Annotated in this window: 53 protein-coding genes, 1 pseudogene and 1 riboswitch (2 of these 55 cut by a window edge); of the genes and pseudogenes, 23 read left to right on the top strand and 31 right to left on the bottom strand. The window is 65.4% G+C overall.

The features are described 5' to 3' along the window. Both AC2YJX_RS25515 and AC2YJX_RS25510 read right to left on the bottom strand, forming a co-directional pair. Positions 1–358 carry the beginning of a plasmid replication/partition related protein gene (locus AC2YJX_RS25515; protein WP_487257646.1) on the bottom strand. The gene continues 494 nt to the left of window position 1, outside the view, so the window shows 358 of its 852 coding nt (coding positions 1–358); it begins with the start codon at positions 356–358; its stop codon lies off the left edge, out of view. Between the two features lie 85 nt (positions 359–443). Next, on the bottom strand, positions 444–1,511 hold the full coding sequence (locus AC2YJX_RS25510) for a transporter (protein WP_370628600.1): 1,068 nt from the start codon (positions 1,509–1,511) through the stop codon (positions 444–446). A 119-nt stretch (positions 1,512–1,630) separates the two neighbouring features. On the opposite strand from AC2YJX_RS25510, the gene ppk2 reads away from it, so the two are divergent. Continuing rightward, positions 1,631–2,545 carry a polyphosphate kinase 2 gene (gene ppk2 / locus AC2YJX_RS25505; protein ID WP_218299068.1) on the top strand — a complete coding sequence of 305 codons (915 nt, stop codon included), beginning with the start codon at positions 1,631–1,633 and terminating at the stop codon, positions 2,543–2,545. Between the two features lie 59 nt (positions 2,546–2,604). Here the strand turns inward: ppk2 and AC2YJX_RS25500 are convergent, their stop codons facing one another. Together AC2YJX_RS25500 and AC2YJX_RS25495 are read right to left on the bottom strand one after the other, a co-directional pair. Beyond that, complete coding sequence (locus tag AC2YJX_RS25500; protein WP_055394454.1) at positions 2,605–3,363, bottom strand: LytR/AlgR family response regulator transcription factor; 759 nt, start codon at positions 3,361–3,363, stop codon at positions 2,605–2,607. Continuing rightward, on the bottom strand, positions 3,344–4,642 hold the full coding sequence (locus tag AC2YJX_RS25495) for a sensor histidine kinase (protein WP_487257645.1): 1,299 nt from the start codon (positions 4,640–4,642) through the stop codon (positions 3,344–3,346). The genes AC2YJX_RS25500 and AC2YJX_RS25495 overlap by 20 nt, the downstream gene beginning before the upstream one ends. Positions 4,643–4,694: 52 nt before the next feature. On the opposite strand from AC2YJX_RS25495, the gene argH reads away from it, so the two are divergent. Continuing rightward, the gene (gene argH, locus AC2YJX_RS25490) at positions 4,695–6,164 is read left to right on the top strand and encodes an argininosuccinate lyase (RefSeq protein WP_055395063.1); all 1,470 of its coding nucleotides are present in this window, start codon (positions 4,695–4,697) and stop codon (positions 6,162–6,164) included. 41 nt (positions 6,165–6,205) lie between these two features. Next, on the top strand, positions 6,206–7,195 hold the full coding sequence (locus AC2YJX_RS25485) for a Bug family tripartite tricarboxylate transporter substrate binding protein (protein WP_436130526.1): 990 nt from the start codon (positions 6,206–6,208) through the stop codon (positions 7,193–7,195). Positions 7,196–7,523: 328 nt separating this feature from the next. Here the strand turns inward: AC2YJX_RS25485 and AC2YJX_RS25480 are convergent, their stop codons facing one another. Genes AC2YJX_RS25480 through AC2YJX_RS25465 form a run of 4 tightly spaced genes read right to left on the bottom strand, consistent with a single transcriptional unit; the run spans position 7,524 to position 10,571 of the window. Next, positions 7,524–8,525, bottom strand: coding sequence for a GlxA family transcriptional regulator (locus AC2YJX_RS25480; protein ID WP_487257644.1), 1,002 nt, complete (start codon positions 8,523–8,525; stop codon positions 7,524–7,526). 37 nt (positions 8,526–8,562) lie between these two features. Then, positions 8,563–9,198 carry a DJ-1/PfpI family protein gene (locus tag AC2YJX_RS25475; RefSeq protein ID WP_487257643.1) on the bottom strand — a complete coding sequence of 212 codons (636 nt, stop codon included), beginning with the start codon at positions 9,196–9,198 and terminating at the stop codon, positions 8,563–8,565. Next, on the bottom strand, positions 9,195–9,986 hold the full coding sequence (locus AC2YJX_RS25470; RefSeq protein WP_487257642.1) for a carbon-nitrogen hydrolase family protein: 792 nt from the start codon (positions 9,984–9,986) through the stop codon (positions 9,195–9,197). The genes AC2YJX_RS25475 and AC2YJX_RS25470 overlap by 4 nt, the downstream gene beginning before the upstream one ends. Positions 9,987–10,001: 15 nt before the next feature. Next, positions 10,002–10,571, bottom strand: a complete 570-nt coding sequence (locus AC2YJX_RS25465; RefSeq protein WP_306556521.1) for a cysteine hydrolase family protein — start codon at positions 10,569–10,571, stop codon at positions 10,002–10,004. A gap of 311 nt (positions 10,572–10,882) precedes the next feature. Here AC2YJX_RS25465 and AC2YJX_RS25460 point away from each other — a divergent pair, with 311 nt between their 5' ends. After that, a complete protein-coding gene (locus AC2YJX_RS25460; RefSeq protein WP_487257641.1) occupies positions 10,883–11,953 on the top strand; it encodes an extracellular catalytic domain type 1 short-chain-length polyhydroxyalkanoate depolymerase in 1,071 nt (356 codons plus the stop codon). 100 nt (positions 11,954–12,053) lie between these two features. Here the strand turns inward: AC2YJX_RS25460 and AC2YJX_RS25455 are convergent, their stop codons facing one another. Together AC2YJX_RS25455 and purM are read right to left on the bottom strand one after the other, a co-directional pair. Next, on the bottom strand, positions 12,054–13,154 hold the full coding sequence (locus tag AC2YJX_RS25455) for an AI-2E family transporter (protein ID WP_121419276.1): 1,101 nt from the start codon (positions 13,152–13,154) through the stop codon (positions 12,054–12,056). A 52-nt stretch (positions 13,155–13,206) separates the two neighbouring features. Continuing rightward, a complete protein-coding gene (gene purM, locus AC2YJX_RS25450; protein ID WP_436130531.1) occupies positions 13,207–14,259 on the bottom strand; it encodes a phosphoribosylformylglycinamidine cyclo-ligase in 1,053 nt (350 codons plus the stop codon). Between the two features lie 184 nt (positions 14,260–14,443). Between purM and hda the strand changes: the two genes are divergently transcribed. The 4 genes from hda to folK all read left to right on the top strand — a co-directional run bounded on the left by hda (position 14,444) and on the right by folK (position 18,080). Then, positions 14,444–15,142, top strand: coding sequence for a DnaA regulatory inactivator Hda (gene hda, locus AC2YJX_RS25445; protein ID WP_055395116.1), 699 nt, complete (start codon positions 14,444–14,446; stop codon positions 15,140–15,142). 38 nt (positions 15,143–15,180) lie between these two features. Beyond that, positions 15,181–15,900 (top strand): histidinol-phosphatase, encoded by a 720-nt coding sequence (locus tag AC2YJX_RS25440; protein WP_431152211.1) that lies wholly within the window; start codon positions 15,181–15,183, stop codon positions 15,898–15,900. A gap of 63 nt (positions 15,901–15,963) precedes the next feature. After that, a complete protein-coding gene (pcnB, locus tag AC2YJX_RS25435; protein WP_121507224.1) occupies positions 15,964–17,556 on the top strand; it encodes a polynucleotide adenylyltransferase PcnB in 1,593 nt (530 codons plus the stop codon). Further along, complete coding sequence (gene folK / locus AC2YJX_RS25430; RefSeq protein WP_487257640.1) at positions 17,553–18,080, top strand: 2-amino-4-hydroxy-6-hydroxymethyldihydropteridine diphosphokinase; 528 nt, start codon at positions 17,553–17,555, stop codon at positions 18,078–18,080. The genes pcnB and folK overlap by 4 nt, the downstream gene beginning before the upstream one ends. 201 nt (positions 18,081–18,281) lie before the next feature. On the opposite strand, the gene AC2YJX_RS25425 is transcribed toward folK, so the two are convergent. The 4 genes from AC2YJX_RS25425 to AC2YJX_RS25410 form a co-directional block, all read right to left on the bottom strand. After that, entirely contained in the window at positions 18,282–19,271 is a 990-nt protein-coding gene (locus AC2YJX_RS25425) for a tripartite tricarboxylate transporter substrate binding protein (protein WP_121507222.1), read from the bottom strand. An 80-nt stretch (positions 19,272–19,351) separates the two neighbouring features. Continuing rightward, on the bottom strand, positions 19,352–20,044 hold the full coding sequence (locus AC2YJX_RS25420; protein ID WP_055395089.1) for a response regulator transcription factor: 693 nt from the start codon (positions 20,042–20,044) through the stop codon (positions 19,352–19,354). Next, complete coding sequence (locus AC2YJX_RS25415; RefSeq protein ID WP_436130536.1) at positions 20,041–22,284, bottom strand: PAS domain S-box protein; 2,244 nt, start codon at positions 22,282–22,284, stop codon at positions 20,041–20,043. Before AC2YJX_RS25415 ends, AC2YJX_RS25420 begins: the two co-directional genes overlap by 4 nt. An 11-nt stretch (positions 22,285–22,295) precedes the next feature. Beyond that, positions 22,296–23,360 (bottom strand): CDP-6-deoxy-delta-3,4-glucoseen reductase, encoded by a 1,065-nt coding sequence (locus tag AC2YJX_RS25410; protein ID WP_431152216.1) that lies wholly within the window; start codon positions 23,358–23,360, stop codon positions 22,296–22,298. Between the two features lie 71 nt (positions 23,361–23,431). Here AC2YJX_RS25410 and AC2YJX_RS25405 point away from each other — a divergent pair, with 71 nt between their 5' ends. Then, positions 23,432–24,388 (top strand): SDR family oxidoreductase, encoded by a 957-nt coding sequence (locus AC2YJX_RS25405; RefSeq protein WP_487257639.1) that lies wholly within the window; start codon positions 23,432–23,434, stop codon positions 24,386–24,388. Positions 24,389–24,413: 25 nt separating this feature from the next. On the opposite strand, the gene AC2YJX_RS25400 is transcribed toward AC2YJX_RS25405, so the two are convergent. From AC2YJX_RS25400 to AC2YJX_RS25370, 7 genes are all read right to left on the bottom strand, one after another. After that, positions 24,414–25,151 (bottom strand): DUF4124 domain-containing protein, encoded by a 738-nt coding sequence (locus AC2YJX_RS25400; protein WP_121507218.1) that lies wholly within the window; start codon positions 25,149–25,151, stop codon positions 24,414–24,416. 55 nt (positions 25,152–25,206) lie between these two features. Next, on the bottom strand, positions 25,207–25,725 hold the full coding sequence (locus AC2YJX_RS25395; RefSeq protein ID WP_228899876.1) for a hypothetical protein: 519 nt from the start codon (positions 25,723–25,725) through the stop codon (positions 25,207–25,209). Positions 25,726–26,054: 329 nt separating this feature from the next. Next, positions 26,055–27,017 carry a chemotaxis protein gene (locus tag AC2YJX_RS25390; protein WP_121419286.1) on the bottom strand — a complete coding sequence of 321 codons (963 nt, stop codon included), beginning with the start codon at positions 27,015–27,017 and terminating at the stop codon, positions 26,055–26,057. A 160-nt stretch (positions 27,018–27,177) separates the two neighbouring features. After that, positions 27,178–27,483 (bottom strand): antibiotic biosynthesis monooxygenase family protein, encoded by a 306-nt coding sequence (locus tag AC2YJX_RS25385; protein WP_487257638.1) that lies wholly within the window; start codon positions 27,481–27,483, stop codon positions 27,178–27,180. A gap of 113 nt (positions 27,484–27,596) precedes the next feature. Beyond that, positions 27,597–28,460, bottom strand: coding sequence for a LysR family transcriptional regulator (locus tag AC2YJX_RS25380; RefSeq protein WP_121507216.1), 864 nt, complete (start codon positions 28,458–28,460; stop codon positions 27,597–27,599). Between the two features lie 25 nt (positions 28,461–28,485). Next, entirely contained in the window at positions 28,486–28,890 is a 405-nt protein-coding gene (locus tag AC2YJX_RS25375) for a hypothetical protein (RefSeq protein ID WP_055395103.1), read from the bottom strand. Between the two features lie 190 nt (positions 28,891–29,080). Further along, on the bottom strand, positions 29,081–29,983 hold the full coding sequence (locus AC2YJX_RS25370; protein ID WP_487257637.1) for a LysR family transcriptional regulator: 903 nt from the start codon (positions 29,981–29,983) through the stop codon (positions 29,081–29,083). 311 nt (positions 29,984–30,294) lie between these two features. Between AC2YJX_RS25370 and AC2YJX_RS25365 the strand changes: the two genes are divergently transcribed. Next, on the top strand, positions 30,295–30,936 hold the full coding sequence (locus AC2YJX_RS25365; protein WP_218298508.1) for an NAD(P)-dependent oxidoreductase: 642 nt from the start codon (positions 30,295–30,297) through the stop codon (positions 30,934–30,936). Between the two features lie 54 nt (positions 30,937–30,990). Here AC2YJX_RS25365 and AC2YJX_RS25360 read toward each other — a convergent pair whose 3' ends face one another. The 6 genes from AC2YJX_RS25360 to AC2YJX_RS25335 all read right to left on the bottom strand — a co-directional run bounded on the left by AC2YJX_RS25360 (position 30,991) and on the right by AC2YJX_RS25335 (position 37,935). Continuing rightward, complete coding sequence (locus AC2YJX_RS25360) at positions 30,991–31,398, bottom strand: CPBP family intramembrane glutamic endopeptidase (protein ID WP_121419290.1); 408 nt, start codon at positions 31,396–31,398, stop codon at positions 30,991–30,993. A 470-nt stretch (positions 31,399–31,868) separates the two neighbouring features. Then, positions 31,869–33,149, bottom strand: coding sequence for a TRAP transporter large permease subunit (locus AC2YJX_RS25355; RefSeq protein WP_121419291.1), 1,281 nt, complete (start codon positions 33,147–33,149; stop codon positions 31,869–31,871). Between the two features lie 33 nt (positions 33,150–33,182). Beyond that, positions 33,183–33,752, bottom strand: a complete 570-nt coding sequence (locus tag AC2YJX_RS25350; RefSeq protein WP_121419292.1) for a TRAP transporter small permease — start codon at positions 33,750–33,752, stop codon at positions 33,183–33,185. 27 nt (positions 33,753–33,779) lie between these two features. After that, positions 33,780–35,009 (bottom strand): fumarylacetoacetate hydrolase family protein, encoded by a 1,230-nt coding sequence (locus AC2YJX_RS25345; RefSeq protein ID WP_121419293.1) that lies wholly within the window; start codon positions 35,007–35,009, stop codon positions 33,780–33,782. Between the two features lie 54 nt (positions 35,010–35,063). Beyond that, the gene (locus tag AC2YJX_RS25340; RefSeq protein WP_487257636.1) at positions 35,064–36,845 is read right to left on the bottom strand and encodes an IlvD/Edd family dehydratase; all 1,782 of its coding nucleotides are present in this window, start codon (positions 36,843–36,845) and stop codon (positions 35,064–35,066) included. 70 nt (positions 36,846–36,915) lie between these two features. After that, positions 36,916–37,935, bottom strand: coding sequence for a TRAP transporter substrate-binding protein (locus AC2YJX_RS25335; RefSeq protein WP_487257635.1), 1,020 nt, complete (start codon positions 37,933–37,935; stop codon positions 36,916–36,918). 156 nt (positions 37,936–38,091) lie between these two features. Between AC2YJX_RS25335 and AC2YJX_RS25330 the strand changes: the two genes are divergently transcribed. The 4 genes from AC2YJX_RS25330 (at position 38,092) to AC2YJX_RS25315 (ending at position 41,716) form a co-directional block, all read left to right on the top strand. After that, positions 38,092–39,066, top strand: coding sequence for a LysR family transcriptional regulator (locus tag AC2YJX_RS25330; RefSeq protein ID WP_055401603.1), 975 nt, complete (start codon positions 38,092–38,094; stop codon positions 39,064–39,066). A 115-nt stretch (positions 39,067–39,181) separates the two neighbouring features. After that, the gene (locus AC2YJX_RS25325; RefSeq protein ID WP_487257634.1) at positions 39,182–39,667 is read left to right on the top strand and encodes a hypothetical protein; all 486 of its coding nucleotides are present in this window, start codon (positions 39,182–39,184) and stop codon (positions 39,665–39,667) included. A 141-nt stretch (positions 39,668–39,808) separates the two neighbouring features. Next, positions 39,809–40,495 carry an acyloxyacyl hydrolase gene (locus AC2YJX_RS25320; protein ID WP_487257633.1) on the top strand — a complete coding sequence of 229 codons (687 nt, stop codon included), beginning with the start codon at positions 39,809–39,811 and terminating at the stop codon, positions 40,493–40,495. A 182-nt stretch (positions 40,496–40,677) separates the two neighbouring features. Continuing rightward, a riboswitch (FMN riboswitch) is annotated at positions 40,678–40,848 on the top strand. Between the two features lie 316 nt (positions 40,849–41,164). Beyond that, positions 41,165–41,716 carry a 6,7-dimethyl-8-ribityllumazine synthase gene (locus tag AC2YJX_RS25315; RefSeq protein ID WP_142144218.1) on the top strand — a complete coding sequence of 184 codons (552 nt, stop codon included), beginning with the start codon at positions 41,165–41,167 and terminating at the stop codon, positions 41,714–41,716. 260 nt (positions 41,717–41,976) lie between these two features. On the opposite strand, the gene AC2YJX_RS25310 is transcribed toward AC2YJX_RS25315, so the two are convergent. The 3 genes from AC2YJX_RS25310 to AC2YJX_RS25300 all read right to left on the bottom strand — a co-directional run bounded on the left by AC2YJX_RS25310 (position 41,977) and on the right by AC2YJX_RS25300 (position 46,676). Continuing rightward, positions 41,977–43,578, bottom strand: coding sequence for a methyl-accepting chemotaxis protein (locus tag AC2YJX_RS25310; protein WP_487257632.1), 1,602 nt, complete (start codon positions 43,576–43,578; stop codon positions 41,977–41,979). A gap of 389 nt (positions 43,579–43,967) precedes the next feature. After that, on the bottom strand, positions 43,968–45,242 hold the full coding sequence (locus tag AC2YJX_RS25305) for a CaiB/BaiF CoA transferase family protein (protein WP_487257631.1): 1,275 nt from the start codon (positions 45,240–45,242) through the stop codon (positions 43,968–43,970). 237 nt (positions 45,243–45,479) lie between these two features. Further along, positions 45,480–46,676, bottom strand: coding sequence for an acyl-CoA dehydrogenase (locus AC2YJX_RS25300; protein WP_015015345.1), 1,197 nt, complete (start codon positions 46,674–46,676; stop codon positions 45,480–45,482). 180 nt (positions 46,677–46,856) lie between these two features. On the opposite strand from AC2YJX_RS25300, the gene AC2YJX_RS25295 reads away from it, so the two are divergent. From AC2YJX_RS25295 to AC2YJX_RS25270, 6 genes are all read left to right on the top strand, one after another. Then, positions 46,857–47,822 (top strand): LysR family transcriptional regulator, encoded by a 966-nt coding sequence (locus AC2YJX_RS25295; protein ID WP_487257630.1) that lies wholly within the window; start codon positions 46,857–46,859, stop codon positions 47,820–47,822. A gap of 80 nt (positions 47,823–47,902) precedes the next feature. Further along, entirely contained in the window at positions 47,903–48,118 is a 216-nt protein-coding gene (locus AC2YJX_RS25290; RefSeq protein ID WP_055401611.1) for a hypothetical protein, read from the top strand. Between the two features lie 337 nt (positions 48,119–48,455). Continuing rightward, complete coding sequence (locus AC2YJX_RS25285) at positions 48,456–49,334, top strand: DUF6279 family lipoprotein (protein WP_436130549.1); 879 nt, start codon at positions 48,456–48,458, stop codon at positions 49,332–49,334. Positions 49,335–49,499: 165 nt separating this feature from the next. After that, positions 49,500–49,841, top strand: a complete 342-nt coding sequence (locus AC2YJX_RS25280) for a DUF1090 family protein (protein ID WP_487257629.1) — start codon at positions 49,500–49,502, stop codon at positions 49,839–49,841. A gap of 204 nt (positions 49,842–50,045) precedes the next feature. Next, positions 50,046–50,255 carry a hypothetical protein gene (locus AC2YJX_RS25275; RefSeq protein ID WP_057225408.1) on the top strand — a complete coding sequence of 70 codons (210 nt, stop codon included), beginning with the start codon at positions 50,046–50,048 and terminating at the stop codon, positions 50,253–50,255. 45 nt (positions 50,256–50,300) lie between these two features. Next, positions 50,301–50,507, top strand: a complete 207-nt coding sequence (locus AC2YJX_RS25270) for a hypothetical protein (protein ID WP_228899908.1) — start codon at positions 50,301–50,303, stop codon at positions 50,505–50,507. A gap of 129 nt (positions 50,508–50,636) precedes the next feature. Here AC2YJX_RS25270 and AC2YJX_RS25265 read toward each other — a convergent pair whose 3' ends face one another. Continuing rightward, positions 50,637–51,635, bottom strand: coding sequence for a THO complex subunit 7 family protein (locus tag AC2YJX_RS25265; RefSeq protein WP_228899909.1), 999 nt, complete (start codon positions 51,633–51,635; stop codon positions 50,637–50,639). An 85-nt stretch (positions 51,636–51,720) separates the two neighbouring features. Between AC2YJX_RS25265 and AC2YJX_RS25260 the strand changes: the two genes are divergently transcribed. The 3 genes and pseudogenes from AC2YJX_RS25260 to istA all read left to right on the top strand — a co-directional run. Next, the gene (locus AC2YJX_RS25260) at positions 51,721–52,380 is read left to right on the top strand and encodes a hypothetical protein (protein ID WP_487257628.1); all 660 of its coding nucleotides are present in this window, start codon (positions 51,721–51,723) and stop codon (positions 52,378–52,380) included. A gap of 41 nt (positions 52,381–52,421) precedes the next feature. Further along, positions 52,422–53,453, top strand: a complete 1,032-nt coding sequence (locus AC2YJX_RS25255) for a terminase small subunit (protein WP_487257627.1) — start codon at positions 52,422–52,424, stop codon at positions 53,451–53,453. Between the two features lie 713 nt (positions 53,454–54,166). After that, positions 54,167–55,020: pseudogene (istA, locus tag AC2YJX_RS25250) on the top strand (IS21 family transposase); it runs 672 nt beyond the window's last position.

Here is a 55,020-nt window from a genome sequence, read left to right as displayed (position 1 = left end):
CTTCGGTGTCTGTGGACGTCGTTGCGCGGGCCTTGCGGTCGGCCATGATCTCGCGCTTGCGCAGCGCCAGTACACCGCGCTGGAAATCCGATACGCTGCGGCGTCCCAGGTGCTGGTCGATCATCCACAGGTGCACGTCTTCCATCGACTGAAAGCGCGGGTTTTGCACGGTCTGGAACGGCAGGCCATGCTTTTGGCAGATGCCATAGCGGTTGTGGCCGTCCACCAGCACATCGCCCCACAGCACCAGCGCGTCGCGGCAGCCTTCGGCCAGGATGCTGCGCTCCAGCGCCTCGTGTTCGTCGGGGGTCAGGGGTTCGATATAGGCTTTGAGTTCTTCGTTGACGACGATGTTCATGGCAGGGCAGGCAATCGGGAGCGGGGAAGGGGCGCGATTGTAGAGGCCCCGACAAGAGTCCTGGGCCAGGGCGCCGCCCTGGGCACTACTGGTCTCGCGTGCCCCGCAGCGCCAGCCAGCCCGCTACCGCTGTAAAGGCCGCCACCACGGCCACGATGATCCAGAAGCCGTGCCCGTTGTCAGCCAGCGGCACGCCGCCCACGTTCATGCCGAACAGGCCGGCCAGGATGTTGATGGGCAGGGCCAGCACGGTCACCACCGTCAGCACAAAGAGGCTGCGGCTGTTGGCTTCCTGCACGCTGGCTGCGATCTCTTCCTGCAGCAGCTTGATGCGCTCTTGCAGCCCCTGCATGTCGCGCAGCACCACCGAGAACTCTTCCGTGGAGTCGCGCAGCTCCTGCGCATCGTCCGATCCCATCCAGGCCGGTGGATGCTGCAGCAGGCGGAACAACGCCGCAGGCTCGGGCGCCAGCAGCCGCTGCAGGCGCACCAGCAGGCGCCGCAGCACACCCAGGCGTGCGCGTTTGTGGTCCAGGCGCCCGGCCAGCAGCGCGTCTTCCACGTCGTCGATGCGCTGGGTCACGCCGCGCACGATGTCCACCAGACCCGAGGCCTGCGTGCGCATCAGCTCGGCCAGCAGGGCCACGCTGGAGCAGGGCGCATTGCCGCTGCGCACGGCGGTGCGCAGTGCGTCCACCGACCGCAACGGGCGTGTGCGCCCAGTCACCATCAGGTGCGGCGCCACGCTGGTCCACAGGGTGGCGATGTCCGAGGGCTCGAACGCAAAGTCAAAGTGTGCGTCGTTGAGCACCGCGATCAGCGTGTCGTCGTCGCGCTCGATGCGGGTGGACACAGAACGGTCCTTGAGCGCGTCAAAAAAGGCTTCGGGCAGATCGGCATGCCGCTCCATCCAGCGCACGGCCTGCGCGTGGCTGAGGTTGAAATGCAGCCACAGGAACTGCCCTTGCGGTGCGGCTCCTGATGGAATGCTTGCCAGCCACTGCGCCGCCTGCACGGTATCGACCTCGCGCGGCGCGGTGTTTGCGGCGAGCAGGTAGCCGCAGATGAGCCCGGCGGCATCACCCCCATAGTTCAGGCTGTTGCCTGCAGGCGCAGCGTTGGGGCGGTGAGGGGCGGGGGGAGCGGAGGGCACGGGCCTGCATCCTGGCTGCTGCACATGACATGGCCGTGACAGATCACACCCGTGTCACGGTCCTGTCACTTGGCGGTACCACCATGGCGCCATCTTTTTTTGCACCGCCGGACGGCACCATGTTCCACAGCAACACCCTTGACACCCAGGAGCTGATGCAGCGCATCGCCAACGACCTCATCGACAGCTACGACGAAGAGCTGGAGCTGGAGATCGAGGACCGCAATGTGGACGACATCGGCGCGCCGCAGCCCACCGATCGCCTGGCGCGCCAGCAGTATTTCAAGGATCTGTTCCAGTTGCAGGGTGAACTTGTCAAGCTGCAGGACTGGGTGCAGCACAGCCGCCAGAAGGTGGTGATCCTGTTCGAGGGACGCGATGCAGCCGGCAAGGGCGGCGTGATCAAGCGCATCACCCAGCGCCTGAACCCGCGCGTGGCCCGTGTGGCCGCGCTGCCCGCACCGAATGACCGCGAGCGCACCCAGTGGTACTTTCAGCGCTATGTGGCGCACCTGCCTGCGGCCGGCGAGATGGTGCTGTTTGACCGCAGCTGGTACAACCGTGCGGGCGTCGAGCGGGTGATGGGCTTTTGCAGCGACGACGAATACGAAGAGTTCTTCCGCACCGTGCCTGAGTTTGAAAAGATGCTCGTGCGCTCGGGCATCACACTCGTCAAATACTGGTTCTCCATCACCGACGAAGAGCAGCATCTGCGCTTTCTGGGCCGCATCCACGACCCGCTCAAGCAGTGGAAGCTCAGCCCCATGGACCTGGAAAGCCGCGTGCGCTGGGAGGCCTACACGAAGGCCAAAGAGACGATGCTGGAGCGCACCCACATCCCCGAGGCGCCTTGGTGGGTCGTGCAGGCGGTGGACAAGAAAAAGGCCCGCCTCAATTGCATCGCCCACCTGCTGTCGCAACTGCCCTACCAGGACGTGCCCCACCCGACCGTGGTGCTGCCCGAGCGGGTGCGCAACCCCGAATACCTGCGCCAGCCGGTGCCCGCGAGCATGTACGTGCCCGAGGTGTATTGAAGAATTGCTATTAAATTTATAGCTATCTGCGCTTGTCTATCAAGCGCTAGCGGCCAAAATCAGCGCGCCAGCTCCTCTCGCACAGCCGCGACTTGCCGGCGGGAGACCGCCAGCAATTCGGTGGATCCCTGCAGCCGCACCGCCCAGCCTTCGCCTTCTTCGGGGTCGTAGTGTTTCTCCAGTGCACGAACGGCGCGGCGGGCCACGAGCGCATTGCGGTGGATGCGCAGGAAGCGCGGGGCGAACTTGGTTTCTATCTCGCTGAGCGAGCCGTCCATGATGTAGCTGCGGGTGGTGGTGCGCACGGTCACGTACTTCTGCTCGGCCTTGAAGTACAGCACCTCGGCCAGGGGCAGGCGTTCGGTGCGGCCCCGGTCCTGGATCAGCAGGGTTTCGCCTTCGGGCAGGCTGGGCGCCTGGGCGGGTGCGGAAGGGCGTGCGCTGCGCTGCGCCTTGGCCAGTGCCTGCTGCAAGCGTTCGCGGCGTACGGGCTTGGTCAGGTAGTCGGTGGCGTCCAGCTCGAACGCGCTCACGGCGTGGTCGGCGTGGGCCGTCACAAACACCACCGCCGGGGGCTGGGGCAGGGTCTGCAGGGTGTGGGCCAGGGCCAGGCCGTCCTGGCCGGGCATGTGGATGTCGAGCAGTACCAGGTCAAAACCCCGTCCGCCCGTGGGCCCCAGCAGTGCCATGGTTTCGCTCGCGTTGGAGGCCTCGGCCACCGTCATGCGCTGAGCGGGCTGGGCCTGGGCGCAATCGGCCAGCAGGGTCCGCAGGCGGCTGCGCGCAAGGGCTTCATCGTCAACGATCAGGATGTTCATGGTCTCTCAAGGGGCTGTTGTTGTCGTTGGGGCTGTCCACCATGCGGCGCTGGAACGGCGCCGCGCGGCTGCCATGGCGGTTGCCGGGGTTGCCAGAACTGCGGCGCGCGGGCGGTGCTGTGCTGCGCCCACCCCGGGGGCGGGGCTGGGGGGCGGGGGCGGGCAGGGTAATGCGCACCTGGTAGAGGCCATCCTGCACGCCAGCGGTGAACTCGCCCTGCACATCGTGCAACAGCGCCAGCCGCGCACGTACATTGGCCAGCGCAATGCCGTGGCCGCGGGGCGCGGTGTCTTCTCCATTGCCATGGCCGTTCTTGCCTTCCTTGGGGGGAAGGGTGTTGGTGATGCGCACCACCACACGGCTGCCGCGCAGCTCGGTCAGCACGCGGAGCTTGCCACCCCGGTCGCTGGGCTCCACGCCGTGTTTGACGGCGTTTTCCACCAGAGGCTGCAGCAGCAGCGGGGGCAGGCGGGCGCCGTCGGTGCGGGGGTCCAGGTTCCACTGCACCTGCAGGCGTTTGCCAAAGCGCACCTCTTCGATGCCCAGGTAGCGGCGCGCGAGCGTGATTTCTTCGGCCAGCGTGGTCGATTCACCCTGCTCGATGAGGGCGACCCGAAACAGGTCGGACAGGTCTTCCAGCAGCGATTCGGCCTTGGCCGGTTCTTCGCGCACCAGCGCGATGGCGCTGTTGAGCGTGTTGAACAGAAAATGGGGGCGGATGCGTGACTGCAGCTCCGTCAAGCGCGCCGTGGTGGCCGCGGGCGTGCGGCCCCGCGCGCGCAGCACCAGCGCTGCCACCAGCATGGCGGCCAGCAGGGCGCCCGTGGCGGCGCTGGCCAGCCAGGGGGCCGAGGTGGGCTGCGCCACCAGCGCCAGCATGCCGCAGGCATAGGCCCCGGCCAGGGCACCCAGCAGCACGCCCGCCAGGTATTGCTGCACGGTGGTCAGTCGCTGCAGCACGGTCTTGAGGCTGCAGGCCGTGACCAGCCACAGCAGCGTGGCGGGCAGCGCACCGCCCGTCAGCAGTGCCAGGGTGGCCAGCCATTCCACAGGGTTGCCCGCCCCATACATCGCGCCCACGCCCACCACCAGCTCCACGAACAGCACGGCCCGCAGCACCACGCCCACCTGGCAGGCGTCAAACACCAGGGCCCGTCCGCGCGGCGGCTGCCCGCCCGGCCCGGCGCCAGCGGCCGCCCGCACGCTGCGCGCAGACCTTTCTGGCGGGCCAGAATCGGGCAGCGGGGGCTGGGTCGATAAAATTTGCGTGTTTTGCATTGCGGCGCCCGGGTTGTCCGGGTGTCTGAACCTCCGGATTATTGCCCTCCTTATGTCCAAAGCCCAAGCCACCAGCGCTGACTCTGCGCCGTCCCACAACCAGCTCGACACCAAGGCCCAGGCCTGGTCGGCGTTGTTTTCCGAGCCCATGAGCGACCTGGTCAAGCGCTACACCTCCAGCGTGTTCTTCGACAAGCGTCTGTGGCAGGCGGATATTGCAGGCAGCCTGGCACATGCCGAGATGCTCGCCGCGCAGGGCATCATCTCTGCCTCCGACCACGCCTCCATCCAGCGCGGCATGGCCCAGATCACGTCGGAAATCGAGTCCGGCGCGTTCGAATGGAAGCTGGACCTGGAAGACGTGCACCTGAACATCGAAGCCCGCCTGACCCAGCTGGTGGGTGATGCCGGCAAGCGCCTGCACACCGGCCGCAGCCGCAACGACCAGGTGGCCACGGACGTGCGCTTGTGGCTGCGCGGCGAGATTGATTTGATCGGCGACCTGCTGAAAGAGCTGCAGGTGTCGCTGGTGGATGTGGCCGAGCAGAACGTCGAGGTGATCCTGCCCGGCTTCACCCACCTGCAGGTGGCTCAGCCCGTGAGTTTTGGCCACCACATGCTCGCCTATGTGGAAATGTTCAAGCGCGATGCCGAGCGCATGGCCGACGTGCGCCGCCGCACCAACGTGCTGCCCCTGGGCAGCGCGGCCCTGGCCGGCACCACCTACCCGCTGGACCGCGAGCGCGTCGCAAAAACTCTGGGCATGGAGGGCGTGTGCCAGAACAGCCTGGACGCCGTGAGCGACCGCGACTTCGCCATCGAATTCACCGCCGCCGCCAGCCTGTGCATGGTGCACGTGAGCCGCTTGAGCGAAGAACTCATCATCTGGATGAGCCAGAACTTCGGCTTCATCAAGATCGCCGACCGCTTCACCACCGGCAGCTCAATCATGCCGCAGAAGAAGAACCCCGACGTGCCGGAACTGGCGCGCGGCAAGACCGGCCGCGTGGTGGGCCACCTGATGGGCCTGATCACCCTGATGAAAGGCCAGCCCCTGGCCTACAACAAGGACAACCAGGAAGACAAGGAGCCGCTGTTCGACACGGTGGACACGCTCAAGGACACGCTGCGCATCTTTGCCGAGATGGTGGGCGGCCAGCTGAACCCCGCCACGGGCCAAAAAGAAGGCGGCATCACCGTGAACGCCCAGGCCATGGAGCAGGCCGCCCTCAAGGGCTACGCCACGGCCACCGACCTGGCCGACTATCTGGTGAAAAAGGGCCTGCCCTTCCGCGACGCGCACGAAACCGTGGCCCATGCGGTGAAGGCGGCCACCTCGCACGCGTGCGACCTGTCGGAGCTGCCTTTGACGGTGCTGCAGGGCTTTCACCCCGCCATCGAGAAGGATGTGTACGAGTGCCTGAGCCTGCGTGGCTCGCTCAACGCCCGCAATACGCTGGGAGGTACGGCCCCGGCCCAGGTGCGTGCACAGCTTGCGCGCCACCGGGCACGCCTGGCCTGATTTTTGCGGTGCCCATTGCACATCCTTTTGGAGCTTTTGCCATGACCCCATCCCGCCGCAGCCTTTTGTCCCGTCTTTTGCGCACCAGCGCCTTTCTGGGGGCTGCGCTGACCGTGGGGCTCGCGTCGGCGCAGTCGGCCAAGCCCATTCGCCTGCTGGTGGGGTTCCCGCCCGGCGGTGGTTCGGACGCCATTGCGCGCACCTTGTCCGAGAAGCTCAAGGACGAACTGGGCGTGCCAGTGGTGGTGGAGAACCGCCCTGGCGCCGGGGGCCAGATTGCGGCCCAGGCGCTCAAAGCCGCAGTGCCCGATGGGACCACGCTGTTCATCACGCACGACCACACCATCTCCATCCTGCCCCAGGTGGTCAAGAACGCCGGCTTCGACCCGGTGCGCGACTTCGTTCCCGTCGGCGGCTTTGCCACCTTTGTGAATGCATTTGCCGTCTCTGGAGGCACGCCCGCCAAGTCGTTCGGCGACTACGTCAACTGGGTGCGCACGGCGGGCCAGGGCAAGGGGGCCGTGGGTATCCCGGCGCCAGCTTCCACCCCCGAATTCCTGGTCAAGCTGATCGGGCAGAAGTACCAGATCGACCTGGTGTCCGCCCCCTACCGGGGCAGCGCGCCCATGATGGCCGACATGCTGGGCAACCAGATCGGTGCAGGCGTCGCCTCGGTGCAGGATTTCATCGAGAACCACAAGGCGGGCAAGGTGCGCGTGGTGGGCGTGCTCGGCACCAAGCGCCAGGCCGCCATGCCCGATGTGCCCACGTTCGACGAAATGGGCCTCAAGGGCTTTGAAGACCTGCCGTACTACGGCATCTACGCTCCTGCCGGCACGCCGCAGAAGTTCATCACCGAGTTTTCCATCGCCCTGTCCAAGGTGGTGGCGATGCCGGATGTGCGCGAGCACCTGACGGCCATGGGCCTCACGGTGGGCTACATGACACCGCAGCAGCTGGCCACCCGCCAGGCGGCCTACACCGAGGCTTGGACGCGCATCATCAAGACCAGCGGGTTTGTGGCGCAGTAGGCCAGGGCGTGCTTGGTGTGGTCATTCGAGCGGATGCCGCTGCATCCTCCAGTTCCTGAGAACGGTCGAATTGCGGAAATTCAAACTGCGGATTCACGTGCTGCAGATTTCTAAGGCTGGGCCGGGCCTTTGAATTGGTGCGCCGCAAAAGCCGTGACCCGGTCAAAGCGCTCCTCGGGCAGGGTGTCCAGAGTCTGCTGCGGGCGCGGGGCCTGCAGACGTTCATTCTCATCGGCGCAGTGGCTCTTTCATGGCAGTGTCTGTGCCGTCGCGGCGGGCGCCTTTTGGGGCCGTGGCCGAGGCTGCGAAGCGGGCCGGTGCCCGCAGTTCAGTGCGCGCGCGCCCGGCCCGTACCCTGCGACGGCGTGCCTCCGCGCCCGAACTGGTGCCAGGCCCGGCGCAGCTGGGTGTCGGAGCTGAACCCCGCCATCAGCGCCGCCTGCGTCACGTTCTGGCCAGACCGCAGCGCGGCCTCGGCCGTGGCCAGGCGGATGCGCCGCAGGTACTGCAGCGGGGCGATGCCCGCATGTTCCAGAAACAGCCGCGTGAGGTGGCGCGGCGAGGTGTGTGCCACCTCGGCCATCTGCGGCACGCTCCAGTCGGCCTGCGGTTGCTGGCCCACGGCATCCTGCACGCGGTGCAGTGCGGGGTGCATGTGGTTGCGGTGGTGCAGAAACGGCGAGAATTGCGGGTCGTCCGGCCCCCGGCGCAGCCCGATCACCATGGCCTGCGCCACCTGCACCGCCACCGTGGGGCCGCAGATGTCGGAGATGCGGTGGAGCAGCAGGTCGATGCCGGTGGTCACGCCTGCGCTGGTGTAGATGGGGCCATCGGCCACGAACACGCGGTTGGCGGCCACGTCGCAGCGTGGGTCTACCAGGGCCAGCTCGTCCAGGTGCAGGTGGTGCGTGGTGGCGCGCCGGCCGGTCAGCAGCCCTGCATGGGCGGCCAGCACCGCGCCCGCGCACACGGTGACCAGCTCCAGCTGCCCCGCCACCGGGCGCAGGCCGCGCAGCCAGTGCAGCAGGGCTTGGGCTTCGGCGCCGCTCACGTCGATGTGGTGGCCTGCCAGGCCCACCAGCACCACCCACGCGGGGCTGGGCAGTGTGTCAGGCAGCGGCGCCAGCCCGGTGACAGCGACCCCCACGGACGACATCGACTCGGGCGTGGGGCTCACGAAGTGCTGCACAAAGCGCTCTGGTTGGCCCAGGGCGACCAGGGTCTGGTTGGCAATCCGCAGCGCCTCGGCCGGGCCCGCCCAGTCCAGCACCAGGCTGCCAGGCAGCAGGGCGAAGTACACGTGGATGGGGGAAGGTGTGGTGTCCTGCATGACAAGTTCTTGAAAAAGGCGCCGCTCCCAAGGGGGTTTATGGCTCCCTGTTCCACGGGGTGTCCATCTGGCGGGCGGTGCGCTCCGCAAGTGCTGCGCTCGCCAGCCGGGTGACCAGGTGCAGGCTCATGTCAATGCCGGCGCTGATGCCGGCCGACGTGACCAGCGCCCCCCGGTCTACCCAGCGCACATTTTCCCGCACATCCAGGGTGGGAAACTGCGCCCGCAGGTCAGCAATGTCCTCCCAGTGGGTGGTGGCAGGGCCTTCGGTCAGCACGCCTGCGGCTGCCAGGATGAATGCTCCTGTGCACACCGATGCGGTGATCTGCGCACCACGCACCGCCTGGGCCACCCAGGCGCGGGTGTCTGCGCAGGCCGCGGCGGCGTCCACCACGCCGCCGGGCACGATGAGCACATCGGGCGCGGTGGCGCTGGTGAAGTCCGCGTCCGGCAGCACGCGCAGACCAGCGCGGGCCCGCACGGGGGCCAGGCTGCGGGCCACGCACTGCACGGCAAATGGCGCGGGTGCGCCAGGCTGCAGGCGCTGCGCCATGCGCACGGCGGTGGTGAACACTTCGTAGGGGCCGCCCAGGTCCAGGGCTTCCACCTCGTCAAAAACGAGGATGGCGACTTGCAGGGGCTTTGGGGGTTTGATGGCAGATGGCGTGGTCATGGTGTGGTGCGGGGAGGGTGGTGGGCAAACACATAACGCGGATAGGTGCCGTGCGCAGTCGTTGCGGCGTTCAGGTCAATATCGACGGTGCAAAAGGGTTGTTCTGCCGTGGTGCGGGCGAGCAGGGCGCCATCGGGGCTGATGACCCAGCCCGCGCCGCCATAGGTGCCTGCGGCGTGGTCCGCGCGGTTGGACGACAGGCTGTAGGCGCCAGTGCGCACGGCGGCCACGGTGCCCACGGCCAGCCATTTGTCCGTGGTGGCGGCCGCTGTGGCGCGCGGCGACAGGATGGCCTGCAGCCCACCCAGCGCCGCATAGTGGGCATAGGTGTCCAGCGCCCAGAGTTCGGTGCAAATATTCAGGCCGAAGGCCAGCGGCCCGGCGTTGAAACGGGGAAATGCTGCATCACCGCGCTCAAACCACTGGGCCTCCCAGCCACCCGGTTCATCGGGCAGGTGGAACTTGCGCCGCAGGGGCGCGTAGCCGGTCTGCGCGGACCAGAGAAAGCCCTCGTTCAGGCGCTGCCCGCCCGCAGTGACCGGGCGCGCGCCCACCACCCAGTCGGCGCCCAGCTCGGGCAGGCGGGCTGCCCAGGCGTCGCTGAGTGCGACGGCGGCGCCCCAGCGTGCAGGATCGGCGGGGAGCGATTCCCACACCGGCTCGACAAAGGCGAACTCGGGCAGCAGCACCAGCTTGGATTGCGCGCTGCGGGTGTGGGCGCACAGTGCTACCCACGCAGCTTCGAGCAGATGGGGTTGGTAGGGCAATTCGCAGACAGTGGCGCGCATGGTGTTCTCCGGCGGTCAGGCTGCGGCCGCTTCCAGGGCGTCCAGGGCTTCCCGCACGGTGCGCAGGGTGGCAAAGCGGCCCTGCAGCACCGTGGCAGTGCGGGTCTTGATGTCGGCGGCTGCAAGCGTCTGGCCGTCGGGTTGCACCATGTCCCAGGTCAAGGTGGCGTCGGTCACATAGTCCACCTCCCAGCCCAGGTCCGAGGCGTGGCGCGTGGTGGTTTCGCAGCATTGTTCGGTGCGGATGCCGCTGATGATGAGGCGCTGGATGCCATGGCGCGTCAGCCACACGTCCAGTCCCGTGCCCACCAGCGCGCTGTGGCGCGACTTGGTGAAGGTGGCGGCCGCCTCGAAGGGCGCCAGGCCGTCGAGTGCGCGCACCTGGCCTGACACCTGCGAAAACGCATTCTCGGGCACTTCGGGGCCTTCGCTGTGGAACACCCGCACCACCGGCACGCCGCGCGCCACGCAGCCTTCGATCAGGGCGTTCTGGGCCTGCAGATAGGCGGGCAGGTCGTGCGTGGTGAAGTAAGGGCGGTGGCGAAAGGACTCCTGGACGTCAATCACAATCAGACATGTTTTCATGGTGTGCTTCTTTCGATGGATGGTTTGAAGCCTTTATTTTTATTGCGCTAAGGCGTGGAGTCCGCGCCAGACGGGACAGGTTTCGATCAATTTACGCCATCGGTGGAGGTCTTGGTGAGGTTTCACAGGGAATGGTGGGCAAGCGGGCCATGGGGTTGTCTGGAAAAAGGCGATTAACGCTTTATGGGTAATGTTTTGTAGCTATCAAATTGATAGTTTTGCGCGGTGAGCCGCATAAGCTGTTATGGTGATTAGGGTTTTCCCTAAATTTTTTTGCCCTCTACAGCCCACCCACTACACGACTCCCCGCCATGGCCAGACGCTCCCGCTTGTTTTCCCTGTCAGCGCTGACGCGGGCCTACCAGCGCAACCTGAAGGCCTTTGCCCGGGTGGCGCGCCCTGTGCGCGCCAAGGCCCCGGCTGCGCCGCGCCGGGTGGTGCCTGCGCCAGCCGTGCCAGCCCGGCGCGCGGCCAGCAAGCCCGTGCCCGCTCGCGGAGAGTGGGTCGGTGGCATTGCACCCGGGCCTGCGGGCGCGCGGCGCTACCACCTCTACATCCCGCCAGGGCTGGCGCTGAAAGCAGACGAGAAACTGCCCTTGCTGGTCATGCTGCATGGCTGCGGCCAGACGGGGGGCGATCTGGCTGCCGCCACGCGCATGAACCGGCTGGCCGCGCGCGAGCGTTTTCTGGTGCTGTACCCCGAGCAGGAGCGCATGGCCAACGCCCATGGTTGCTGGAACTGGTTTGAGCGCCGCAACGGCAAGGCCCAGGCCGAAGCAGCCACGCTGCTGGCTGCGGTGGACAAGGTGGCGCGCCGCTACCCGGTGGACCTGGCCCGTGTGGCCGTGGCGGGCTTGTCGGCCGGTGCCAGCATGGCCGTGCTGATGGCCGCGCTCTATCCCCAGCGGTTCTGTGCCGTGGCCATGCATTCTGGGGTGGCACCGGGCACGGCCGAATCGGCCGCCACGGCGCTGGCCGCCATGCACGGGCGGCGCGCTGCGCACCTGCCAGAGCCCCTGGGTGTCTCCCTCAACCAGGGCGCAACCCCTTCCGTGCTGCCGCTGCCGCCCCTGCTGGTGCTGCATGGCGATGCCGATGGTGTGGTCTCGGTGCGTAACGCGGCGGCCACGGCCCTGCTGTGGGCGGACGCGCTGGGCGCGCGGGCCGGAGCCTTGCGCACCTTGCAGCGTGGTCAGCGCCATGCCATGCGGGTGACCGAATTCAAGACCCGGGGCCGCACCGTGGTGGCACTGCGCGAAGTGGCGGGGCTGGCCCACGCCTGGAGCGGCGGCGTGGCGCAATTGCCGTTCAGCGATCCGGCCGGGCCGAATGCCTCGGCCCTGGTGTGGGCCTTTGTGGCGCGGCAGTTTGCAAAAAAATGAATAAAAATAGGCTCTAGCGCTTATCTGTCAAGCGCGAGCAGCTATTACATTTGTAGTGAATGTGGTGTTTGATGCTGCCGGTGGCAGCATCCATGGCCGGCTACACCAGCCGCGCTGCCACCAGTTCCTTCTTGAGGTAGGCATAAAACAGCGGGGCCGCTACCAGCCCGGCGGGGCCAAACACGGCCTCGGCCACGAACATCACGCTCAGCAGCTCCCACACGCCCATCTGCGTGCGGCGGCCCACCACCTTGGCGTTGATCACGTATTCGGCCTTGTGGATCAGGATCAGAAAGCCCAGGCAGGCGGCCGCCGCCAGCGGCGACACCGACAGCCCCACGATGGTGATGACCACGTTGCACACCAGGTTGCCCACGATGGGCACGAGCCCGGCAATGAACGTGAACGTGATCAGCACGGGCGTGTAGGGCAGCTCCAGATTCCACAGCGGCAGCACAAACAGCAGGAACAGCGCGGTGAGCAGGGTGTTGAACGCCGCAATCCAGAACTGCGCGGCCACGATCTGCCGGAACGCCTCGCCAAACAGCGTGATGCGCAGCTTGAGCTGCTGGGCCAGCGGGCCGCGCGCGAGGGCTGGTGGGCGCACGGCCGCCAGCGCGCCGATGAGCAGGCCCACATAGGCAAACAGCAGCCCTGCCAGCCAGGCGCGCCCGGCCATGGCCAGCGCGCCGGCCTTGGCGCCCAGGTAGTTGGCGATGATGCGCTGGATTTCAGCCGCGCCCTCGGGCAGGTGGGCCGCCATGTCGGCAGGCAGCTTCAGCCGCAGCTCCAGCACCGTGCGCGCCATGTAGTTGAGCAGCTCACGGTATTGCTGCGGGGCATCGACCAGATAACCCCGCGAGTGCGTCAGTCCGGCGGCCAGCAGCGCCAGCGGCAGCAGCATGACCAGACCTGCCGCCACCACCTGCGCCACCCGCAGGCTGCGGGCGGAAGGTGTGGACTGGCGCTGCACCCGTCCCAGGCCCTGGGCAAACCAGCGCGTGAGGGCTCGCGTGAGCAGAAAGCCCAGGCACACGCACAACAGGCCCGGCAGCAGGCCGCGCCACATCACCAGCAGCAGCACGGCCGCCACCAACAGGTAGCTGGCCACCACAACGCCCCGGGTCAGGGCGCGCGGTGGCAGCGTGGTGGGCTCGGGCGGTGCGGGGGCGACGGGGGCAGAAGGGGGGCGCTGCGCCATGCGCTGAAACTGGTCGTGTGCGGTGGGGTTGAATGAACGCGGGCGGGGGCGATCAGGCCACCACCACGGCGGCGCCTTCGGCGCGCGCAGCGATCGTGCCAATCGTGTACACCTGCTCGCCCGCAGCACGCAGTGTGGCGGCTGTGGCCTCAGCGTTGGCGGCATCCACCACCACCACCATGCCAATGCCGTTGTTGAAGGTGCGGTTCATCTCGATGTCGTCGATGCCGGCGGTCTTTTGCAGCCAGGCAAACAGCTCGGTCTGGGGCCAGCTGCCCTTGGTCAGATGGGCGGCCGTGCCTTCGGGCAGCACGCGGGGGATGTTCTCCAGCAGGCCGCCACCGGTGATGTGGGCCAGGGCCTTGATCGGATGGACCGCCAGCGCAGCCAGCACGTTCTTCACGTACAGGCGGGTGGGTTCCATGATGGCCTGCTTGAAGGGCTTGCCGTCCAGCGTGGCGGGCAGGGTGCCAGCGGCTTCGGCGCGGTCGATGCACTTGCGCACCAGGCTGAAACCGTTGGAATGCACACCATGGCTGGCCAGACCCAGCACCACGTCGCCGGGCTTGACGTCCTTGCCGGTCAGGATCTTGGACTTTTCGACCGCGCCCACGGCAAAGCCGGCCAGATCGTATTCACCGGCAGGGTACATGCCGGGCATTTCGGCCGTTTCGCCGCCGATCAGCGCGCAGCCGCTCAGTTCGCAGCCCTTGGCGATGCCGCCCACCACGGCCGCAGCCGTGTCCACATCGAGCTTGCCGCAGGCGAAGTAGTCCAGGAAGAACAGGGGCTCGGCGCCTTGCACCAGCACGTCGTTCACGCTCATGGCCACCAGGTCGATGCCCACGGTGTCGTGCATGTTCCATTCAAACGCCAGCTTGAGCTTGGTGCCCACGCCGTCGGTGCCGGAGACCAGCACCGGCTCCTTGTAGCGCTTGGGCACTTCGAACAGCGCGCCAAAGCCGCCAATACCCGCCAGCACACCTTCGCGCATGGTCTTCTTGGCCAGGGGTTTGATGCGTTCGACCAGGGCATCGCCCGCGTCGATGTCAACGCCAGCGTCTTTGTAGGACAGGGGGGTGGGGGAGGTGGCAGAGGTGCTCATAGGGGTGCTCAAGGCAGGGACGGCACGGAACAGCGTGCGCAGCAGACTAAAATTTGCCCAGATTTTACGGGTTGCGCACCCAGTGCCACCCGCTCACCCCTTCACACCGCCCTGTTTTGTCCTTCAAGCCCATGCTGTTTCATGCCCCAACCCTCTGCCTGCGTGCCTGTGGGCGGCAGCCATGATGAAGCAACTGGCACTGGACATCGGCCTGGCCACAGGGCCCACGCTGGCCCGGTTTTATGCAGGCCCCAATGAAGCCGCCCTGCAACATCTGCGCTTGGCCGCCGGCGAGGGCAGCAGCGAGGCCACCCGCTCCCCCGTGCCCACCTACCTGTGGGGCGAGCCCGGCAGTGGCAAGACCCATTTGCTCCAGGCCGTGCGCCAGGCCCTGCGCGAGCAGGGCTCCAGCGTAGGCTGGCTCGACCCGGCCGTCGCCGAACCCCCTGATTTCGACGAAAACTGGGCAGCCGTGCTCATGGACGACGTGCACCTGTACAGCACAGCCCAGCAGGCCACCGCGTTCAATTGGTTCGTCAACGCCATCAGCCCCGCCAGCGGCAGCCAGCGCTGGGTGCTGGCTGCTGGCAACCTGCCCCCGGCAGACCTGCCCTTGCGCGACGACCTGCGCAGCCGCCTGGGTTGGGGCCATGTGTTCCAGTTGCAGCTGCTGGGCGAGGCCGAGCGCCGCGCCGTGCTGCGCCAGGAGGCCGACGCACGTGGCGTGTTCCTGGGCGACGAAGTCATGGACTACATGCTCAACCGCTTCTCGCGCGACCTGGGCAGCCTCATGCAGCTCTTGGACCAGCTGGATGCCTTTGCCTTGCGCACCCAGCGCGCCATCACGATTCCCTTGCTCAAGACAATGTTGGAATCGGAATAACGCCGTGCCCCCACGTCTTTTTTTACGTGTGAACCTGAATGACTTCTGAACCCCGCCGCTTGCGGCTTGCGCTGTTTGACCTGGACCACACGCTGCTGCCGCTCGACTCTGATTACGAGTGGGGCGAATTCACCATCCGCATCGGCTGGAACGACCCCGTGGAGTTCGCGCGCCGCAACGACGAGTTCTACGCCCACTACCAGGCTGGCACGCTCGATGTGCACGACTACGTGCGTTTTGCGACCGAGGCCGTGCGCCTGCGCGGGCCCGAGGCGGCGGCGGCCGCGCACCAGCAGTTCATGCGCGAGGTCATCACCCCGGCCATCAAACCAATGGCGCTCCACCTCATCCGCCAGCACCAGGCTGCAGGCGACGAGGTGCTGATCGTCACTGCCACGAACGAATTTGTGACCACGCCCATCGCGCAGGCGCTGGGCGTGTCGCAACTTCTGGCCGTGCAACTGGTGCGCGACGCCAGCGGCTGGTACACCGGCGAGATCGACGGCATTCCCACCATGCGCGAAGGCAAGGTGCGCCGCATGGAACAATGGCTGGCCGAGCGGCAACTGGCCTGGGGAGATGTCGAAAGCACGTTCTACAGCGACTCGATGAACGACGTGCCCCTGCTGGAGAAGGTGAACCACCCGGTGGCCACCAACCCCGACCCGCGCCTGCGCGCCCTGGCCCAGGAGCGCGGCTGGCGCATACTGGACCTGTTTGCGGCCGATGCCGAAACGCCTGCACCACCAGCTGAATGATGAGCGCCTTGCAGCCCCCACCAGCCGCCGTTTCGTGCCCGACCCCCTGAAACCTTTCACTCCATGATCAAGAAGTTCCTAGACAAACTGATGGGCAAATCGACGCCCGGCACCTCGGGCGGCAAGCCCCACTTCGGCAAGCGCGAGGAGGTGCCCGCCTCGGTGCACGGCATCAACCCCGAGCTGGTGGACCGTCGTGCTGCCGAGGTGGTTGCCACGCTCAAGCAAGCAGGTTTTGAGGCCTACATCGTCGGCGGCGCCGTGCGCGACCTGCTGCTGGGCCTGCGCCCCAAGGACTTTGACGTGGCCACCAACGCCACGCCCGAGCAGGTCAAGGGGCTGTTCCGCCGCGCCTTCATCATCGGCAAGCGCTTTCGCATCGTGCACGTGGTGCACGGCCGGGGGCGTGAGCATGAAGTGATCGAGGTCTCCACCTTCCGCGCTTACCTAGACAACGCCGCTGCAGGCCAGGTGGCGGGCAACGAAAAGACCAGCAAGGCCCAGCTGTCGGGCATGCAGCACGCTGTGGATGCCAGCGGACGCGTGCTGCGCGACAACGTCTGGGGCCCGCAGGACGAAGACGCCACGCGCCGCGACTTCACCGTGAACGCCATGTACTACGACCCGGTGAGCCAGATCGTGGTCGACTACCACAAGGGCCTGCAGGACGCCAAGAAGAAGACACTGCGCATGATTGGCGACCCCGCCACGCGTTACCGCGAAGACCCGGTGCGCATCATCCGTGCCGTGCGCTTTGCAGCCAAGCTCAGCGGCCTGGGTTTCAGCATCGAGGCCAAGTCGGCAGCCCCGCTGGTGCAGTCGCAGGCGCTGCTGGCCGAGGTGCCGCAGAGCCGCATGTTCGACGAAATGCTCAAGCTGCTGCAAACCGGCCACGCCATTGCCACCATTGAACAGTTGCGCAAGCTGGGCATGGCCAAGGGCATCTACCCGCTGTTGGACGTGGCCGTGGAGCGCGCCGATACGCCGTTTGTCAAAGCCGCCCTGGTGGACACCGACCGCCGCGTCAACGAAGGCAAGCCCGTCGCCCCGAGCTTCCTCCTGGCCTGCGTGCTGTGGGAAGACGTGCGCAATGGCTGGCAGACGCGCCTGAACCAGCGCCAGCACCCGCTTCCCGCGCTGCAGGAGGCCATCGACGAGGTGTTCGACAAGCGCATTGGTGATGTGTCCGGCCGGGGCAAACTGGCCGCCGACATGCGCGAGATCTGGGTCATGCAACCGCGTTTTGAAAAGCGCGTGGGCAACACACCGTTTGGCATGGTGATGCAGCCGCGCTTTCGCGCCGGTTTCGACTTCATGCGCTTGCGCGCCGATGTGGGTGAAGTGGAAGAAGCGCTGGCCGAGTGGTGGCAGGACTTCCAGACCGCCGACGATGAGCGCCGTGATGACCTGATGGACCAGGCAAAAGAAGAACAGAAAGCCCGCCAGAAAGCGCAGCCCGTGGTCAAGCGCGTGCCCCGCGCTGCACCCGCCGCCGATCCGCGCGGCTTGCCCCAAGGGTCAGACGCCGGACCTGTCGACAGCGACGCTGAGTTCCCCTCCGAAGGTGGTGCCCCCAAGAAGCGCCGCCGCCGCCGTCGCAAGCCCGGTGGTGCGGGAGGCGGCGAAGGCGCAGCCCCTGCGGCGGCGGGCGAGTGAATCTGCCGGACCTCGGCGACGAGCGCGAACGGCCCGCCCTGGTCTACGTGGGCCTGGGCGCCAATCTCGGCGAGCGTGAGACGGCCTTGCGCAATGCTTTGGCGGCAATCGACCAGTTGCCAGGCACCCGGGTCACACGCGTGTCGCCGCTCTACGGCAGCGCGCCGGTCGATGCCGGTGGGCCCGACTACCTCAATGCCGTGGCCGAGCTGACCACGGCACTGGCCCCGCAGCCCCTGCTGCAGGCCCTGCAATCCATCGAACAAGCCGCTGGCCGCCAGCGCCCCTACCGCAACGCCCCGCGCACGCTGGACCTGGACATCCTGTGGTTTGGCGGCCAGGCCATCGACACCCCCGAGCTCACTGTGCCCCACCCTCGGATGGCCGAGCGCGCGTTTGTGCTGCGCCCCCTGGCCGAACTTGCGCCCGAGCGCGTGGACGCCGCAGCATTGCAGGCCGTGGCATCGCAGGACATCCACCGGCTGGAAGGCCCGGGTTGGGCGGACGCTGTGGTGGGTGGATAAATTGCTCCTGAATCAGGAGCTGCTAGCGCTTATTGGATCAGCGCTAGAGGCCAAAAACACTTAAAAATCCTTCCCCGTGCGACTGATTCACCCGCACCGGATGAAACTGGCGCGGCCCAACGCCAGTGCCACCGTGGAACCGGCTCTGCCGGGCCACCGGTGGCGTCCCCTTTGGGGGATGACGCGCAGCGTCTCAGGGGGTCAATCGACTCTTGCCCCGGACGCCTTCACCACCTGCTGGTACTTCGCGCGTTCGCTGGCCATGAAGCTGTCGAACTGCTGCGGTGTGGTGGGTACGGGTTCGGCCAGCAAGGCGCCAAAGCGGGTCTTGGTTTCTGGCGCATTGAGGGCGGCTACAAAGGCCTTGTTCAGCTTGTCGATGATGGGCTTGGGCGTGGCTGCGGGTGCCACCAGGCCCCACCAGGTGTCGATGGAAAAGCCCTTGAAAGTAGCAGACAGGGGTGGCACGCCCGGCAGCGAGGGCGAGGCGTCCAGCGAGGTCACGGCCAGGGCCTTGAGCTTGCCGGCACGGATATTGGGCGCGGCGGCCGCCAGGTTGTCGATGTTGAAGTCCACCTCGCCCGCGAGCAGTGCCAGCTGCGCGGGGTTGGCGCCGCGGTAGGGGATGTGCAGCGCAAAGATGCCCGCGCGCTGCTTGAACATCTCACCTGCCAAGTGGCCCGCGCTGCCATTGCCGCCGCTGCCGTAGTTGAGCTTGGCGGGGTTGGCCTTGGCGTAGGCGATCAGGTCGGCCAGGGTGTTGATCTTGAGCTGCTCGGCTTTGGCGGCGTTGATGACCAGCACGTTAGGAACACGCACCATCTGCGTGATGCCCGCGAAGTCCTTGCCCGCGTCGTAGGGCATCTTGGCGTACAGCCAGGGGTTCACTGCATGCGTGGCCGTGGCGGCGATGCCGATGGTCAGGCCATCGGGTGCGGCTTTTGCAATGGCGTCGGCACCGATGTTGCCGCCGGCACCGCCCTTGTTTTCAATGATCACGGTGCCCAGCGAGTCGCGCACGCGCTCGGCCAGTGCACGCGCCGTCACGTCGATGGGCCCACCGGGTGCGTAGGGCACGACCAGACGGATGGGCTGGCCGGAGTCCTGCGCAAGCGCGACCGAGGCCGCGAAGGGGGATGAAAAAGCCGCTGCAACAGCGGCACTGGCGATGAGGTGGTTTCTGCGGTTCATGGTGCCATTGTGCAAAAAATAATAAGACTGCTTACGAAAACTGGTGGACGGCAGCTGTGGAGGGTGCCTGTGGAGGGCTGTCACAGCGTGCGCAACGTGTTTTCTGCCAGCCCCAGATCTTCCACCAGCATGCCCAGCTCGTGCGACGAGCGGATGTCCAGTTTCAGGAAGATGGCAGAGCGGTGCGTGTCCACCGTGCGCGGGTCGATAGGCCGCTCCGGGTCGCGCTGGGCCAGCGCGCGGGCCACCTCCTTGCTGCTGATGCCGGTGGCCAGCAGGCGCGCCACCTCTTGCTGGCGCGGGCTCAGCGTGTTCCAGCGCTCCCGTAAGGTGTTGCGCCGCTGTGCGCGCTGTGCGTCTTCCAGCGACAGGTTCGCGGCCCGAAGCACGGCGGCCAGCAGGGTTTGCTCGTCGCAGGGTTTTTCGAGCCAGTCCACGGCCCCTTGCTTGACGGCGGTGACGGCGGAGGCCAGTTCGCCATGGGCGGACAGGAACACGGTCTTGAGCACGGCATTGCGCTCGCGCAGGGCATCGAACACCTGCAGGCCGCTCATGCCGTCCATGCGCAGGTCCAGCAGCACGCAGCCCGGGTGGGCGAGGTCGGCGCGGGCCAGGAACTCGGGGCCGCTGGCAAACGTGCGGGGCGCATGGCCACCGGCCAGCAGCAGGGCGGCCAGGGAGTTGCGCACGCCCTCGTCGTCGTCCACGACGTAGACATTCGCGGGAACTGTGGTGTTGACGGTGACGGGAGTGGTCGGATGGCTGTCGGTCATGGTGGGGGCAAGAAAATGCGGGGCAACCGGATTTCAAACACGGCGCCGCCGCCGTCGCGGTTGCGCGCCAGCAGCTCGCCGCCCATGCTTTCGACAATGGAGCGGCAGATGTTCAGGCCCAGCCCCAGGCCGTCGGAACGGGTGGTGAAGAAGGGCTCGAACAGGCGTTCGGCGATCTCCGGTGGCAGGCCAGGCCCCCGGTCCAGCACTTCGAGGCAGGCAAACCGGGTATCGGCCGTGGTGCGCAGCAATAGTTCGTGCGCCTCGGGCGGCGTGGCATCTGCGCGCATCGCCTGCATGGCCTGCAAGGCGTTGAGACCCAGGTTCAGCACCACCTGTTCGAGCAGCACGCGGTCGGCATTCACGCGCAGCGGGCCGTGGGCCAGGTCCAGCCGCACCGCCACCCCGTGCCGTCGCGCCTCGGCGCGCAGGAGCAGGCCCAGGGACTGGTCCACGGCGGCATTGAGGTCGCAGGGCTCGCGGGCCTCGGGGTGCTGGCGCACCCAGCGGCGGATGCGGCCGACGATGTCGGCGGCGCGCAGGGCCTGGCTGGAGAGTGCGGTGAGGCTGTCGTTCAGCAGCTCGGTTTTGCCCTGCGCCGCCAGGGAGCGCGCTGCGGCGGCGTAGTTGACCAGGGCGGCCAGTGGCTGGTTCAGCTCGTGCGCCAGCGTAGAGGCCATCTCGCCCACGGTGATCACACGCTGCACGCGCTGCAGCTGGGCCTCGCGCTGCTGCTGCTGTTCTTCGGCGCGTTTTTGGGCGGTGATGTCCACCACCGAACTCATCCAGCCGATGTGCTGGCCGTTGCCGTCGATGAGACGTGCGGTGTAGAACATGGTGTACACGTCGGAGCCGTTGCGGTGCCGCAGCCGGTTTTCGTTGCCCTGGGGCGCGGCTTTGCCGGCCAGGGCGGTGTCGCTGTCGTTCCAGTGCCGGTCCAGGTCGTCCGGGTGCCAGTAGGGGTAGGGCGGCAGGCAGCCGATCAGCTCGTCTGCGCTGTAGCCCACCATGTCGCACATGGCGGCGTTCACGTAGACGATACGGCCTTCGAGGTCGCGCGCGCGCATGCCCACCAGCAGCGAGTCTTCCATCGACTGGCGAAATGCCTGCGCCTGCTGCAGTGCATGGGTGCGCTCCTGGACGCGCTGCTCCAGCTCGATGCGGGCCTGCCGGTTCTCTTGCAGGCGCCGTTCGCGCAACTGCCAGTACAGGGCGCCGAGCACCAGCAGGCCCGACGCCAGGCTCGCCAGTGCCCAGGCCTGTTGGCGCGCCAGGGCGACGGCCTTGCTGTCGGCCGTGAGGGTCAGCGTCCAGCCCAGGTCGGGCAGGCGCTCTTCAAGGGCCAGATAGCGCTTGCCGGTGCCGGGCACGAGGATCTCGGTGCCTGGCTGGCCGTCGCGCTGGAGCGTTTTCCAGGGCACGGGCTGGGGTGTCCAGCGTGCGCCATACTGCTCGTCGAATTGCACCTGCTGCACGTCCTGCTCGGGCAGTGGGCGCGTGGTCTGGTACAGCCAGGGGAGGACAGAGCCGAGGAAGATAATGCCGCGCTCATCGGTCACGAAGACCGGGTCGCGCAGTTGCGCCCAGGTGTCCACGATGGGCTGCATCCACACCTTCACGGCCACGACGCCGATCACCCGGCCGTTTTCCACCACGGGTGCCGATGCAAAAAGCCCAGGTTCGCCGGTGGTCTTGCCCACGCCGTAAAACCGCCCCGGCTGCCCTTGCAGTGCATCGCGGAAATACGGGCGATTGCCGTAGTTCTGGTTCACGAAGCTGGTGGGGGTGTCCCAGTTGCTGGAGGCTACCGTGAGCCCGTCGGTGTTCATCACATACAGCGTGTCCGAGCCTGCATTGGCATTGATGGTCTGCAGGTAGGCATTGGCAGCGCTGCGCAGCGGTTGTGCGCCGGGGTTGTGCAGCAACTCGGCAATCAGCGGCTGCTGCGCCGCCGTGAAGGGCAGATAGCTGTAGCGGGTGGCCACGCCGCGCAGTGCCAGGGCCTGCACCTCGCCCGAGCGGCGCAGGTTGTCCCACTGGTTGTCGAGTTCGCTCTGGGTTGCCCATTCTCCCGCGCCCAGCACCAGGAGCACCGCCAGCCCCACCACGGCCGCCATGGGGCCCGTGCCGCGCACTGCGGCGCGCCATCGCGAAATCCGCCCTGGTGGGAGCGCAGTGCCGGGAGGCGGCAGCGCCAGCGGCGCACGGGGTGCAGCGGGCTCAGCCGGGGTGGTTGGCATGTGCGCCCCGGTCAGCCGCCGTGCTTGTCCGCCTCGGAGGTGAAGGCATCCGCATAGAACTCTTCTGCGGGCAGGCCGCGCTGTGCACTGTAGGCATCGCGGGCCGAGTCCACCACGATGGGCGCCCCGCAGGCATACACCTGGTGGCCCGAGAGGTCGGCAAAGTCGTCCATCACCGCCTGGTGCACAAAGCCGGTGCGGCCAGTCCAACCGTCTTCGGGCATGGCATCGGACACTACGGGCACGTAGGTGAGGTGGGGCATTTCGGCCGCACGCGCCAGCACCCAGTCATGCAGGTACAGGTCGCCCGGCCGGCGGCCGCCCCAATACAGCGCGGTCGGGCGTGTGATGCCCTTGAACTGCATGTGCTCGATCAGCGCCTTGATGGGCGCAAAGCCCGTGCCCGAGGCCAGCAGCACGATGGGCTTGTCGGAGTCCTCGCGCAGGAAAAAACTGCCAAACGGGCCTTCCACCCGCAGGATTTCCTTTTCCTTCATCGCGCCGAACACATGGTCGGTGAACTTGCCGCCCGGCATGTGGCGGATGTGCAGCTCCACGCCCGGCGCTTCAGCCTGCGTGTGGGGCGCGTTGGCCATCGAGTAGGCCCGGCGGGCGCCATCCCGCAGGATGAATTCGATGTACTGGCCCGCGTGGTAGCGGAAGGTATCGGCGGCGGGCAGCTGCAGGCGCACCTGCATCACGTCGTGGGATTTTTTTTCCAGGGTAGATACGCGCACCGGCATCTTCTTGATCGGATACGCGCTTTCGTCAGTGACCTGGCGTGATTCGAGCACCACGTCGGTCAGCGGTTGCGCGCAGCAGGTCAGCACCAAGCCTGCAGCCTCTTCATCGGCCGTGAGTGCCTTGGACTGGTGTTCGCCGTGGTGCACGGCGCCGCTGATCTTCTTGCACTTGCACGAACCACAGGCGCCGTCCTTGCAGCCGTAGGGCAGGCCCACGCCGCTGCGGATGGCGGCGGACAGGATGGCCTCGCCCGCATTGGCACTGAAAGCGCGGCCGCTGGGCTGCACGGTGATCTGGAACGCTGCGGGAGTTGCAGCCTCTGCGCTGGTCATGTGTGGGTATCCTTGGAATCGTCTTCGATCAAACTATCGGCCCAGCAAAAGCCAAGCAAACGGACCCAATTTTGCCTTCAATACAAAGCCCCCTTGGCGCCCTCCCTGCGCGCTTTCGCCGTGAACGCCTCCTGATCGTGGGTTGCGGTGATGTAGGTCAACGCATCCTGCGCGATCTGCAATCAGGCCCCGGCGCAGCACGCATGCGGGTGATGGCGCTCACGTCCAGCCCCTCGCGGGTCGCGGGGCTGCGCGCCCTGGGAGCCAGGCCCATCCTGGGCAATTTGGACGATGCGCCTTCGCTGCGCAGGCTTGCCGGGCTGGCCACCCGGGTGTTGCACCTGGCGCCCCCTCCGGGCGAAGGGGCCGGAGGAAATGCCTGGTGGCTGGACCCCCGCACCGTGGCCTTGGCCCGCGCGCTGCGGCTGCGAAGCCTGCCGGTGTCCTTGGTGTATGCATCGACGAGTGGGGTGTACGGCGATTGCCAAGGGGCCCTGGTGCCTGAGACGCGGGCCGTGGCTCCCGGCACCCCGCGGGCGCAGCGCCGCGTGAACGCAGAAACTGCGGTACGCCACCTGGGCCGTGCCGGTGTGCAGGCCAGCGTGCTGCGCATTCCGGGTATCTACGCACCTGACCGTGAAGGCGGCACGCCCGAGGCCCGTCTGCGCCGAGGCACGCCGGTGCTGGTGGCCGAAGACGATGTGTTTACCAACCACATCCATGCCGATGACCTGGCGCGTGCCTGTGTGGCCGCCATGTGGAAAGGGCGGCCACAGCGCACTTACAACGTGAGCGACGCCACCCACCTGAAGATGGGCGACTACTTTGACCTGGCCGCCGACCTGTACGGCCTGCCGCGCCCCCCGCGTGTGCCCCGCACTGCAGCGCAGGAGCAGTTGTCGCTGATGCTGCTGAGCTTCATGAGCGAGTCACGCCGGCTCGACAACCAGCGCATGGTGCGGGAACTGGGGTTGCGGCTGCGCTACTCCAGCGTGGCCGAGGGGCTGAGCGGGCAGCCGCAGCGTTAGGGCCTGCTGGTGCGCGCCCGTGGCATCAGCAGGGCGCCTGGCCGCCGTTTGAGCGGCAGACCCCACCGGGCCCGGGAAACCGCCCCGGACCTGTGCGGGGGTAGGTGTTGCCCAGGTTGTCGGTGCAGCGAAAGTCGCCACATTGGGTGAGGCGTGGTGGGGGTTGTGGGGTACCTGCCTGGGGAAACGGATCGGGGTAGAGAGGGCGGTGCCTGGAGGGAGGAACCACCACCACACGCGGCTGGTTGGCACGTGCCTTTTCGACCTCGGCATAGCCCTGGGGGCCCAGGCAGTCCAGGTCCACCTGCCTCTGGGCCGCTTCGAGCCGCAGTTCCTGCTCATAGGTCGAGCGCGACAGGCCTGCAGCCACCATGTCGAAATTGCGCCGCGAACGTGCACATTCCGGGGAGCGGGCGTAGTCCTGCGGTTGTGGGGCTGCGGCAGCGGCCTGCGCAGCGCGTGCCCGGTCGCGCTCGGCGTTGCGGCGGGCCTCGGTCTCTGCGGCGGTGGCCTCGGCCTGCAGCCGCTGTTGCTTGCGCTCCAGCGCCTCAGCGGCCTGTTCGCGTTCCAGTTGGAGTTCTTCCGGCGTTTTGCGCGCTTCCACTTCGCGCGCCGCCGCTCCGCCCGTACAGGCCCCATCGGTATAGGTCACCTTGCCGGTGCGGGTGTCGGTGCAGCGCACCACTTGTGCGTGGGCCACGGTGCCCAGCCAGGCTGCGCACACACAGAGGAAGAGGGCGAGATGGCGGTTGCGGAGGCTCATGGTCTGCGGCCAAGGTGGGCAAAAGCGTGGCGGTGGGAGCCCTGGTCAACCCCTGTCAGGGCTTGTCGGGGCTGTTGGACTGTTGGCGGGAGCGCCAGTCGTGGGGGTCAAACGAGTAGCTGCCTGGCGCAACACGGCCTGGAGGGGGTTGGCGATTGCGGCGATCGTCTGCGGCGCGGCGGTCGCGCTCAGCCTGCTCGCGTAGGGCCTGGTCACGGTCGCGCTGACGGCGGTCGAGCTCGCGGGCCTGCTGTTCGCGGCGATCGCGCTCGCGTTCCCGGGCCTGCCGGTCGCGCTCGGCACGTTCCCGTTCGCGTTCACGTTCTCGCCAGTCGTTACGGTTGCGGTCTCGCTCCCAGCGATCGTCCCGATCGCGTCCGCCGTAGTAGATAACGGCTGGGGGCGCCGAATACGCGGGGTACACCGGCGGGGCGTTGTTGTAGATGTAACCCGGCTGCTCATAAACACGGTACGGAGTGGGTTCGTAGTACGGGTCACCCTGCACCGTGGCGCAGCCGGTCACCGCGGCGCCCAGGACCGTGGCAGAAATAAGGCGGGCAAGTGTGTTTGTCATGGTGGTCAGACCCTGGCAGGGAGTGGCCGTTCCACCCTGCTCGTAAAGCCCCCGAAAAGCACCCCGGCGGAGTGTTACAAATTTCGGAGGCTGGCGCGTTGAAGCCGCTTTCAATGTAGCGCGTGGCCCCCCGTTTTGGTTGACCTGCCTGTCGATGTGCGCGGTAGGACGGCGCCTATTGTCCCATCCGTCGGGACCGGGCGCTGCCGTGGAGAAACTTCAAAAACAATAGCTATAAACCATTGCCCGATTAGCGGAAGCGGCCAATTTTTTACCCAATATCTGACCGTGGGGGCGGGGCGCCTGCTCCGCGACAGGCCGCCCTGCCTTTAAGGCTTGGGCAGCACCCGGCGGATGGTTTCGGCCAGGTCTTCCGCCACAAACTTGGCGACGTACCCATCGGCTCCGACGCTGCGCACGTGGTCTTCATTGGCCGAGCCCGACAGCGAGGAGTGAATGACCACGGGCAACCCATGAAACCGCGCGTCCTGCTTGATGTTGCGTGTCAGGGTAAACCCGTCCATTTCCGGCATTTCCAGGTCGGTCAGTACCATGGCGACGCGGTCCAAGACCGTTTTTCCCTCGGCTTCGGCGCTTTTCGCGATGGCGTTGAGACGGTCCCAGGCTTCCTTGCCGGACTTCACCATTTCATACGGGGCGTTGAGCACTTTGAGCTCTTGCTCGATGAGCGAGCGGGCCACGAACGAGTCGTCGGCCGCCAGGATGATGCAGCCGGGCTTGAGCTTGAGCTTGGCCCCAACCTTTTCTTCGGTGACCTCGTGGCCGTCCGAGGGCGAGATCATCTGAAGGATGGCCTCCACGTCCAGCACCTGGGCCAGGCGGGATTCATCCGTGTTGCCGTCCAGGCGGGCAATGCTGGTGACCAGCTTGCCAGCGGCGCCGCTGGTTTCGGCCGAGAGCACCTGTTTCCAGTCCAGTCGCACGATGTCTTCCACCGACTCGACGGCAAACGCCTGCGTGGTGCGCGCGTATTCGGTCACCAGCATGATGTTCAGGCCCGTCTGGGGCTTGCAGCCCACGATGGACGGCAGGTCCAGCACCGGAATCACCTGCCCGCGCAGGTTGACCACGCCCAGCGAATGGGCCGTGGTGCCCGCGATCGGCGTGATGCTGGGCATGGCCACGATCTCGCGGATCTTGAACACGTTGATGCCAAACAGCTCTGACTTGCCCAGAGCACTGTCGGTGCCCAGGCGAAACAGCAGCAGTTCGAACTTGTTGGTGCTGGTGAGGTTGGTCCGCTCGTCGATGTCCTGCTGCACTGCTTTCATGATGGGTCCTTCGCGCAGAAAAGAAGAAGATACGCGCGTTTACAAATTCTAGGATCAGAACGGGGTGCGCAGTGCGCTAAATGTTCAGGCAATACCCGAATAGTGCACTGCCGCATCCTTGCGTGGCAGCGCTGTCACACGTTGGAGTCGGGTTGCGGGCTCAAGCCGGGGCTGGCAGGGCCACCGGCCCAAAGTGCAATACCGTGGGGAAAGGGTCGTAGAAGTGGTGCAGGAGCTGTTTCCAGTCCTGGTACCGGGCCGACTGGCGAAAGCCGATCTCATGGTCTTCCAGGGTGACCCAGCGCACCAGCAGCACGTAGTCCTGCGGGCGCTCCAGACAATGGCCCAGTTCGTGTGACAGGTAACCGGGCATCGAGGCAATGATCTGCTGCGCCTGGGCAAAGGCGTGCTCGAAGGTCGCGTTCTGGCCGGGGCGGATGGTGAGGTGGGCGATTTCGAGAACCATGGTGGGCTTGGGCGTGCTGTGCGCTTGGGAAGTGCCTGTTTCTACCGCAAGACTGCCGGGTTACCGTATGCAGCCTGTTGTTCTGTGCCCACCCACACCGGGAGGCGGGAGGCTCAGGCAACGCTGCTCTGGGGAATCACAGAGGCCTTCAAACTGTCGGCCAGGCGGCCTAGCAGTGCGAGCATGGGTGCATCCGAGGCATCGCAGGCCAGACCCAGGTGGCGCGAGAACGCCAGGGGGCCATCGAGGGGGCGCGTGACCGAGCGGCGAGCATGCGCCGCGTGGGACTGTGGCACCACCGCCACGCCCAGGCCGCTGTCCACCATGTGCAGCAACAGCTCTTCGCGTGCGGCGCTGGCCTGAACCTCCAGGGCGATGCCGCGCTCGGCCAGCAGGCGGATGAACGACTGGTGCAGCGGGCAGTAGGGCCATTCAAGAAGCGGCACCCCTTGCAGGTCCGCCAGACCGAATTTCTTCTTGAAGCGCAGGGGATGCTGCTCGGGCAACAGCATCACATAGGGCTCGCGCCACAACGACACAAACGTGTCGCCGGGCGGTTTGCAGTGCTCCGCCACCAGGCGCAGCCGGGCCTCCTGCGCTGTGGCCGTGAGTCGGACCAGCGTGTTGGGCAGGAGGTCGGCAATCTGCGCAAACAGCGGCGCGGCTGGGCCCACCATCAGGTCGTCCTGCAGGAACACGCCCAGCGTTTCGCGGGGCGCATCGCGAAAGTCGCGCACCATGGCGCTGGATTGCGCCAGCAGGCTGCAGGCGCGCGGGTACAGGCGGTGGGCGGCGGGGGTGGGCGCCAGACCCTGGCGGCTTCGCTCGAACAGCACGGTGTCCAGCGCGTCCTCCAGCCCCTTGATGGCCATGCTGATGGACGGCTGCGCCACAAAGCAGCGGCGCGCCGCCGTGGTTACGGAGCGTTCTTCGTAGGCCGCTACGAAGTAGCCGAGGGCGCGCAGGTCAAACAGCATGGGGTTTCAGGGGCCGGGGCCACAGTCAGGTAGGGGTGATCGTGGTGACGGTTTCGCGAAAGTAGTCGAGCTGGCCGTTTTGCGAGTGGCTCAGGATCCAGGTCAGCGACTCCACTTCGCGCTGTTGTACTCCATAAAAGAAGCGTTGGCTTAGCTGGGTCATCACCCAGTCGTCGCCCAGCGGCTGGCTGTGGGTGTGAACGATTTGCGTGCCTTGCGGAAAGATCTCCGTGCCCAGGCGCTGCAGCACCGTCAGCAGATCGGCCTGGTTGCGGGCGACCTGCCAGCTCGTGTCTGCATCATCGCGGTAGTGGTCGATGCGGAAATCCAGGTCATCGGCAACGCTACCGAGCAGCGTGGGGACATCGCCTTTTTCAAAGGCGGCCAGTACGCGGTCGATGGGGAAGTTTGTGGTGAGGTTGGTCGTCATGTGCGCTCTCCAGTCGGGGGTTAAAAGGGCCAGAAGCAGGCTCTTGGGGGGCGACTTTAGGCAGCCGGCGCTGCCTGCACAACGATGGAATTTGTGGGTCTGAACGATAAAAAAATGATGGATAAAAAGTGGCAGCGATATCCCTGCGAAGGAAGGCGCCGAAGGCAGTCACCCACGGACTGTTCCCCTCTCATTCCGTGACGCCGGGCAGCTGGCTCAGATAGCGGTGCAGCGCGGCAATGGTCTGGCGCACCTTGGCGGGCTGGGCGTCGCGCTGGGGTGTCATGGCCCAGATGTCCAGGGTGCCAAACGACCAGTCGGGCAGCAGCCGCACCAGCCGCCCGGCCTGCAGCGCATCGTGCGAATCCATGCTGCCCACCAGCGCCAGGCCCAGCCCGGCCTCGCACATCTGCTGGATCGACAGCTGGTTGTTGCTGGCAATGCGCGGCTCCACCCGCAGGGCCCGGGGATCGCCCGTGGGGCTGTGCAGGTCGATCAGCAGGCCGCCGTTTTCGCGCGCAAAGCCCAGCCAGCTGTGCGAGAGCAGTGCGTCCGGGTGCTGTGGCACGCCGTGGGCAGCCACCCAGCCGGGCGCCGCGCACAGGTACCACTGCATGCCTCCCAGGCGCCGTGCTGCCCAGGTAGAGTCCTGCAGGCGCCCGTAGCGCACGGCCAGATCGATGCGGGCATTGATGAGGTCAATGGGCGAATCGTCTACCAGCAGGCGCAGGCGCAGCGCCGGGTGGGCGGCCAGCAGCTCGCCCAGCGCTGGGGCAATGTGGCGTGCAAACCCGACGGTAGCCGACAGCCGCAGCTCGCCACTGGGGGCATCGCGCGAAGCGGCCAGCTCGGCCCGCGCCTGGTCGGCTGCGGCACACATGGCGGCGCAGCGCGCGTGGTAGCGCTGGCCTGCTTCAGTGAGTGCCAGCTTGCGCGTGGAGCGGTGAAGCAGGGTCACACCGCCATCGCTTTCCAGCTTGCGCACCTGCTGGCTCACGGCGGAAGTGCTCATGCCCAAGGCGCGGGCGGCGCCGCTCATCGAGCCGTGCTGCACCACGGCGGCAAACACCGCCATGCGTTTGAGGTCTTCCATATCAGGTCTTCTCGTCAATCCCCACTGGGCTGTTGTCCGCCTCCATGCCTTGGAACTGGCGCGACCAAGGCCAGTGCCCCCTCGCAAGGGCCGCCAGGCTGCTTGTGCGGCGCTTCGCTGGAGTGCGCTGGGGGTTCCCCATCCCGCATGGCGCAGCCATGCGAGAGAGGGGGAAGGCGCAAAGCGACTCAGGGTGTGATTCATCCATTGTGAAGTTGAGCTTCAAAGAGAAGGCCAATTTAGCCATCTACCGCCCGCTTTGACAATCTCCTATTCTCACTACATCGCAACTTCGACCCAAGGACATCGATATGAACATCGCCCTGATTGGCGCCACCGGCTTTGTTGGCGCTGCCGTGCTGAATGAACTGCTGCAACGCGGCCACCGCGTGACGGTACTGGCCCGCAACCCCGCCAAGCTCGCCGCGCGCGAAGGCCTCGCGGTAGTGGCGGCCGACGCGCAAGACGCCGCCCAGGTCGCCAAGGCCGCTGCCGGCCACGATGCTGTGGTCAGCGCCTATAACCCCGGCTGGGAGAACCCCAACATCCACGACGAGTTCCTGAAAGGTACCCGCGCCATCATCGACGGCACCAAAGCGGCTGGTGTGCGCCGCTTTCTGATGGTGGGTGGCGCTGGCAGCCTGTTTGTGGCGCCCGGCGTGCAGCTGGTGGATACGCCCCAGTTCCCCGCCGAATGGAAGCAGGGCGCCCTGGCCGCGCGCGAGGCGCTGAACTGGATTCGCACCGAAAACACGCTGGACTGGACCTTCCTCTCGCCGCCCATCCTGCTGCAGCCTGGCGAACGCACGGGCCAATACCGCCTGGGCGACGAAGCGCCGCTGATGAATGGCGAGCAACCCGGCAGCATCAGCGTGGCCGACCTGTCTGTTGCCATCGTGGACGAGCTGGAGACGCCGCGCCACGTGCAAAAGCGCTTTACGGTGGCGAACTGAGTTTTTCTTTTCATCGGGACGATGCAGCGTTTCTCGGGCGCTGCCTTTTTTCTGTCAGACAAAAACAGCCATGTCGATCAGCGTGTGGCCCAGCACCACGGGCCACAGGGTTCTCCAGTACAGGAACCAACGGCACATCACACAATGCGCAAAGAAGGCTGCAATCACGCCGTGCCTGCCGTGCTCCCAGTGCGCCAGCGCGAAGATGGCCGATACCGCGAGTGTGAACAGTAGCTCTGAAGGGCGTTGGCGTGCACTCGAATACCAGAGCCATGGCAGCCCAATGAAAAAGATGCTTTCCACCAGCCCTGCGCTGACCGCTGCGTAGGTCTGCACCGCCGCGCCCGCCAGGCCCCGGGGGGAAAACTGCGCCAGCTGGAAGCTGCCGGGTGACGGTCCGAGCGTCCGCCACGACAGGTTCCGCGCCACCAGAAAAACCAGCCCCGCGGTGACACACACCATCAGGCTCTGCCATGCAAGGGGCCAAAGGTTCTTTTCTGGCGGTACGAGTCCGTAGTGTTGGGGGCGCAGCGCTGCTTTGTGGGCAAGAAGGCCAAGCAAGACTGCAGGAAGCACTACCCACTGAATCCCGTCAACCGCCCAAAAGAGCAGTGCCCCTCCGCGCCCCACGACAGGCAGGTAAAAGCCGTTGAGTTGCCAGACGGCCAACACCGGTAGCAGGGCCCAGCCCACGAGCACCTGCTGGCGGGTGTTGAGAGTAACCGGCCGTTTCTGTGTTGAGATCAAGCGCCCCTCCGGGATCAAGGTTTTTGGTGATCCCGTTCAGACGTCACGGTAAGCGCTGGCCGAAGCGGGGAAGTCCTATCTTCTCGATAAATAGACGCGCCATTTGTATCGTTCATCTCCCCGGTGTGAAATAGTCCGCGATTGGTCTCCCGCAGCGATTCAGCTGGACTGTCTGTGAAGAGCCTTCATCCCACAAACCACCGCATCGGCACCAGCACGATGGACGGGAACAGCACCATCAGGAACATCATCGCGAACTGCGCGCCCATGAAGGGGAGCACGCCCCGGGTGACTTCGTCCATGCGCATGCGTCCCACCCCCGCCACCACGTTCAGCACCGTGCCCACCGGCGGAGTGATCAAGCCGATGGCGTTGTTCATGATGAACAGCACGCCGAAGTAGACCGGGTCGATGCCTGCGGCTTTGACCACCGGCATCAGCATGGGCGCCAGGATCAGGATGGTGGGCGTCATGTCCATGGCGGTGCCCACAGCCATCACCAGCAGCATGATGGCCATCATCAGCAGGATGGGGTTGTCCATGAAGGGCTTCAGCAGGGCCACCAGCTGACGGGGGATGTCGGCCACGGTGATGAGCCAGGCGCTGACCATCGCGGCGGCCACCAGGAACATGATCACGGCCGTCGTTTTGGCAGCGCTCACGAACACGGCGGTCAGCTGGCGCCAGTGCAGCTCGCGGTACACCACCGTGGCCACGAAGAGCGCATAGACGGCGGCCACGGCGGCGGCTTCGGTAGGGGTGAACACGCCCATCTTCAGGCCCACGATCACGATCACCGGGAGGAACAGTGCCCAGGTCGATTCCCTGAGCGCCTGCAGCTTTTCGGCGGTGGATGCCTTGGGCGGTGGCGTGACGTTTTCGCGCTGGGAGACCCAGTACCAGGTGATGGCAATCGCCACTCCCATCAGCAGCCCCGGCACAATGCCGGCCAGGAACAGCTTGCTGATCGACACGTTGGCCGCCACGCCAAACACCACGAAGCCGATGGACGGCGGAATGACCGGCGCGATGATGCCCGCCGAAGCGATGAGCCCGCCCGCTCGTGCCTTGTCGTGCCCGGCCTTCACCATCATGGGCAGCAGCAGGGCCGCCAGCGCCGCCGTGTCGGCCACGGCGGAGCCTGACAGCGCCGCCAGCATGCAGGCCGCCAGGATGGCAACGAAACCCAGCCCGCCCCGCTTGTGCCCCACCAGCGTGAGCGCGAGCTTGACGATGCGCTGCGACAGACCACCCACGTTCATGATCTCGCCCGCCAGCATGAAGAAGGGCACGGCCAGCAGCGGAAAGCTGTCGGCGCCGTTGATCACGTTCTGCGCCAGGATTTGCGCGTCAAACAGGTTCAGGTGCCACATCAGGGCGACGCCGGACACCAGCAGCGCGTAGGCAATCGGCACGCCGATGGCCATGGCGGCCAGCAGGGAGCCGAGGAAGATAAAAACGGTCATGGGAGAGCGCTCCAGGTCATTGCGGTGTTGGGTTCACTGGCGCGAGGCCGTGGGCGCTGGGGCTGTGTGCGGCACTTGGCTGCCCACGGCGGCCAGTTCTTCGGATTCGGCGATGTGCAGCAGCTCGTTGTTGGGCATCTGCCCCGACACAATCCGCCACAGATCCAGCGCCAGCAGCAGCCCCGCCGCCACGGCAAACACCACGCCCGACGCATAGAAGATGGCCATGGACGCGCCCGTGACCGGTGCATCCACATCCCAGTTGATGCGCGCCTGCGCCAGCGCGCCGCTGAAGAGCAGCCAGGTGCACCAGATCATCAGCGCGTAGCTGATGGCGAGGCAGATGCGCTGGCCCAGCGGCGGCAGGCGTGCCAGCAGAAAGTCCGTGCCCAGGTGGCCCCGCTCGCGCACCGCCACGATGGCGCCCAGGAAGGTGATCCACACAAACAGCCAGCGCGACACCTCCTCGCTGATGGCGATGCCGGAGTTGAACGCGTAGCGCAGCACCACGTTGCCAAACACCATCACCACCATCACCGCCAGCGCCAGGGCAATGAGCAGGTTGATCCAGCGGCAGCAGCGGTCGATGAAGGCATTGAGCATGGGGTTGTCTCCTGTTTTTCTTTTGACTCAGAGCGCTGTGCCCTGCAGCAGCCCGCGCTGCGCCAGGTTGACCATGAAGGCGCGAAGGCCAAAGCGCCAGGGCGCCGCTGCCTCGCTGTGCGCCACGCGGTTGTGCAGGCCACCCAGCCACGCGCTCTGGATGGACACCAGGTCGCCCAGGTGGTGGGTGAAGCCACCGCCTGGCTGGTCGCGGTCTTCAATGGGCGCGAACAGCGTGCCCAGAAACAGCATGAAGCCGTCCGGGTACTGGTGCGCGGCCAGGGTCTGCGCCACCAGGTCGCTGGGGTCGCGGCTGATGCTGGCCATGGTGTTGATGCCGCGCAACTCATAGCCATCCACCCCTGCAACGCTCAGGTGCACGGTTTCGCTGCGCACCTTGTCCATCCCGAAGCTGGCGTCGAACAGGCGGATGAACGGGCCTAACGCGCACGAGGCGTTGTTGTCCTTGGCCTTGCCCAGCAGCAGGGCGCTGCGGCCCTCGATGTCCCGCAGGTTCACGTCGTTGCCCAGCGTGGCGCCCACGATCTGGCCCCGGCTATTCACCGCCAGCACCACCTCGGGCTCGGGGTTGTTCCAGGCCGAATCGGAGCGGATGCCGATGTCGTCCCCGCAGCCGACGGACGCCAGCACCGGCGCCTTGGTGAACACCTCGGCATCGGGGCCAATACCCACCTCCAGATACTGCGACCACAGGCCTTTCTCTTGCAACAACGTTTTGAGTTCCATGGCCTCGGGCGAACCAGGGCGGATGTCGGCAAGGTTCTCGCCGATCAACTCGATGACCTGGCTTCGCAAGGCTTGCGCACGGCTGGCGTCGCCCCGGGCCTGTTCTTCGATCACGCGCTCGATCAGGCTGGCCGCAAACGTGACGCCCGCCGCCTTGACCACCTGCAGGTCGCACGGCGCCAGCAGCCAGGGGCGGCTCTTGTCGCGCGTTCCGGGCAGGCTGTTGGCCAGCAGGTCATCCACGCTGCACAGGTACTGGCCGGTGGCTGCACGCACCGCCTCGGCGGGCGCCAGCGTGTCGAGCAGCGTGCTCATGGTGGGGTAGTGCGCGCTGAGGTCGAACACGCCTTCGGGCCTCAGGGCCACCACAGCCGGGCCCGCAACGGCGCCTTGGAGTGCCCACACCCGGCCCACCAGCGTGCCCTGCAGGCCGTCGTCGGGAAGCACTTGCAATGCGGTCTGGGGCGAACGGGCCCGTTCGGCAACTGCCGTCGCCGTCATGTTGTTCATGGAGAGTCCTTCGAAAAAATCCGGGTGTGGCGCTGGTGGCCCGCCCGCTCGTTGTCAGTGGTTGTGGCGTGGTGTCTTTTCGGAAATGCGCTGGAATGCCAGCGCGAAGTCCAGCGTCGCGCCATCGGCCAGCTGCCCCGTCTTCTCGCGGTACAGCGCTTCCCAGGGGGACTGGCTCGCGGGCACGGGTGGGTCGGGCAGTTCACGCTTTCGGCGGGCGATTTCCTCGGGCGCGACCAGCGCATCGCAGCGCCCGGTGTTGAGGTCGATGCGGACCGTGTCGCCGCTTTGCAGCCAGGAGAGGCCCCCACCCACGGCGCTCTCGGGCGATGCGTTGAGGATGGACGGGCTGTCTGCCGTGCCCGACTGGCGCCCGTCACCCAGTGTGGGCAGGGTGTTGATGCCGCGCCGGATCAGCGCATCGGGCGGCTGCATGTTGACCACCTCGGCCGAACCCGGCCAGCCGATGGGCCCGGCGCCGCGCATGACCAGGATGCAACCCTCGTCGATGTCGAGCGCTGGGTCGTTGATGCGTGCGTGGTAGTCGTCCGCGCCTTCAAAAACCACGGCACGGGCTTCGAAGATGCCCTCGCGGCCCGGCTGGCTCAGGTAGCGCTCGCGAAACGCGGGCGATATCACCGAGGTTTTCATGATGCCGAAGTCAAACAGGTTGCCGCTGAGCACCAGGAACCCAGCTTTTTCCATCAGCGGCGCGCTGAAGGGGCGAATCACTTCACGGTCGCGCGCTTCGTGGCCCTGCAGGTTGTCGCCGATGGTTTTGCCCGTCACGCTGGCGCAGTCGTTGTGCAGGCGGCCCGCTTGCTGCAGCTCCCACATCAGCGCAGGCACACCGCCCGCGCGAAAGAACCGTTCGCCCAGGAACTGGCCTGCAGGCTGCATGTTCAGCAGCAGGGGCAGGTCGTAGGCGTGGTCCGTCCAGTCCTGGGCCTCCAGTACCACGCCTGCATGGCGCGCCATGGCCATCACGTGCACCTGCGCATTGCTGGAGCCCCCGGCCACACTGATGACCGACAGCGCGTTCAAGAAGCTCTCGCGCGTCAGGATGCGCGAGGGGCGCAGGTCTTCATAGGCCATATCAACAATGCGCCGCCCGGTTTCGTACGCCATCTGACCGCGTTCTCGGTACGGTGCAGGAATGGCCGCGCAGCCGGGCAGCGACAGGCCCAGCGCTTCGGCCACCGCGTTCATGGTGGATGCCGTGCCCATGGTGTTGCAGTGGCCCGCCGACGGTGCGCTGCTGCAGGCGCGCTGCAGAAACTCTTCTTCATCAATCTTGCCCGCTGCCAGCTGGCGGCGGCTGCGCCAGATGACGGTGCCCGAACCCACCAGTTGCCCGTCGTGCCAGCCGTCGAGCATCGGCCCGCCCGAGAGCACGATGGCCGGAATGTCCACCGTGGACGCGGCCATGATGCCCGCCGGTGTGGTCTTGTCGCAGCCCGTGGTCAGCACCACCGCGTCGATGGGGTAGCCGTACAGGATCTCCACCAGCCCCAGGTAGGCCAGGTTGCGGTCCAGCGCGGCCGTGGGCCGGCGGCAGTTTTCAAAGATGGGGTGCACTGGGAACTCCATCGGAATCCCGCCCGCATCGCGGATGCCGTCGCGCACGCGGCGCGCCAGGTCCAGGTGGATGCGGTTGCAGGGCGACAGGTCGCTGCCCGTCTGCGCGATGCCGATGATGGGCCGGCCCGAGCGCAGTTCCTCGGGCGTGAGCCCGTAGTTCATGAAGCGTTCGAGGTACATCGCGGTCATGTCCGAGCGCTCGGGGGCGGCAAACCAGTCGCGGGAGCGGAAGGGGCGGCGGGGTGTTTTGGTCATGGGGTCGGGACGTCGCAAAAGGAGGGGCGGGGCGCAGCTGCAACCAGCTGCGCCCCGGGAGGCGAATCGCTTACTTCCCGCCCCGCGCCTTCGCCAGCTCGCCCATCATTTCGCTGGTGGTCTCTTCACCAAACTCCTTGCCGTACTTGGCCAGCACGGGCTGCAGCTTGGTGCGCAGCTTGGCCTGCTCGGCAGCAGGCAGCTCGGTGATCTGCATGCCGGCCTTCTTCAGCTCGCCCAGGGCGGTTTCGCTGAAGGCGCGGATGGTCTTGCGCTCGAACAGCGTGGCCTCGCGGGCAGCCTCCTGCACGATCTTGCGTTCGTCGGCCGAGAGGCCGTCCCAGGTCTTCTTGGAAATGAGTAGCACCCAGGCGCTGTACATGTGGCGCGACAGCACCAGATGCTTTTGCACCTCATAGAACTTGCTGGCCAGAATGGTGGCGGGCGGGTTTTCCTGGCCGTCCACGGCCTTTTGTTCCATGGCGGTGTACAGCTCGGTGAACGGCATGGGCGTGGCGTTGGTGCCCAGCGCGTTGAAGGTGTCGAGGAACAAGGGGCTCTGGATCACGCGCAGCTTCAGGCCCGCCAGATCGTCGGCCGTGTTGATGGGTCGGCGCGAGTTGGTCACGTGGCGAAAACCGTTCTCCCAAAAGCCCAGGCCGATCAGGCCCTTGTCTGGCAGCATGGCCAGCAGCTTCTGGCCGAAGGGGCCGTCAAGCAAGGCGTCGGCTTCGGCCTCGGTGTTGAAGGTGAGCGGCAGGTTCAGCACGCCAAAGGGCTTGATCAGCGACATCAGCGTGGACGAATCGGGAATCGTCATCTCCAGCGTGCCGCCGCGCAGGGCCGAGGTCATGCTGACATCGTTGCCCAGCGCACCGCTGGCGAACAGCTTGGCGTTCATCTTGCCGCCGCTCTTGGCCTGCAGGCGCTCGGCAAAGTGGCGCACGGCCTGGGCCTGCGGGTGGTCGTCGCTCAGGCCAATGCCGACCTTGAAGGTGTGTTCCTTGACTTGGGCCGCGACGGGGGCGGCAAAGGCGGCCAGCAGCGTGGCAGCAAATGCCAAGGATTTAGCGAGGGAATTGAAATGCATGGTGTCTTGTCTCCGTTGGAATGGCGGGACCCCGTTGGCGAGGCCTTCGGCGTATGCAGCTTTGTGGGGCAAGCCGTCATGGACGCAAGGCGAAGGTTAGATTTCGCGTCCTGCCGGGTCCACTGAATGTTTTGCGACAATCCATTCCAAACGCTTATGAGTCCAGACGAATTTCCGGGTAAACCCTTGTCTTTGGCGCAGGCCTGTGCGCGGCTGCGCTTTCGGCATTTGCAGTTTCTCGACATCCTGGGCCGCACGCGCAACCTGCGGCTGACAGCCGAGCAGATGCACGTCACGCAGCCTGCGGCCACCAAGATCCTCATGGACATCGAGGAGATCCTGGAGGCGCGCCTGTTCGACCGCCTCTCGCGCGGTATGCGGCCCAATGAGTTGGGGCTTTTTACGCTGCGCTACGCCAGCGCGGCGCTCGATGGGCAGCGCAAGTTTGTGGACGAGTTCAACGCACTCAAGCAGGGCGGCCACGGCCATGTGACGGTGGGCGCGATCACCGGCTCGGCAGCGCATGTGCTGGTGGCGTCGGTGGTGGAGCTCCAGCGCTTGCGGCCCCTGCTGGTCATCAAGATCCTGGAGCAGAGCAGCGACCAGCTCATCGCCTGGCTGGCCGAACGCAAGATCGACCTGATGATTGGCCGCTTCACCACCGAGGACCAGCGCAGCCAGTTCCACTACGAGCACCTGTCCGCCGAGCCGCTGCATGTGGTGGGTGGGCAGCACCACCCGCTGCGCGGCGCCACCGACCTGTCGCTCACCGAGCTGGCGCACTGGCCGTGGATTCTGTACCCCGCCTCCACGGCCGTGCGCAAGGTGTCGGACGACCTGTTCGGCGGCGCCGGCCTGGCGCTCACGGCGGGGGTGGTAGAGACACCGTCCTTCCTGTTTGCGCTGGAGCTGATGAACACCACCCACATGATGTCGCTGCAGCCCGCCGCGCTGATCCAGAAATATGTGGACCGAGGCCTGCTCTCCCGCATCCCCGTCGAGCTGCCCGACCGCATGCCCAGCTACGGCCTCATCACCCGGCTGGGCGAGCCGCCCACTCCTTCGGCACAGGCCTTTATCGATGTGCTGCGCGAGGCGGCGGGCGTGGCGCCGGACGCTTTGGGGGAGTGACCAGGCCTGCGCTATGCACGGCCTTTTTCGATAACCAATGGTTATTGGAAATTAGGGCGGCCAAGCCCTGCCGTTATGCTCTGCGCCCCTTCCCGCCATCCAGACCTTTTTCTCCATGACCGACGCACCCGACACGCCCGACACCATCCAGGAGCCCCGCTGCTGGAGCGATGGGCGCTGGACGGCGCAGGTCATCAAGAACGAAGACGACGATGGCTGGGCGGTGTCCATGACGCTGAAGGGCGAGGCCGAACCCGCACTGGTGGGCCCCTGGACCATGGGGCGCGACAAGAAGAACCCCAAACCGCTGGATGTGTCCGCCTTCCACACCCTGGTCAAGACCGCGAGCGAGGTGGTGCGCCGCCATGAGCAGCAGCTGCACGCGCAGTTGAACAAGAGCGTGCACATCACCGCCGCCGACGGCCAGCGCCTGCGCGTGGCGCTGGCCATCGTGCCCGACGAGGAAGGCGCCACGGCCACGCTGAGCGCCGAGGATGCACTGGGCCAGGAAATCGCCCGCGTGCCTGCGCCGCCCACCTTCCGCCTGACGGCCGCCAGCGCCACCGTCTGGGCGGACGGGGGCTTTGCGCGGCCCCGTTGACCTCGGCGCCCAGCGCTTTTGCACGCCCCCGACAAGGTACCGAAGAGTTTCTTGCAGCCCTGCGCGCTGCCAGGTGCTGCGCGCAGGGCGACGTTTGGGTAGATTGGAGGGCATGGCCCAGTGGCCCGTCGGAGTCCTGCCGTGCGTTCCTCATTTCCACCCCTGCTGCCATTGCCTTCCCCGTCCGAGGGCTTGTTCCCGCCACCACCGCGAGCCGGCTGTGCTGGAGCCGCCCTGCTGGCCTGCTGCGCGCTGTTGCCCCTGCCGGCCCTGGCGCAGCAGGGGGCTGGCGCGCCGCAGCCCTTCGCCAGGGCCCAGGAGCTTGCGGTCTCCGCTACCCCCGAGCCGCGCCGCATCTTCATCGACGGCGCACGCGCGGCCAGCGACGTCGGGCTGGCCTCGGTGGGTGTGCAATGGCCCTGGGCCTGGCGCCGTGATTTTTTGGGCGGCGAACTGACGGGGCACTGGGATACCCACATCGCGCACTGGCGCGTGCCGCCCGGCACCGCCGTGCCGGGCGGGCGCCGCCACTGGACGCAGCTGGCGGTGGTGCCGACACTGCGTTGGCGATTCGACGGCGGGCGGTCCGCCTGGTTCATGGAAGGCGGCATCGGCCTGTCGGCGCTGGACGGGCACTACGCCACCAGGCACAAGGCCTTCAGCACCCGTTTCAACTTTGCCGACCACCAGGGCGTGGGCTTCAACTTTGGCGCCCGCCGCCAGCACGAACTGATGCTGATCGTGCGCCACATTTCCAACGGTGGCATCCGCAAGCCCAACCCGGGCGAAGACTTTGTGCAGGTACGCTACAGCCGGTCTTTTGAATGATCCGGCTTCCATCAACTTGAACCGTTCGCTGAGCGCCGTTCAAGCGCCGCGCCTGGCTTGGGCAGGCTCAGCCAGAACGGGTGAACGGGATCGGCGCCGGGGGGCAATCGCATTGGCGACGGCGCGAATGTCACCAAGCTCCTAGAATCTCCCTGCCGGCCCTGGATCCACTCCAGGGCCGGCAGCGTTCTCAGGGCGGGGCGGAATTCCCCACCGGCGGTATTTGAGGGCTGAAAAGCCAACAAGAGCCCGCGAGCGCCTGTGGTGCCGTTCTTTGGAACAGGCCCGCAGGGTCAGCAGATCTGGTGCGAAACCAGAGCCGACGGTCACAGTCCGGATGAAAGAGATCGCGAAACTAGGGATGTCCTGCATAACCCTCGCGAGTCGGTGGTAGTGCGGATTGGGATGGGCCACAAGGCGACTTTTTGCAGCCAATAGCGCGGCTATTGGTAAGAAAAGCAACGCAGCGGACCGCCCGAGACCGCGCTATCACGGACCGCAGGGAGTTATGCAGGACATCCCTAGAGCACCCGCCATGGGTGGCTGGGCCCTTGGCGTTTGCCTGCGTGTTTTTTGCCCGCTCGCAAGCGCCGTGAGGCCTGCGCCGCCCTGTGCAGGCGCCGTGTTCGCGCGCGCCCTGATTCTGGTCTGACCTGTTTTGAGGAACCCATGAATCAGTCTTCTGCTACTTCTCCCGTCTCTCCCCTCGCGCCTGTGGCCGCACACCGTGGCGCCCGCGTGGCCATTATCAGTGCCAGCTGGCACCAGGACATCGTGCACCAGGCGCGTGACGCGGCCCTGGCCGAGTTCGACCGCCACGGCCTGCCACCCGCGCAGGTGGCGCTGTTCGATGTGCCCGGTGCGTTCGAGATCCCGCTGTTGGCCCGCAAGCTCGCGCGCAGCGGGCGCTACGACGCCATCGTGGCCTGCGCGCTGGTGGTCAACGGCGGCATCTACCGCCACGAGTTCGTCACCACCGCTGTCATCGACGGCCTGATGCGCGTGCAGCTCGACACCGAGGTGCCCGTGATGTCGGCTGTGCTCACCCCGCGCGACTTTCACGACCACGAGGACCATGTGCGCTTCTTCCGCGAGCATTTCGTGAAGAAGGGCACCGAGGTGGCCCAGGCCTGCCTGCAGACCATGGCCTACCTGCGCAAGCTGGCCTCGCCCACGTTGGCCTCCGTGCAGCAGGCTTCGCCGGTGCTGGCAGAAGCCTGAGTCGATGGTTTTTAGATTGCTATCTTTTAAATAGCTTTTAGCGCTTGATGGTAAAGCGCTAGGGATGTCCTGCATAACCCTCGCGAAGCGGTGGTAGTGCGGATCGGGATGGGGCGCAAGGCGTCTTTTGGCAGCCAATAGCCGGGCTATTGGCAAGAAAAGCAACGCAGCGAACCGCCCGAGGCCGCGCTATCACAGACCGCAGGGAGTTATGCAGGTCATCCCTAGAGGCCGATTTGGCCTGAAATTTCTGCGCCGCCTCAGCCAGCGGCCAGACGGGGCTGGTGCGGCCCGGGCACTGGCAAGTGGGCGCGTGTGGGAGCGCTGGCTTCAGAGTCCGCCAGTCGGAACACCGCCACCGCCTGCACCAGCTGCTGCGCCTGCACCTTCAGGCTGTCGGCAGCTGCCGCGCTCTGTTCGACCAGCGCCGCGTTCTGCTGCGTGGCCTGGTCCATTTCGGTGATGGCGTCCCCCACCTGGGCCACGCCTGCACTTTGCTCACTGCTCGCGGCGCTGATCTCGCCCACGATGTCCGTCACACGGCGGATGGCGCTGACCACCTCGCTCATCGTGGCGCCCGCCTTGTCTACCAGCGTGGTGCCCAGCTCTACGCGCTCCACGCTGGCGTGGATCAGGGTCTTGATCTCCTTGGCGGCCTCTGCGCTGCGCTGGGCCAGGTTGCGCACCTCGCTGGCAACCACCGCAAAGCCCCGGCCCTGCTCGCCCGCGCGGGCTGCTTCCACGGCGGCGTTCAGCGCGAGGATGTTGGTCTGGAAGGCGATGCCGTCGATCACGCTGATGATGTCGGCAATCTTCTTGCTGCTGTCGTTGATGCCCTTCATGGTCGTCACCACCTCGGCCACCACATCACCGCCCTGCACGGCCACGGTGCTGGCGCTCACGGCCAGCTGGTTGGCGGTGCGCGCGTTTTCGGCATTGGCCTGCACCGTGGAGCTCAACTCCTCCATCGACGCCGAGGTTTCTTCCAGCGCGCTGGCCTGCTGCTCGGTGCGGGCGCTCAGGTCGTTGTTGCCCTGTGCGATTTCGGTACTGGCGGCGGCCACGCTGTCGGCGTTGTTGCGCACATTGCTCACCACGTGTGACAGGCTGATCTGCATGTCGTGCAGGGCATTCAGCAGCAGGGCGATTTCGTCCTTGCCCTGCACTTGCCGTGCCACGGTGAGGTCGCCGCTGGCCACGGCCTGCGACACGCGCACCGCGTTGTCCAGCGGGTTCACTACGGTGCGGCTGAAGGCAATGGCGCCCGCAATGCCCAGGGCGCACACCACCAGCATCACCACCAGGCTGATGGTGGTGGCGCGCTGCGCAGCTTTGGCGGCGCGCTCGGCCACTTCGCTGCTGGCCTTGGCGATCAGGCCACCGGCCTGGTCCAGCAGCTGCGAGGGCTCGCGGTCCATGCCCGCCACGGCCTTGTCGCCCGCCTGCGGGTCGTGGTCTGCGGCCTTGAAGGCCTCAAACCCCTTTCGGTAGGCCGCGCCCATGCGCTCGTGGGCCTGGGAAAACTGCTGCACGCGTTCACGGCCTTCGCCGGGGGGCAGAGCGACCACGAGCTTTTGCGCCTCGTCCTTGATGGCCTTTTCCTGTTTTTCAAACGCGGCCCAGTAGCGCGTGAGCTGGGCTGGGTCCTTGCCGCGCAGCAGTACGTTCTTCCATTCCTGCACCTGCACCTTGAAGTTGTTGAGCATGTCCGCCGCCATGCGCTCGTGCTCGAAGCTCTGGGCCACGGTGGTCTGGTAGGTGTCGAGCGCCTGGTTCAGGCGGCTGATGCCAAACAGCGCCGCCGCAAACAGCAAAAGCAGCGACACGGTAAAGGCCAGGGGGAGCTTGAGGCTGAGCTTCATGGGGAACTCCTGTGGGGTCCACGATTCGCCGCTGGGGCGGGGCAAAGTGCATGCGGCCCAGTCGGACTTCCCCGTACGTTGCGGCGGTTGTCCCACTGCGCCTCTCGTCTCGGTCAACCGGCGCGTGCTGTGCGCCGTGCCGGAGAGATTCCCGCTGCCATTATGGAGAGATGTGTAAATTTTTGTACATGTCTTTTTTACCAAGGTGCGAACACATGTAGGCGCCGAGAGTACCAAGATTTGTTATCAAATTGATAGCTGTTAGCGCTTATTGGATAGGCGCTAGAACCTGATTTGGTTCAGATGGTGCAGACAAAAAAGCCTTGCCGGTCAGGGCAAGGCTGTTCAATGGCGGGGGCGTTGCGCAGCTCGGTGCAGCGTGGGTCTGGCTACAAAACCCCGCTGGCCCGCAGCGCCGCAATGCGCGCCGAGTCCAGCCCCATCTCGCGCAGCACTTCGTCGGTGTGCTGGCCCAGTGCCGGTGGCGCGTTGCGCAGCACGGGTGGCGTGGCCGACAGGCGCAGCGGGCTGGCCACGCCGGTGATCTGCTGCACCTTGTCGGTGGCGGCCTCGCCGTCCTTCCAGCGCGGCAGCGTCACGGCCAGGCCACGGGCCTGCACCTGCGCGTCGTCAAACGCCTGGGCGATGGTGTTGATGGGGCCGCAGGGCACGGCCTTGTCTTCCAGCAGCGTGATCCAGTCGGCCGTGGTGCGCGTACGCGTCACGGCCTCCATGGCGGGGATCAGGTCGGTGCGGTTTTGCACGCGCAGCGTGTTGGTGGCATAGCGCGGGTCGCTGGCCCACTGGGGCTGCTCGGCGGCTGCGCAAAAGCGCTGGAACTGGCCGTCGTTGCCAATGGCCAGCAGCATGTTGCCGTCGGCGGTGGGGAAGTCCTGGTAGGGTGCGAGGCTTGGGTGGCTGTTGCCCATGCGCCCGGGCGCCTTGCCGGTGGCAAGGAACCCCGATGCCTGGTTGGCCAGCACGGCCATGCCCACGTCGAGCAGCGCCATGTCGATGTGCTGGCCCTGGCCCGTGCCATTGGTGGCGTTGTCGCGCACATGCAGCGCGGCCAGGATGGCGTTGCTGGCATACAGGCCGGTGAACAGGTCGATCACGGCCACGCCCACGCGCATGGGGCCGCCGCCGGGCTGGTTGTCGGCCTGGCCGGTGATGCTCATCAGGCCCGTCATGGCCTGCACCATGAGGTCGTAGCCCGCGCGCTCGGCGTAGGGTCCGTCCTGCCCGAAGCCGGTGACGGAGCAGTAGATGAGGCGCGGGTTGAGCGCGCGCAGGCTCTCATGGTCCAGGCCATATTGCTTGAGGCCGCCAACCTTGAAGTTCTCCACCACGATGTCGGCCTCTTGCGCCATCTGCTTGATGAGCGCCTGGCCGTCGGGCGAGGCCATGTCGATGGTCACCGAGCGCTTGTTGCGGTTGCAGGCGGTGTAGTAGCTGGCCTGGTTGGTGTCATTGCCCTCGGCGTCTTTCAAGAAGGGCGGGCCCCACTGGCGCGTGTCGTCGCCCACGCCGGGGCGCTCCACCTTCACCACATCTGCACCCAGGTCGGCCAGTACCTGAGTGCACCACGGCCCGGCCAGCACGCGGGAGAGGTCGAGCACCTTGATGCCCGCGAGGGCGCCTGGGGAGGAGGGGGATGTGGTCATGAAGGTACTATAAGTTTGATAGCTGGTAGCGCATATCCATCAAGCGCTAGAGGCCTAAAACGCTTGAAACATGTGTAGAGGAGCCCCGTTTTAACTCCCTCTCCCCTCGCGGGAGAGGGTGGGGGAGAGGGGGCGAACAGGCACAGCGCACGCCACTACCCCCTCTCCCCCGGCCCCTCTCCCGCGAGGGGAGAGGGGAGTTCTCACCACCGCATTGGATGGAGGGGAGGCCGGGCCTCAGTTGGCAAACGCCGCAATGCCCGTCTGCGCACGGCCCAGAATCAGCGCATGCACATCGTGCGTGCCTTCATACGTGTTCACCACCTCCAGGTTCACCAGGTGGCGGGCCACGCCAAACTCGTCGCTGATGCCGTTGCCGCCCATCATGTCGCGCGCCAGGCGGGCAATGTCCAGCGCCTTGCCGCAGCTGTTGCGCTTGATGATGGAGGTGCCTTCCACGCTGGCCGTGCCCGCGTCCTTCATGCGGCCAAACTGCAGGCAGGCCTGCAGGCCGATGGCGATTTCGGTCTGCATGTCGGCCAGCTTCTTCTGGATGAGCTGGTTGGCGGCCAGGGGGCGGCCAAACTGCTTGCGGTCCAGCGTGTACTGGCGGGCGGTGTGCCAGCAGAACTCGGCCGCACCCAGGGCGCCCCAGGCGATGCCGTAGCGCGCGCTGTTCAGGCAGGTGAAGGGGCCCTTGAGGCCTTGCACTTCAGGGAAGGCGTTTTCTTCGGGCACGAACACGTCGTCCATCACGATCTCGCCGGTGATGGAGGCGCGCAGGCCCACCTTGCCGTGGATGGCGGGGGCTGTCAGGCCCTTCATGCCCTTTTCGAGCACAAAGCCGCGGATGGGGCCCACGGCGCCGCCTTCGGACACTTCCTTGGCCCAGACCACGAACACGTCGGCCACGGGGCTGTTGGTGATCCACATCTTGCTGCCCTTGAGCTTGTAGCCGCCATCGACCTTGTAGGCGCGCGTGGCCATGCTGCCGGGGTCGGAGCCGTGGTCGGGCTCGGTCAGGCCAAAGCAGCCGATCCACTCGCCGCTGGCGAGCTTGGGCAGGTACTTCTGGCGCTGGGCTTCGCTGCCGAATTCATAAATGGGCACCATCACCAGCGACGACTGCACGCTGGCCATCGAGCGGTAGCCCGAATCCACGCGTTCCACCTCGCGGGCGATCAGGCCGTAGGCCACGTACGACAGGCCGGGGCCGCCGTATTGCTCGGGGATGGTGGGGCCCAAGAGGCCCACTTCGCCCATCTCGCGGAAGATGCTCACGTCCATCTTTTCGTGGCGGAAGGCGTCCAGCACGCGGGGTGCCAGCTTGTCCTGGCAATACGCGGCGGCGGCGTCGCGGATGGCGCGCTCGTCGTCGGTCAGTTGCTGGCTCAGGAGGAAAGGGTCATCCCATTGAAAAGCGGCGTGGGCCATGTGTGTCTCCAGGTCGGAAAGGGGGGGAAGAAAAAAACGAATCTGGAACGCATCGTAGGCCTTGGGGTGGTGGCCCGCAAGCGAGTTCTTTTCATCCAGACATGCGTTTATGGAATGTATGGAATACTGGTGGCTAGATAAGCCAAGGCGTGGCTGGTCACTTAAAAATTCCTCTTCATCATGCGCCGCAACATTCCATCGACCCAGGCCCTGGCCTGTTTTGAAGTGGCCGCCCGCCACGAGAGCTACACCCGCGCCGCACAGGAGCTGTCGCTCACCCAAAGCGCCGTCTCGCGCCAGATCCAGGCGCTGGAAGAGTTTTTGGGCGTCGCACTGTTTCGCCGCACGCGCCACGGCGTGGTGCTGACGCCTGCGGGCGCGCACTATGGCCGCCAGGTGGCGCGCTGGCTGCAGGGCCTGGAGCGCGATACGCTGGACGTGATGGCCCACCAGGGCGAGGGCGGCACCCTCACGCTGGCCGCGGTGCCCACCTTTGCCACGCGCTGGCTCATCCCCCGCCTGCCGCACCTGGCGCAGGCGCATCCCGATATCGTGGTGCACATCGACACGCAGACACGCCCCTTCTTGTTTGCCGACACCACCTTCGATGCCGCCTTGTATGCCGGCACGCCCGAGCAGGTCGCCAACTGGCCCGGCGTACAGGCGCAACTGCTGATGCACGAAGACGTGGTGCCCGTGTGCAGCCCGCGCCTGCTCGAATCGGCCGCGCCCCGGGGCCGGGGCCGCGCCCACCAGCCCGTGGCCGCCGAGGCGCTGGCCGAGCTGCCGCTGCTGCAGCAAAGCACACGCCCCTACGGCTGGCGCCAGTGGTTCGATGCCATGGGGGTGGAGGCACCGCACGCGCTGGATGGCCCGCGCTACGAGCTGTTCTCCATGCTGGCCGTGGCCGCCACGCATGGCATGGGCGTGGCGCTGATGCCGCCTTTGTTGATCGAGGCCGAACTGGCCAGCGGCGAGCTGGTGGTGGCCTGCAACCGCCCGCTGCGTGGCGAGCGTGCCTACTACCTCATCAGCCCCGCGCAAGCCCAGCCGCCGGTGTTGGGGGCGTTTGCACGGTGGCTGCAGGGTATGGCAGCGGCGGCAGGCGGAGTGCCGCCGGTCGCCGGGGCAGACGGCAAGGGATGACGCGCTTGCATCCGCCCAGGGGCTGAACTAATCTGGTGGCGCTGGAGTCTGTCTGCACATACCGATCCGGGAGTGACCCCATGACCACCTACCATGCCCCGCATTTCGACCCCACCGTGGACGAGATCGAGACCCTCAAACAACTCGAAATGGGCCAAGTCATTACGTTGCCCCATGCGCTCAAGGACCACGTGTCTGGCCGCCTGCTCGAATGGGGCTTCATCACCAAAGGCTCCGGCGGCGAACTGGCCATTACGCCCAGCGGTCGGCAACTGATTCGCCGACAGGACAACTAGTGTGGTGTTGCACGCTATCCGGCACTTAAAACCGCGTCTTTTCGAACAGGGCTGCGTTGCAAATCCGCGCGATACCTACGGGTATCGCTGTGGTTTGCGCCTTGCCTTGGCCAAAAAGTCCATCGGTTTTCAATGTGCCGTCAAGCATGCAACAACACACTAGCCCCACGGCGCCGCAGAGCGCCACCGATGGCAAGGTCCTGCCGCACTGCTCCACAGTGCCGGGGCTTTCGCCAATCCTCGCGCAGTTGGCGGGGTATTGCAGCCCGCAAATTTCGCCGTGCAGCATTGGCCCTATCCTGCCTCTTTCGCTTTCCTTTCTTCACGAGGAGCTTCTGTGCGCGCACCGTCCCTGATTCGCAAAGCACTGTGTGTTGCCACCCTGGCGGCATGTGGGCTGCTGTTGCAAGGCTGCAGCACTGTCAAGCTGGCCTACAACCAGGTGCCGCACCTGGCCTACTGGCAGCTGAACAGCTACCTCGGCCTGTCAGAAACCCAGACCGAGCGCGTGCGCGACGAACTGGGCGACCTGCACCAGTGGCACCGTGACACCATGCTGCCCCGGCATGCCGAGCTGCTGCAAAAAGTACAGCAACAACTGCCATCCGCCATATCGCCCGGCCAGGCCTGCCGCACCTACGACGCAGTGCGCACCCAGATCGACAAGGTCATCGCCCAGGCCGAACCCAAACTGGCCTGGCTGGCCGCCCAGCTCACCGACACCCAGATCCGCAACCTGCAAAAGAAGCAGGCCGACAGCAACGCCGACTGGAAGAAGGAATGGGTAGATATCACGCCCGACAAGCTGCGAGAGCAGCGCTTCAAGCAGCTCTTGTCCCGCGCCGAAGGCTTCTACGGCGCCTTGGACGAACCGCAAAAATCCGCACTGCGCACCTTCATCGCCCAGTCGTCGTTTGACCCACAGCGCACCTATGCCGAACGCCTGCGCCGCCAGAAAGACCTGGTGCAGGTGCTGCAGAAAATCGCCGAAGACCGCACCAACACCGACCAGGCCCGGAGCCTGCTGCGCGGTTACCTCGCACGTTTTCAAACATCGCCCGACGCGGCCTACCAGCGTTATGCGCAGGCGCTGGTGGAAGAGGGCTGCGAAGGCTTCTCTAACGTGCACAACGCGATGACGGCTGCGCAGCGGTTGAAAGCAGTGCAGTCGGTAAAGGGGTATGAGCAGGACTTTCTGGTGCTGGCGGCGCAGTGAGCGTGGAAGTTAGAAATACGAACAAGAGATGAACAAAAGGCCGCGTTGCCCCTGAAGCCGCTCAGGGTCGCCTGTGACGCCCGACCATGTCCCGCGTGTGGCATCGAGGTCGCCCGCGCCAATTGCTGTCATGCTCAGCCCCCATTCCCTCAGGTACTTACTTGTATGCGTTTCAGCGGCTATTGCACTTTGGTCATCGCGATAACCGTGGCAGGTTTCGCTATCGCTCAGCCTGCGAATCCGGCGGACAACCACACCTCGTGCACTGCAGAAAAGGCGGACGTCGAAAAACGCATGGAAGTCGCGCGATCCAAGGGGCAGATGCTGCTACGTAGGCAACTGGCTGACCAACTGGCGGCGCTGCAATCGAGCTGTCAGCCGCTCGCGGTTGATCAGGGCCACACGGCGAATATTGAAACGCTGGAGAAGGAAGTCCGAGCGCTCAGGGCAGAGCTTGAAGCTGCCGAGGAGCAGTTGCGCAAGCTGAAAAGCGAAGCAAATCGCTAGACGGTGAATGGACTGCAGGAGCCGCGCCAGGGGCCGCAGACTCGGCGTCACGCTGCGGGTTGAGAGATTTCCATGCCAGATGGCAGCCGTAAAAATGAACCCGGGGTGTGGGGCTAGTTGGGCTCTGTGTGCCGGTGACTGTAGCCTCGCAGACCACCCCAAAGTAACGCGCTGAAAATGGCACTTTAGAAGATGGAAGCCCCTGTGAATCAACCTGTTGCCCATGCCGAGCTGATCGCCACTTTCAAAAGGGCGCAGGCTGACGCCGCCCACAAGCAGGGACTCATCAAGGCTGTCGGCGCCAAGGGCCCAAAAGCCATTCAGGCGGCTGTTGATACGGCAGCCAAAGCAGCGAAGCGCAGGGATTCGTATGCGGAAAAGCTCGCTGCGCTGGGGGTGGTTCTCGAGGATTGAGCGGGGTACGGCGATGGCATCTGCCCGACAAGGCGAGCCGTGTCCATGACCCATTCGCCCGACGGACCGAGCAAGCTGGAGATCGGTGACACCTGCATCGACATCTGGCCGCAGGAGCGGCGCATGCTGGCCAACCAGCTTCTGGGAGACGCTGTGCAGTACAGCAACATCCAGACTGGGCAAGACCTCAACTTGCTTGCGCACCAGGTGTGGGGAGATCTAAAGCAATTGAGGCGGGACCTGGGAGGCTGACCGTCATGGGGTCCTGCAATCGGTGACACCTACTGCAGGAGAGGTAAGCCACGCATATGCAGTTGAAGCTTGTGGGTAGGTTGCTTCAAAGCAGCATCTATTTGATCTCAAGCACGCACAGGCAAATGTCTACTTGGCAAGCAAGGAAGGTGCGCTGAAACCGATTTGCCGAAGCCATCTGGCGAATTGCATGCCAGGTTCATGGAGTTCGTAAACACTACCATTTGTTGGGATATTTCGGAGAAAACCGTGTACTACCAAGGTCTGAACTTGCTCGTCTGGCCTTGCCACACCAAGGCTTCTAAGGACAGAAGTCCAACTATCAATCGCTTTTCCATGCCTGCTGCCATGCTGAGCAAGCGCCAACATGGAAAAGATGGTTTCCTCTCCGGCATGACTTAAGAATAGGCCTTTGACTGGAAATTCAAACTGTTGATGATCTGAGGGAGTCCACGGCCAAAGAACGGGCTGATCGTCATACAACACAAGAGGCGTTGATGCATGCGAAGGCTGCGTCAATCGAATACCGAAATGATGTGCTTTCACACCCGTGTCTTGCTTGTGGTAGTCGAATTTCTCTCGGGGCGGTGGTGCTTTCAGCTTCGTAATTTCCGCCTGAGCTTCTTCCAGCTCATTTTTTAGCGCAGCGATAGTTGCCTCTCGTTTTTCTCCTGCTTTCTGGAGGTTCTCGAGTGATTGAGCTGTTTCCGCTTTCTCTTGTTGCCATTCAGCTCTTTGCTTGATCATGATGGCCCGCATTTCCAGGGCCTCTTGTACTGAAAGCGTCCTGGTTTCTGCGACTTGGAAAAGTGCTTCTCGGTTGAGGTTGCTCATTTTCTCGTGATCTGTAGCAATCTTCCGCAGCGCGGGCGGCAAAACATAAATCCAGAACAGTGCGGCTGCAAGCGGTATGGTTGTTCCGTGCAAGAGCCAATGCCACCATTCCGTCATGAGCTTTGTATCGATGTAAACGATCTTGTCCCTCCATCCGCCGTCGCCAACCAGCACAAGCAACAGTCGGAAATTCCAGATCGCCCAAGCGATAGCAAACGCACTTACAAGCGGGTTGCCAAAGCGTTCTCTCACGGTTTGAAAAATACCCAGCACGAAGTTCTTTGCGTCGTCCATTGCATCCCTCTGTGGTTTGCCAATTCTAGGCATTGAGGAAACGCTCCAATGGCATCATTGACTGAGTACGAAAGGAAGGTAAACGATGGAACCCGCACAACTGCAAGAGCTTGCAAAATTGATCGCTCTGGAAGTGAGTCTGCCTCAGTGGGCTGCATATTTGACGCTATTGGTCTCAGCAGTGTTCGGGGTCTACGTTATTGCCTATCAGAAGAAGCGCGGCGAGTCTAAGGCATTGCAGGCTGACTTTGAGATGCTGAAAATTCAGCTCGTGGAAAACACAAAAGCCTCTGAGGCAGTTCGACAAGCGCTTGCTGGCAGGGTTTGGATTCAGCAGCAGCAGTGGGCGAGACGCGAAGGGCACTACTTGGAATTGCTAGCCGCGATCTCGCTGATGGTGAACGTAGGTGACGATTTTTCAACTGCAGCGCGGGATCTGGAAAAATCCTATGACGAGAATTCAAAACAATACGGCAAGGCTGCAGAACTCCTGAAGAGGTTGGAAGAGGCGCGAGTCGACCTGCGACGGCTGGCCGGGTCTTGTGCGCTGTTCCTGTCCGATGAGGCAGTTGCTGCCGTGAATCAACTTATTGAAACCAAGTTTTCTATTGCCAAGGAAGCAGGGAACCTTGTGGAGTACGGAGAGTTTTGGACAGATGCCGCAAGGCAGGCGTATGCCAGAGTTTTGAGTCAGGCCAAACACGAGCTCGCTGAGATCAAGGGCGGTATAGCCGCCCCCCAGTAGGGTTTCCGCATTCCTCGCACACACGGGACCATCCCGTGTAAATGGAAACCGGCAACCGCAAGACACGAAAATCAGTACCCAGCGCCAAGAAGGGCCGCACAGCCGCGCCCGTGAAGGTCATCGACTGGGTTGGGGTTGAGAGGGCTTACTGCGGAACTCGCCAATCCACGCGCGATATCGGCAAGGCATTCGGCATCTCGCACACCATGGTGGCCAAGCACGCCGCCGCCAAGGGCTGGGCCCGGCCTTCCAAGGACCAGATTCCAAACCCGCCCCCCAGAAAAGGGACGACTGAACTGGAGCCACGCCAGGAGCGATTCGTTCAGGAGTACCTGATCGACCTCAACGGCACCCAGGCATACATGCGCGCCGAGCCGGGGACGACCGAGAAGAGCGCTCGCACCCAGGCATCCCGCATGTTGGCAAAGGTCAACGTGCAGAAAAGGATAGCGGCCGAGCGCTCAAAGACAGCGACAAAGCTCGAACTGACCTGCGAGCGCGTCCTGGCTGGGTACACCAAGCTGGCTTTCTTCGACATGCGCCAGGCCTACCACGACAGCGGTGCACTGAAGCTGCCCCACGAGCTCGACGAAGACACTGCAGCAGCCATTGCGGGCTATGAGACCGTGGAGATGGATGGCGGGGGCACCTATGACGTGGAGATCACCGAGCAGCCCATGCAGGTCACGTTCCAGAACTCTCATTTCCAGCAGGCGCTGGAGATGCGCAAGGCTGGCGTGCGTATCAACGACGCGACGATGGTGCGGTACTCCAACCTTTCGGACAAGAGCACCGTAGTCCAGCACGACCGCGCGCTGCAGGCCCGGCGCAGCGCCTTGGTGAAGCAGTTCGCCATGGCTGCCATGGCGGGAGACGAGGAAGGGAAATCAGAGGCCCGCGAGGCCATCGCCAGTTTCAACGAGAAGAACCCGAACCGCCGCATCCAGGCCATCCAGCTAGCGCAGAGCGTGCACCAACGCGAGAAGCGAATCCGGGGGGCGAAAGAGGGCGTCTACCTACCGAGTAAGCGGCGGGATTCCATGGAGGCAGGTAGGTTTGCAAATGAGCAATGAACACGGATCACTGTTGCCACCACGGCATGTATAAGACCTCCGCGCCCATAGACCGCGTGAGCAGAAGATGGTGGTCGCGTAGATCACTGAGGACAGCTTGGCCTGTGGGAAGGGTCGTGGACCAAGAGCCAGCGCCACGTCGCAGATCTTGTGCTTCCAGTGAGCCCTCCTCTACGTGCGCTCCGCCTAAATGGTGACAGACCGTCTGCATCAGCTCTGCTCTGTCAATGATGGCATCACCGCAATGCACCACTTCCTCAAACCAGTTCTTGAGGGGCAATACGGGGTAGGACCCGTCCGAGGATGGGCTTGTGATTGGCCTTGGACGCGGCTCCCCTGGAACAAACTCCATATTGAACGAAACCGTCCAGGTGCCATGACTACGAAGCTGCTGTTGCTCCGCCTTTGTCATACCCAGGCCCTGAAAAGACGGTAAGGATATTCGCTCCTTGATTCCAAGTTGTTTGCAGAGCGATATGGACTTCTTCGTGTCATAGAACAGCACCCGCATCGCAACCGCTAGGTCTAGAGAAGCTTCGAAATCACCCGAGTCGTAGTTTGCGCAAGCCCGCTGAATACGTCGGATCTGCTCTGAAAGCCGTGCTTGTTGATTTCCACGCAGAAGTGACCCACTAACCCCCGGGATTTCCATCCAAACCTGACCCACGTACTAACCCTAGCCTGCTGCTTTGTTGAGCAGCAGGAGACCAGGAGTGATAGACGTGGCAACACTGAGTGTCATCAGGCGCTGGGCCCTGCGAGAGCAGCTGTCCATCAGGGAGATCGCCCGCCGCACGGGCCTCTCGCGCAACACCATCCGCAAGTACCTGCGCGCAGGCGAGGCCGAGCCGCACTACGCCAAGCGGGTCAGTCCTTCCAAGCTCGACCCCTTCGCATCGAAGCTCTCGGGCTGGCTCAAGACCGAGGCGGGGCGCTCACGCAAGCAGCGGCGCACCGTCAAGCAGATGTACATCGATCTGCAGGCGCTCGGTTACGGCGGCTCCTACAACCGCGTAGCGGCCTTCGCCCGGATCTGGCAAGAGCAGCGCCTCGTGGCGCAGCAGACCACCGGGCGCGGCACCTTCGTTCCCCTGGCCTTCGGTCCGGGTGAGGCCTTCCAGTTCGACTGGAGCGAGGACTGGGCTGTTCTCGCCGGCGTGCGCACCAAGCTGCAGGTAGCCCACTTCAAGCTCAGCCACAGCCGAGCGTTCTACCTGCGCGCCTATCCCTTGCAGACGCATGAGATGCTGTTCGATGCCCACAACCATGCGTTCGTAGTCCTGGGCGGTGTACCCCGCCGTGGCATCTACGACAACATGCGCACCGCCGTAGACCGGGTGCGCCGTGGCAAGGAGCGCGACGTCAATGCGCGCTTTGCGGCCATGGTCAGCCACTTCCTGTTCGAGGCCGAGTTCTGCAATCCCGCGTCGGGCTGGGAGAAGGGCCAAGTGGAGAAGAACGTGCGCGATGCCCGCCATCGCCTGTGGCAGGTCGTGCCGCCATTCCCTGGCCTTGTGGAGCTCAATGATTGGCTTCAGGAGCGTTGTGTGGCCCTGTGGCACGAGAT

The organism is Acidovorax sp. SRI_002, from assembly GCF_057586455.1.
This window is presented reverse-complemented; position numbering and strand designations above follow the sequence as displayed.

What these genes read in the sequence shown, in the direction of transcription:
- AC2YJX_RS25305 (WP_487257631.1), bottom strand. Translation starts at nt 45,242, where the DNA reads ATGACCACATCCCCCTCCTCCCCAGGCGCCCTCGCGGGCATCAAGGTG.
- AC2YJX_RS25465 (WP_306556521.1), bottom strand. Translation starts at nt 10,571, where the DNA reads ATGAAAACATGTCTGATTGTGATTGACGTCCAGGAGTCCTTTCGCCAC.
- AC2YJX_RS25470 (WP_487257642.1), bottom strand. Translation starts at nt 9,986, where the DNA reads ATGCGCGCCACTGTCTGCGAATTGCCCTACCAACCCCATCTGCTCGAA.
- AC2YJX_RS25290 (WP_055401611.1), top strand. Translation starts at nt 47,903, where the DNA reads ATGACCACCTACCATGCCCCGCATTTCGACCCCACCGTGGACGAGATC.
- AC2YJX_RS25410 (WP_431152216.1), bottom strand. Translation starts at nt 23,360, where the DNA reads ATGACCAGCGCAGAGGCTGCAACTCCCGCAGCGTTCCAGATCACCGTG.
- AC2YJX_RS25500 (WP_055394454.1), bottom strand. Translation starts at nt 3,363, where the DNA reads ATGAACATCCTGATCGTTGACGATGAAGCCCTTGCGCGCAGCCGCCTG.
- AC2YJX_RS25295 (WP_487257630.1), top strand. Translation starts at nt 46,857, where the DNA reads ATGCGCCGCAACATTCCATCGACCCAGGCCCTGGCCTGTTTTGAAGTG.
- AC2YJX_RS25380 (WP_121507216.1), bottom strand. Translation starts at nt 28,460, where the DNA reads ATGCTGTTTGACCTGCGCGCCCTCGGCTACTTCGTAGCGGCCTACGAA.
- AC2YJX_RS25360 (WP_121419290.1), bottom strand. Translation starts at nt 31,398, where the DNA reads ATGGTGTGTGTCACCGCGGGGCTGGTTTTTCTGGTGGCGCGGAACCTG.
- AC2YJX_RS25340 (WP_487257636.1), bottom strand. Translation starts at nt 36,845, where the DNA reads ATGACCAAAACACCCCGCCGCCCCTTCCGCTCCCGCGACTGGTTTGCC.
- AC2YJX_RS25310 (WP_487257632.1), bottom strand. Translation starts at nt 43,578, where the DNA reads ATGAAGCTCAGCCTCAAGCTCCCCCTGGCCTTTACCGTGTCGCTGCTT.
- AC2YJX_RS25390 (WP_121419286.1), bottom strand. Translation starts at nt 27,017, where the DNA reads ATGAAAGCAGTGCAGCAGGACATCGACGAGCGGACCAACCTCACCAGC.
- AC2YJX_RS25400 (WP_121507218.1), bottom strand. Translation starts at nt 25,151, where the DNA reads ATGAGCCTCCGCAACCGCCATCTCGCCCTCTTCCTCTGTGTGTGCGCA.
- AC2YJX_RS25475 (WP_487257643.1), bottom strand. Translation starts at nt 9,198, where the DNA reads ATGACCACGCCATCTGCCATCAAACCCCCAAAGCCCCTGCAAGTCGCC.
- AC2YJX_RS25355 (WP_121419291.1), bottom strand. Translation starts at nt 33,149, where the DNA reads ATGACCGTTTTTATCTTCCTCGGCTCCCTGCTGGCCGCCATGGCCATC.
- AC2YJX_RS25455 (WP_121419276.1), bottom strand. Translation starts at nt 13,154, where the DNA reads ATGGCGCAGCGCCCCCCTTCTGCCCCCGTCGCCCCCGCACCGCCCGAG.
- AC2YJX_RS25415 (WP_436130536.1), bottom strand. Translation starts at nt 22,284, where the DNA reads ATGCCAACCACCCCGGCTGAGCCCGCTGCACCCCGTGCGCCGCTGGCG.
- AC2YJX_RS25325 (WP_487257634.1), top strand. Translation starts at nt 39,182, where the DNA reads ATGACCGACGCACCCGACACGCCCGACACCATCCAGGAGCCCCGCTGC.
- AC2YJX_RS25330 (WP_055401603.1), top strand. Translation starts at nt 38,092, where the DNA reads ATGAGTCCAGACGAATTTCCGGGTAAACCCTTGTCTTTGGCGCAGGCC.
- AC2YJX_RS25375 (WP_055395103.1), bottom strand. Translation starts at nt 28,890, where the DNA reads ATGACGACCAACCTCACCACAAACTTCCCCATCGACCGCGTACTGGCC.
- AC2YJX_RS25385 (WP_487257638.1), bottom strand. Translation starts at nt 27,483, where the DNA reads ATGGTTCTCGAAATCGCCCACCTCACCATCCGCCCCGGCCAGAACGCG.
- AC2YJX_RS25345 (WP_121419293.1), bottom strand. Translation starts at nt 35,009, where the DNA reads ATGAACAACATGACGGCGACGGCAGTTGCCGAACGGGCCCGTTCGCCC.
- AC2YJX_RS25480 (WP_487257644.1), bottom strand. Translation starts at nt 8,525, where the DNA reads ATGCAGGACACCACACCTTCCCCCATCCACGTGTACTTCGCCCTGCTG.
- AC2YJX_RS25270 (WP_228899908.1), top strand. Translation starts at nt 50,301, where the DNA reads ATGACCCATTCGCCCGACGGACCGAGCAAGCTGGAGATCGGTGACACC.
- AC2YJX_RS25335 (WP_487257635.1), bottom strand. Translation starts at nt 37,935, where the DNA reads ATGCATTTCAATTCCCTCGCTAAATCCTTGGCATTTGCTGCCACGCTG.
- AC2YJX_RS25315 (WP_142144218.1), top strand. Translation starts at nt 41,165, where the DNA reads ATGAATCAGTCTTCTGCTACTTCTCCCGTCTCTCCCCTCGCGCCTGTG.
- AC2YJX_RS25260 (WP_487257628.1), top strand. Translation starts at nt 51,721, where the DNA reads ATGGAACCCGCACAACTGCAAGAGCTTGCAAAATTGATCGCTCTGGAA.
- hda (WP_055395116.1), top strand. Translation starts at nt 14,444, where the DNA reads ATGAAGCAACTGGCACTGGACATCGGCCTGGCCACAGGGCCCACGCTG.
- pcnB (WP_121507224.1), top strand. Translation starts at nt 15,964, where the DNA reads ATGATCAAGAAGTTCCTAGACAAACTGATGGGCAAATCGACGCCCGGC.
- AC2YJX_RS25255 (WP_487257627.1), top strand. Translation starts at nt 52,422, where the DNA reads ATGGAAACCGGCAACCGCAAGACACGAAAATCAGTACCCAGCGCCAAG.
- AC2YJX_RS25425 (WP_121507222.1), bottom strand. Translation starts at nt 19,271, where the DNA reads ATGAACCGCAGAAACCACCTCATCGCCAGTGCCGCTGTTGCAGCGGCT.
- AC2YJX_RS25495 (WP_487257645.1), bottom strand. Translation starts at nt 4,642, where the DNA reads ATGCAAAACACGCAAATTTTATCGACCCAGCCCCCGCTGCCCGATTCT.
- AC2YJX_RS25300 (WP_015015345.1), bottom strand. Translation starts at nt 46,676, where the DNA reads ATGGCCCACGCCGCTTTTCAATGGGATGACCCTTTCCTCCTGAGCCAG.
- purM (WP_436130531.1), bottom strand. Translation starts at nt 14,259, where the DNA reads ATGAGCACCTCTGCCACCTCCCCCACCCCCCTGTCCTACAAAGACGCT.
- AC2YJX_RS25350 (WP_121419292.1), bottom strand. Translation starts at nt 33,752, where the DNA reads ATGCTCAATGCCTTCATCGACCGCTGCTGCCGCTGGATCAACCTGCTC.
- AC2YJX_RS25370 (WP_487257637.1), bottom strand. Translation starts at nt 29,983, where the DNA reads ATGGAAGACCTCAAACGCATGGCGGTGTTTGCCGCCGTGGTGCAGCAC.
- AC2YJX_RS25280 (WP_487257629.1), top strand. Translation starts at nt 49,500, where the DNA reads ATGCGTTTCAGCGGCTATTGCACTTTGGTCATCGCGATAACCGTGGCA.
- AC2YJX_RS25420 (WP_055395089.1), bottom strand. Translation starts at nt 20,044, where the DNA reads ATGACCGACAGCCATCCGACCACTCCCGTCACCGTCAACACCACAGTT.
- argH (WP_055395063.1), top strand. Translation starts at nt 4,695, where the DNA reads ATGTCCAAAGCCCAAGCCACCAGCGCTGACTCTGCGCCGTCCCACAAC.
- AC2YJX_RS25440 (WP_431152211.1), top strand. Translation starts at nt 15,181, where the DNA reads ATGACTTCTGAACCCCGCCGCTTGCGGCTTGCGCTGTTTGACCTGGAC.
- ppk2 (WP_218299068.1), top strand. Translation starts at nt 1,631, where the DNA reads ATGTTCCACAGCAACACCCTTGACACCCAGGAGCTGATGCAGCGCATC.
- AC2YJX_RS25460 (WP_487257641.1), top strand. Translation starts at nt 10,883, where the DNA reads ATGGCCAGACGCTCCCGCTTGTTTTCCCTGTCAGCGCTGACGCGGGCC.
- AC2YJX_RS25485 (WP_436130526.1), top strand. Translation starts at nt 6,206, where the DNA reads ATGACCCCATCCCGCCGCAGCCTTTTGTCCCGTCTTTTGCGCACCAGC.
- AC2YJX_RS25265 (WP_228899909.1), bottom strand. Translation starts at nt 51,635, where the DNA reads ATGGACGACGCAAAGAACTTCGTGCTGGGTATTTTTCAAACCGTGAGA.
- AC2YJX_RS25365 (WP_218298508.1), top strand. Translation starts at nt 30,295, where the DNA reads ATGAACATCGCCCTGATTGGCGCCACCGGCTTTGTTGGCGCTGCCGTG.
- AC2YJX_RS25395 (WP_228899876.1), bottom strand. Translation starts at nt 25,725, where the DNA reads ATGACAAACACACTTGCCCGCCTTATTTCTGCCACGGTCCTGGGCGCC.